The 55317-nt window shown below is 69.7% G+C and carries 58 protein-coding genes (2 of these 58 only partly in view); 23 read left to right on the top strand and 35 right to left on the bottom strand.

The window, feature by feature from the left end; all coding sequences use genetic code 11:
* From HMH01_RS15915 to HMH01_RS15895, 5 genes are all read left to right on the top strand, one after another.
* Positions 1 to 662: the 3' portion of a class I fructose-bisphosphate aldolase gene (locus HMH01_RS15915; RefSeq protein ID WP_171326778.1), read on the top strand. The gene continues 268 nt to the left of window position 1, outside the view; the window shows 662 of its 930 coding nt (coding positions 269-930); its start codon lies beyond the left edge, outside the window; it ends in the stop codon at positions 660 to 662.
* A gap of 161 nt (positions 663 to 823) precedes the next feature.
* Complete coding sequence (locus HMH01_RS15910; protein ID WP_171326777.1) at positions 824 to 1090, top strand: FtsB family cell division protein; 267 nt, start codon at positions 824 to 826, stop codon at positions 1088 to 1090.
* Between the two features lie 131 nt (positions 1091 to 1221).
* Positions 1222 to 2223, top strand: a complete 1002-nt coding sequence (gene pdhA / locus HMH01_RS15905; RefSeq protein WP_171326776.1) for a pyruvate dehydrogenase (acetyl-transferring) E1 component subunit alpha — start codon at positions 1222 to 1224, stop codon at positions 2221 to 2223.
* 13 nt (positions 2224 to 2236) lie between these two features.
* On the top strand, positions 2237 to 3601 hold the full coding sequence (locus tag HMH01_RS15900) for a pyruvate dehydrogenase complex E1 component subunit beta (RefSeq protein ID WP_171326775.1): 1365 nt from the start codon (positions 2237 to 2239) through the stop codon (positions 3599 to 3601).
* Between the two features lie 16 nt (positions 3602 to 3617).
* A complete protein-coding gene (locus HMH01_RS15895; protein ID WP_171326774.1) occupies positions 3618 to 4940 on the top strand; it encodes a pyruvate dehydrogenase complex dihydrolipoamide acetyltransferase in 1323 nt (440 codons plus the stop codon).
* Between the two features lie 73 nt (positions 4941 to 5013).
* Here the strand turns inward: HMH01_RS15895 and cysE are convergent, their stop codons facing one another.
* From cysE to fabD, 25 genes are all read right to left on the bottom strand, one after another.
* On the bottom strand, positions 5014 to 5832 hold the full coding sequence (gene cysE / locus HMH01_RS15890; RefSeq protein ID WP_171326773.1) for a serine O-acetyltransferase: 819 nt from the start codon (positions 5830 to 5832) through the stop codon (positions 5014 to 5016).
* A gap of 126 nt (positions 5833 to 5958) precedes the next feature.
* Positions 5959 to 6672 carry a DUF2793 domain-containing protein gene (locus HMH01_RS15885; RefSeq protein ID WP_171326772.1) on the bottom strand — a complete coding sequence of 238 codons (714 nt, stop codon included), beginning with the start codon at positions 6670 to 6672 and terminating at the stop codon, positions 5959 to 5961.
* Complete coding sequence (locus HMH01_RS15880; protein WP_171326771.1) at positions 6665 to 10564, bottom strand: baseplate multidomain protein megatron; 3900 nt, start codon at positions 10562 to 10564, stop codon at positions 6665 to 6667. The genes HMH01_RS15885 and HMH01_RS15880 overlap by 8 nt, the downstream gene beginning before the upstream one ends.
* Positions 10565 to 10588: 24 nt before the next feature.
* A complete protein-coding gene (locus HMH01_RS15875; protein ID WP_171326770.1) occupies positions 10589 to 11017 on the bottom strand; it encodes an NlpC/P60 family protein in 429 nt (142 codons plus the stop codon).
* On the bottom strand, positions 11007 to 11918 hold the full coding sequence (locus HMH01_RS15870; protein ID WP_171326769.1) for a DUF2163 domain-containing protein: 912 nt from the start codon (positions 11916 to 11918) through the stop codon (positions 11007 to 11009). Before HMH01_RS15870 ends, HMH01_RS15875 begins: the two co-directional genes overlap by 11 nt.
* Entirely contained in the window at positions 11915 to 12547 is a 633-nt protein-coding gene (locus tag HMH01_RS15865; RefSeq protein ID WP_171326768.1) for a DUF2460 domain-containing protein, read from the bottom strand. The genes HMH01_RS15870 and HMH01_RS15865 overlap by 4 nt, the downstream gene beginning before the upstream one ends.
* An 8-nt stretch (positions 12548 to 12555) precedes the next feature.
* Positions 12556 to 13206, bottom strand: a complete 651-nt coding sequence (locus HMH01_RS15860) for a phage tail tape measure protein (RefSeq protein ID WP_171326767.1) — start codon at positions 13204 to 13206, stop codon at positions 12556 to 12558.
* On the bottom strand, positions 13193 to 13405 hold the full coding sequence (locus tag HMH01_RS15855; RefSeq protein ID WP_171326766.1) for a rcc01693 family protein: 213 nt from the start codon (positions 13403 to 13405) through the stop codon (positions 13193 to 13195). The genes HMH01_RS15860 and HMH01_RS15855 overlap by 14 nt, the downstream gene beginning before the upstream one ends.
* Positions 13402 to 13707 (bottom strand): GTA-gp10 family protein, encoded by a 306-nt coding sequence (locus HMH01_RS15850; RefSeq protein WP_171326765.1) that lies wholly within the window; start codon positions 13705 to 13707, stop codon positions 13402 to 13404. The genes HMH01_RS15855 and HMH01_RS15850 overlap by 4 nt, the downstream gene beginning before the upstream one ends.
* Entirely contained in the window at positions 13707 to 14120 is a 414-nt protein-coding gene (locus HMH01_RS15845; protein WP_171326764.1) for a phage major tail protein, TP901-1 family, read from the bottom strand. The genes HMH01_RS15850 and HMH01_RS15845 overlap by 1 nt, the downstream gene beginning before the upstream one ends.
* 43 nt (positions 14121 to 14163) lie before the next feature.
* On the bottom strand, positions 14164 to 14586 hold the full coding sequence (locus tag HMH01_RS15840) for a DUF3168 domain-containing protein (protein WP_171326763.1): 423 nt from the start codon (positions 14584 to 14586) through the stop codon (positions 14164 to 14166).
* Entirely contained in the window at positions 14583 to 14921 is a 339-nt protein-coding gene (locus tag HMH01_RS15835; protein ID WP_171326762.1) for a head-tail adaptor protein, read from the bottom strand. Before HMH01_RS15835 ends, HMH01_RS15840 begins: the two co-directional genes overlap by 4 nt.
* Entirely contained in the window at positions 14918 to 15508 is a 591-nt protein-coding gene (locus HMH01_RS15830; RefSeq protein WP_171326761.1) for a head-tail connector protein, read from the bottom strand. Before HMH01_RS15830 ends, HMH01_RS15835 begins: the two co-directional genes overlap by 4 nt.
* Before the next feature lie 13 nt (positions 15509 to 15521).
* Positions 15522 to 15812 carry a phage fiber-tail adaptor protein gene (locus tag HMH01_RS15825; RefSeq protein ID WP_171326760.1) on the bottom strand — a complete coding sequence of 97 codons (291 nt, stop codon included), beginning with the start codon at positions 15810 to 15812 and terminating at the stop codon, positions 15522 to 15524.
* Between the two features lie 74 nt (positions 15813 to 15886).
* On the bottom strand, positions 15887 to 17077 hold the full coding sequence (locus HMH01_RS15820) for a phage major capsid protein (RefSeq protein ID WP_171326759.1): 1191 nt from the start codon (positions 17075 to 17077) through the stop codon (positions 15887 to 15889).
* A gap of 45 nt (positions 17078 to 17122) precedes the next feature.
* Positions 17123 to 17671, bottom strand: a complete 549-nt coding sequence (locus HMH01_RS15815) for an HK97 family phage prohead protease (protein ID WP_246237450.1) — start codon at positions 17669 to 17671, stop codon at positions 17123 to 17125.
* An 11-nt stretch (positions 17672 to 17682) separates the two neighbouring features.
* Positions 17683 to 17928 (bottom strand): GTA head formation protein, RCAP_rcc01685 family, encoded by a 246-nt coding sequence (locus tag HMH01_RS15810; protein ID WP_171326758.1) that lies wholly within the window; start codon positions 17926 to 17928, stop codon positions 17683 to 17685.
* Positions 17925 to 19103 carry a phage portal protein gene (locus HMH01_RS15805; RefSeq protein WP_171326757.1) on the bottom strand — a complete coding sequence of 393 codons (1179 nt, stop codon included), beginning with the start codon at positions 19101 to 19103 and terminating at the stop codon, positions 17925 to 17927. Before HMH01_RS15805 ends, HMH01_RS15810 begins: the two co-directional genes overlap by 4 nt.
* 45 nt (positions 19104 to 19148) lie before the next feature.
* Positions 19149 to 20507, bottom strand: a complete 1359-nt coding sequence (locus HMH01_RS15800) for a DNA-packaging protein (protein WP_171326756.1) — start codon at positions 20505 to 20507, stop codon at positions 19149 to 19151.
* Positions 20434 to 20763: a hypothetical protein gene (locus tag HMH01_RS15795; protein WP_171326755.1), complete on the bottom strand. Its 330-nt coding sequence runs from the start codon at positions 20761 to 20763 to the stop codon at positions 20434 to 20436. The genes HMH01_RS15800 and HMH01_RS15795 overlap by 74 nt, the downstream gene beginning before the upstream one ends.
* A 186-nt stretch (positions 20764 to 20949) precedes the next feature.
* Positions 20950 to 22107 carry an endolytic transglycosylase MltG gene (gene mltG, locus HMH01_RS15790; RefSeq protein WP_171326754.1) on the bottom strand — a complete coding sequence of 386 codons (1158 nt, stop codon included), beginning with the start codon at positions 22105 to 22107 and terminating at the stop codon, positions 20950 to 20952.
* Between the two features lie 22 nt (positions 22108 to 22129).
* Positions 22130 to 23386 carry a beta-ketoacyl-ACP synthase II gene (gene fabF, locus HMH01_RS15785; protein WP_171326753.1) on the bottom strand — a complete coding sequence of 419 codons (1257 nt, stop codon included), beginning with the start codon at positions 23384 to 23386 and terminating at the stop codon, positions 22130 to 22132.
* A 169-nt stretch (positions 23387 to 23555) separates the two neighbouring features.
* Positions 23556 to 23789, bottom strand: coding sequence for an acyl carrier protein (locus tag HMH01_RS15780; RefSeq protein ID WP_171326752.1), 234 nt, complete (start codon positions 23787 to 23789; stop codon positions 23556 to 23558).
* A 229-nt stretch (positions 23790 to 24018) separates the two neighbouring features.
* A complete protein-coding gene (gene fabG / locus HMH01_RS15775) occupies positions 24019 to 24756 on the bottom strand; it encodes a 3-oxoacyl-ACP reductase FabG (RefSeq protein WP_171326751.1) in 738 nt (245 codons plus the stop codon).
* A complete protein-coding gene (gene fabD / locus HMH01_RS15770; RefSeq protein ID WP_171326750.1) occupies positions 24756 to 25691 on the bottom strand; it encodes an ACP S-malonyltransferase in 936 nt (311 codons plus the stop codon). The genes fabG and fabD overlap by 1 nt, the downstream gene beginning before the upstream one ends.
* Positions 25692 to 25894: 203 nt before the next feature.
* Here fabD and rpsF point away from each other — a divergent pair, with 203 nt between their 5' ends.
* The 15 genes from rpsF to HMH01_RS15695 all read left to right on the top strand — a co-directional run bounded on the left by rpsF (position 25895) and on the right by HMH01_RS15695 (position 38079).
* Entirely contained in the window at positions 25895 to 26338 is a 444-nt protein-coding gene (gene rpsF, locus HMH01_RS15765) for a 30S ribosomal protein S6 (RefSeq protein ID WP_171326821.1), read from the top strand.
* 17 nt (positions 26339 to 26355) lie between these two features.
* Positions 26356 to 26583, top strand: a complete 228-nt coding sequence (rpsR, locus tag HMH01_RS15760; protein ID WP_171326749.1) for a 30S ribosomal protein S18 — start codon at positions 26356 to 26358, stop codon at positions 26581 to 26583.
* Between the two features lie 12 nt (positions 26584 to 26595).
* On the top strand, positions 26596 to 27222 hold the full coding sequence (rplI, locus tag HMH01_RS15755; protein ID WP_171326748.1) for a 50S ribosomal protein L9: 627 nt from the start codon (positions 26596 to 26598) through the stop codon (positions 27220 to 27222).
* Positions 27223 to 27386: 164 nt separating this feature from the next.
* Complete coding sequence (locus HMH01_RS15750; protein WP_171326747.1) at positions 27387 to 28865, top strand: replicative DNA helicase; 1479 nt, start codon at positions 27387 to 27389, stop codon at positions 28863 to 28865.
* 63 nt (positions 28866 to 28928) lie between these two features.
* Positions 28929 to 29774 (top strand): EamA family transporter, encoded by an 846-nt coding sequence (locus HMH01_RS15745; RefSeq protein ID WP_171326746.1) that lies wholly within the window; start codon positions 28929 to 28931, stop codon positions 29772 to 29774.
* A gap of 69 nt (positions 29775 to 29843) precedes the next feature.
* The gene (gene alr, locus HMH01_RS15740; RefSeq protein WP_171326745.1) at positions 29844 to 30893 is read left to right on the top strand and encodes an alanine racemase; all 1050 of its coding nucleotides are present in this window, start codon (positions 29844 to 29846) and stop codon (positions 30891 to 30893) included.
* 20 nt (positions 30894 to 30913) lie between these two features.
* On the top strand, positions 30914 to 31708 hold the full coding sequence (locus HMH01_RS15735; RefSeq protein ID WP_171326744.1) for an MlaE family ABC transporter permease: 795 nt from the start codon (positions 30914 to 30916) through the stop codon (positions 31706 to 31708).
* Entirely contained in the window at positions 31705 to 32460 is a 756-nt protein-coding gene (locus HMH01_RS15730; protein ID WP_171326743.1) for an ABC transporter ATP-binding protein, read from the top strand. Before HMH01_RS15735 ends, HMH01_RS15730 begins: the two co-directional genes overlap by 4 nt.
* Positions 32457 to 32819 (top strand): hypothetical protein, encoded by a 363-nt coding sequence (locus HMH01_RS15725; protein WP_171326742.1) that lies wholly within the window; start codon positions 32457 to 32459, stop codon positions 32817 to 32819. The genes HMH01_RS15730 and HMH01_RS15725 overlap by 4 nt, the downstream gene beginning before the upstream one ends.
* A gap of 2 nt (positions 32820 to 32821) precedes the next feature.
* Positions 32822 to 33256, top strand: coding sequence for a paraquat-inducible protein A (locus HMH01_RS15720; RefSeq protein WP_425483625.1), 435 nt, complete (start codon positions 32822 to 32824; stop codon positions 33254 to 33256).
* Complete coding sequence (gene radA / locus HMH01_RS15715) at positions 33256 to 34638, top strand: DNA repair protein RadA (RefSeq protein WP_171326740.1); 1383 nt, start codon at positions 33256 to 33258, stop codon at positions 34636 to 34638. Before HMH01_RS15720 ends, radA begins: the two co-directional genes overlap by 1 nt.
* Entirely contained in the window at positions 34639 to 35259 is a 621-nt protein-coding gene (locus tag HMH01_RS15710) for a CvpA family protein (RefSeq protein WP_171326739.1), read from the top strand.
* A 125-nt stretch (positions 35260 to 35384) separates the two neighbouring features.
* Positions 35385 to 36857, top strand: coding sequence for an amidophosphoribosyltransferase (gene purF / locus HMH01_RS15705; protein WP_171326738.1), 1473 nt, complete (start codon positions 35385 to 35387; stop codon positions 36855 to 36857).
* Positions 36854 to 37432: a DUF2199 domain-containing protein gene (locus HMH01_RS15700; RefSeq protein ID WP_171326737.1), complete on the top strand. Its 579-nt coding sequence runs from the start codon at positions 36854 to 36856 to the stop codon at positions 37430 to 37432. The genes purF and HMH01_RS15700 overlap by 4 nt, the downstream gene beginning before the upstream one ends.
* Positions 37429 to 38079 carry an SDR family NAD(P)-dependent oxidoreductase gene (locus HMH01_RS15695; protein WP_171326736.1) on the top strand — a complete coding sequence of 217 codons (651 nt, stop codon included), beginning with the start codon at positions 37429 to 37431 and terminating at the stop codon, positions 38077 to 38079. The genes HMH01_RS15700 and HMH01_RS15695 overlap by 4 nt, the downstream gene beginning before the upstream one ends.
* A 3-nt stretch (positions 38080 to 38082) precedes the next feature.
* Here HMH01_RS15695 and der read toward each other — a convergent pair whose 3' ends face one another.
* The 3 genes from der to HMH01_RS15680 are packed head-to-tail and all read right to left on the bottom strand — an operon-like array spanning position 38083 to position 41532.
* Positions 38083 to 39522: a ribosome biogenesis GTPase Der gene (gene der / locus HMH01_RS15690; RefSeq protein WP_171326735.1), complete on the bottom strand. Its 1440-nt coding sequence runs from the start codon at positions 39520 to 39522 to the stop codon at positions 38083 to 38085.
* A 47-nt stretch (positions 39523 to 39569) separates the two neighbouring features.
* Complete coding sequence (locus tag HMH01_RS15685; RefSeq protein ID WP_171326734.1) at positions 39570 to 40880, bottom strand: outer membrane protein assembly factor BamB family protein; 1311 nt, start codon at positions 40878 to 40880, stop codon at positions 39570 to 39572.
* Complete coding sequence (locus HMH01_RS15680) at positions 40873 to 41532, bottom strand: hypothetical protein (protein WP_171326733.1); 660 nt, start codon at positions 41530 to 41532, stop codon at positions 40873 to 40875. The genes HMH01_RS15685 and HMH01_RS15680 overlap by 8 nt, the downstream gene beginning before the upstream one ends.
* Positions 41533 to 41800: 268 nt before the next feature.
* Here HMH01_RS15680 and HMH01_RS15675 point away from each other — a divergent pair, with 268 nt between their 5' ends.
* The gene (locus tag HMH01_RS15675) at positions 41801 to 42901 is read left to right on the top strand and encodes an efflux RND transporter periplasmic adaptor subunit (protein ID WP_171326732.1); all 1101 of its coding nucleotides are present in this window, start codon (positions 41801 to 41803) and stop codon (positions 42899 to 42901) included.
* Positions 42898 to 46389: an efflux RND transporter permease subunit gene (locus HMH01_RS15670; RefSeq protein WP_171326731.1), complete on the top strand. Its 3492-nt coding sequence runs from the start codon at positions 42898 to 42900 to the stop codon at positions 46387 to 46389. The genes HMH01_RS15675 and HMH01_RS15670 overlap by 4 nt, the downstream gene beginning before the upstream one ends.
* A gap of 48 nt (positions 46390 to 46437) precedes the next feature.
* On the opposite strand, the gene HMH01_RS15665 is transcribed toward HMH01_RS15670, so the two are convergent.
* On the bottom strand, positions 46438 to 48273 hold the full coding sequence (locus HMH01_RS15665; protein WP_171326730.1) for an ABCB family ABC transporter ATP-binding protein/permease: 1836 nt from the start codon (positions 48271 to 48273) through the stop codon (positions 46438 to 46440).
* Positions 48274 to 48313: 40 nt separating this feature from the next.
* On the bottom strand, positions 48314 to 49678 hold the full coding sequence (locus HMH01_RS15660; RefSeq protein WP_171326729.1) for a LysM peptidoglycan-binding domain-containing protein: 1365 nt from the start codon (positions 49676 to 49678) through the stop codon (positions 48314 to 48316).
* A gap of 138 nt (positions 49679 to 49816) precedes the next feature.
* Here HMH01_RS15660 and HMH01_RS15655 point away from each other — a divergent pair, with 138 nt between their 5' ends.
* Positions 49817 to 50368, top strand: a complete 552-nt coding sequence (locus HMH01_RS15655) for an LOG family protein (protein ID WP_171326728.1) — start codon at positions 49817 to 49819, stop codon at positions 50366 to 50368.
* A 3-nt stretch (positions 50369 to 50371) separates the two neighbouring features.
* On the opposite strand, the gene rarD is transcribed toward HMH01_RS15655, so the two are convergent.
* The 5 genes from rarD to secF all read right to left on the bottom strand — a co-directional run.
* On the bottom strand, positions 50372 to 51268 hold the full coding sequence (rarD, locus tag HMH01_RS15650; protein ID WP_171326727.1) for an EamA family transporter RarD: 897 nt from the start codon (positions 51266 to 51268) through the stop codon (positions 50372 to 50374).
* 77 nt (positions 51269 to 51345) lie between these two features.
* Complete coding sequence (locus HMH01_RS17755; protein ID WP_216366901.1) at positions 51346 to 53148, bottom strand: hypothetical protein; 1803 nt, start codon at positions 53146 to 53148, stop codon at positions 51346 to 51348.
* 138 nt (positions 53149 to 53286) lie between these two features.
* On the bottom strand, positions 53287 to 53895 hold the full coding sequence (locus HMH01_RS15640; protein WP_171326726.1) for a superoxide dismutase: 609 nt from the start codon (positions 53893 to 53895) through the stop codon (positions 53287 to 53289).
* A 122-nt stretch (positions 53896 to 54017) separates the two neighbouring features.
* On the bottom strand, positions 54018 to 54374 hold the full coding sequence (locus tag HMH01_RS15635; protein WP_171326820.1) for an MTH938/NDUFAF3 family protein: 357 nt from the start codon (positions 54372 to 54374) through the stop codon (positions 54018 to 54020).
* Positions 54374 to 55317, bottom strand: the 3' portion of a protein-coding gene (gene secF / locus HMH01_RS15630) for a protein translocase subunit SecF (RefSeq protein ID WP_171326725.1). The gene runs 16 nt beyond the window's last position; only the last 944 of its 960 coding nucleotides appear in the window; its start codon lies beyond the right edge, outside the window; it ends in the stop codon at positions 54374 to 54376. Before secF ends, HMH01_RS15635 begins: the two co-directional genes overlap by 1 nt.

Genomic DNA, 55317 nt, shown 5'->3' with positions numbered 1-55317 from the left:
CGGGCGCCGACACCTTCGCGGGCCAGATCCCCACCATCCTCAAGGTGAACTCGGCCAACTCGCTGATGTCCGACACCGCCGGCAAGAACCAGGCGATCACCGCGTCCGTGGACGACGCGCTGCGGCTGGGCTGCGCGGCCATCGGCTTCACTGTCTACCCGGGTTCGGACATGGCCCTCGACATGTTCGAGGAAATCTCCGCCATGCGCGAGGAAGCGGCCGCCAAGGGCGTCGCCACGGTGATCTGGTCCTATCCGCGCGGCGAGGCGATCTCCAAGGACGGCGAGACGGCCATCGACATCGCCGCCTATGCCGCGCAGATCGCAGCCCTCCTCGGTGCCCACATCATCAAGATCAAGCTCTCGACCGACCACCTGGAGTTGCCCGAGGCGAAAAAGGTCTACGAGGCGCAGCAGATCGACGTCGCGACCCAGGCCGCCCGCGTGCGCCACTGCATGCAGGCCGCCTTCAACGGCCGCCGCATCGTCGTCTTCTCGGGCGGCGCGAAAAAGGGCGAAAGCTCAGTCTATGACGACGCCCGCGCGATCCGCGACGGCGGCGGCAACGGCTCGATCATCGGCCGCAACACCTTCCAGCGCGAACGCGGAGAGGCGCTCGAGATGCTGGGCAAGCTGGTGGACATCTACAAGGGCCGCGCCTGAGTGCAGCCCCCACGGCAGAAGGGCGCGCAGCTCGCGCGCCCTTTTCATTTGGTGGATTCACAGCCCGCCCTGCCTGTGGCATACTCGCCCCAAGCGCAGCCGAATGCGTATCGAGGCAGAGAGTGACACAGGCAGAAACACGGCGCCCCACCCTTTTCGGGATGGTCTTTTCGATCGGTGTGACCGCCGCGATCACCTACTTCACCTATGCCGCGATCCAGGGCGACTACGGCACCTTCCGCCGCATCCAGGTCGAGGCGCAGGCGATCCAGCTCGAACGCGAACTCGAAACCCTCCGCGCCGAACGCGCCGTCCTCGAGAATCGCACCCGCCGCCTGTCGGCCGAATATCTCGACCTCGACCTGCTCGACGAACAGGCGCGCAAGGTGCTGGGCCTCGCCCGCGCGGACGAGATCGTCATCCGCTGAGCCAATCCCGCAAGGGCCGCGCTGGCACCCCGCGCCGGTCAAGCCGATTTCATCACAAGTGTGGATTTCTCCTCCCGCGTCCCGTATACTCTAGGTAGTTTAATACTAAACCAATTGTCGTAGGGGGACGGATGACCACGACACCCAAGCGCACCAGCCGCGCCAAGCAGTCCAACGCGTCCAAGGACGAGTTGCTGCACTACTACCGCGAGATGCTGATGATCCGCCGCTTCGAGGAAAAGGCGGGCCAGCTTTACGGCATGGGCCTGATCGGCGGTTTCTGCCACCTCTACATCGGCCAGGAAGCCGTTGTCGTCGGGCTCGAGGCGACCGCAAAGGATGGCGACCAGCGCATCACCACCTATCGCGACCACGGCCACATGCTGGCCTGCGGCATGGACCCCAAGGGCGTCATGGCAGAACTGACCGGCCGCGAGGGGGGCTACTCCCGCGGCAAGGGCGGCTCGATGCACATGTTCTCCAAGGAAAAGGAATTCTACGGCGGCCACGGCATCGTCGGCGCCAACGTGCCGCTCGGCGCGGGACTTGCCTTCGCCAACAAGTATCGCGGCAACGACAATGTCTGCTTCACCTATTTCGGGGACGGCGCCGCTAACCAGGGCCAGGTCTACGAGACCTACAACATGGCCGAGTTGTGGATGCTGCCGGTGATCTTCGTGATCGAGAACAACCAGTACGCCATGGGCACCTCGACCAAGCGTTCGACCAAGTCGCCCAGCCTCTTCGCCCGAGGCGAGGCATACGGCATCCCCGGCGAGCAGGTGGACGGCATGGACGTCCTCGCGGTCAAGGCCGCCGGCGAAAAGGCGGTCGCCCACTGCCGCGCCGGCAACGGCCCCTACATCCTCGAGGTGATGACCTACCGCTACCGCGGCCACTCGATGTCGGACCCGGCCAAGTACCGGACCCGCGAAGAGGTGCAGAAGATGCGCGACGAACGCGACCCGATCAACGGCGTGCGCGACATGCTGCTGACCGGCAAGCACGCGTCCGAGGACGACCTGAAGGCGATCGACAAGGACATCAAGGCGATCATCAACGACGCCGCCCAGTTCGCCCAGGACAGCCCGGAACCGGCGCTCGAAGAACTCTATACCGACGTTTACGCATAAGGGGCCGACGCACATGGCAACCAATATCCTCATGCCCGCGCTTTCGCCCACCATGGAGGAAGGCACCCTCGCCCGCTGGCTGAAGAAAGAGGGCGACACCATTTCCGCCGGCGACATCATCGCCGAGATCGAGACCGACAAGGCGACGATGGAATTCGAGGCCGTGGATGAAGGCATCCTCGGCAAGATCCTCGTGGCCGAGGGCACCGAAGGCGTGAAGGTCAACGACCCCATTGCCGTGCTGGTCGAGGAAGGCGAGGACGCCTCCGAAGCCGAGGCACCTGCCCCCGCCCCCGCCGCCGAACCCGCGCCTGCCCCCAAGGCAGAGGCAAAGGCCCCCGCCGCCCCGGCCGCGCCGAAAAGATCGGCCAGCCCGGACTGGCCCGAGGGCACGAAGATGAAGACGCAGACCGTGCGCGAGGCGCTGCGCGATGCCATGTCCGAGGAAATGCGCCGCGATGGCGACGTGTTCCTGATGGGCGAGGAAGTGGCCGAGTACCAGGGCGCCTACAAGATCAGCCAGGGCATGCTCGACGAGTTCGGCGATCGGCGCGTCATCGACACGCCGATCACCGAACACGGCTTCGCCGGCCTCGCCGTGGGTGCCGCCTTCGCAGGGCTTCGCCCGATCGTCGAGTTCATGACCTGGAACTTCGCGATGCAGGCCATCGACCAGATCATCAACTCCGCCGCCAAGACGCTCTACATGTCCGGCGGCCAGATGGGCTGCCCCATCGTGTTCCGCGGCCCCAACGGCGCCGCCGCCCGCGTGGCCGCCCAGCACAGCCAGGACTACGCGGCATGGTATGCCAGCGTGCCCGGCCTCAAGGTCGTCCAGCCCTATTCGGCCGCCGACGCCAAGGGCCTGATGAAATCCGCCATCCGCGACCCGAACCCGGTCGTCTTCCTGGAAAACGAGATCCTCTACGGCCGCTCCTTCGAGGTGCCCGAGCTTGACGATTTCACCATCCCCCTCGGCAAGGCCAAGATCTGGCGCGAGGGGTCCGACGTCACCATCGTCAGCTTCGGCATCGGCATGACCTATGCGCTCCAGGCCGCCGAGGCGCTGGCCGAGGAAGGCATCTCCGCCGAGGTGATCGACCTGCGCACCCTGCGCCCGATGGACACCGAAACCGTGATCGAAAGCGTGAAGAAGACCAACCGCTGCATCACCGTGGAAGAGGGCTGGCCGGTCTGCTCGATCGGCAACCACATCTCCGCCGTGCTCATGCAGCAGGCCTTCGACTATCTCGACGCGCCGGTGATCAACCTGACGGGCAAGGATGTTCCCATGCCCTATGCCGCCAACCTCGAGAAACTCGCGCTGGTCACGACCGCCGAAGTCATCGAGGCGGCCAAGGCCGTCACCTACCGCTGAGAGGGAGAGCCAGCACATGCCCATCAACATCCTGATGCCCGCGCTCTCCCCCACGATGGAGGAAGGCACCCTCGCCAAGTGGATCAAGAAGGAAGGCGACAACATCTCCGCCGGGGATGTCATCGCCGAGATCGAGACCGACAAGGCGACCATGGAATTCGAGGCCGTGGACGAAGGCATCCTCGGCAAGATCGTCGTCCCCGAGGGCACCGAGGGCGTGAAGGTCAACGACCTGATCGCGGTCCTGCTCGAGGAGGGCGAGAGCGAAGGCGACATCGACGCCGGTGCCGAACCCGCCGCACCCCCCGCTCCCAAGCCGGAAGCAAAGACCGAGGCGGCAGCCCCCGCAGCCGCAGCCCCCGCAGCCGCAGCCCCGGCAGCCGCCCCCGCGGCGCCGAAGGCGGACGATGGCGGCCGCATCTTCGCAAGCCCGCTGGCCCGCCGCATCGCCAGGGAAAAGGGCATCGACCTCACGCAGGTCAAGGGCACCGGACCGCATGGCCGCATCGTCAAGGCCGATGTCGAAAGCGCCAGGGCACAACCGGACCAGTCCGCCGCCCCCGCGGCCGCACAGGCCGCCGCCGCACCCAGGTCCGCGGCCCCGCAGGGCATGAGCGCCGAGACGGTTGCCAAGATGTATGCCGACCGCGAATACACCGAGCTTCCGCTCGACGGCATGCGCAAGACCATCGCCGCCCGCCTGTCCGAGGCAAAGCAGACCATCCCGCATTTCTACCTGCGCCGCGACATCCGTCTCGATGCGCTGATGAAGTTCCGCGGAGAGCTGAACGCCAAGCTCGAGGCGCGTGGCGTCAAGCTGTCGGTCAACGACTTCATCATCAAGGCCTGCGCGCTGGCGCTTCAGGACGTGCCGGGCTGCAACGCGGTCTGGGCCGGCGACCGGGTGCTCCAGCTCAAGCCTTCCGACGTGGCCGTGGCCGTGGCGATCGAGGGCGGGCTCTTCACCCCCGTGCTGCGCGACGCACACGCAAAGACCCTGTCGGCGCTTTCGGCCGAGATGAAGGATCTCGCCGCCCGCGCTCGCGACCGCAAGCTCGCGCCGCATGAATACCAGGGCGGCAGCTTCGCCATCTCCAACCTCGGCATGATGGGGGTCGAGAACTTCGACGCCGTCATCAACCCGCCGCACGCCTCGATCCTCGCGGTCGGCGCGGGCGTGAAGAAGCCGGTGGTGAACGCCGAAGGCGAAATCGAGGTCGCGACCGTCATGTCGGTGACGCTTTCCGTCGATCACCGGGTCATCGACGGCGCGCTCGGCGCCGAGTTCCTGGCCGCGATCAAGGGCTATCTGGAAGAGCCGCTCAACATGCTGGCCTGATCCGCCGGACCCACGAAAAGCGAAAGGCCGGGCACATCGCCCGGCCTTTTTCGTGCTCCCGACCGGGCGACGGTCAGCAGTCGATCGCCTCGCCCTTCAGCAGGTGGTCCATCATCTGCGACGGCTCGGAACACCCGGCCTCGCCCACGATCCGCGCCGGCACGCCCGCCACCGTCTTGCAGGGCGGCACCTCCGCCAGCACCACCGAACCTGCCGCGATGCGCGAGCAGTTGCCCACGCGGATATTGCCCAGCACCGCGGCACCCGCGCCGATCAGCACCCCGTCCCCGATCTTCGGGTGCCGCTCGTCATCCTCCTTGCCGGTGCCGCCCAGCGTCACCGAATGCAGCATCGAGACGTTGTTGCCCACCACCGCCGTCTCTCCGATCACGATGGAATGGGCATGATCCATCATCACGCCCTTGCCGATCCGCGCCGCCGGATGGATGTCCACACCGAAGATCTCCGAAGTGCGCATCTGGATGAAATAGGCCAGGTCGCGCCGCTCGCGCGTCCACAGGTAATGCGCCAGCCGGTAGGATTGCAGCGCCTGGTAGCCCTTGAAGAACAGCAGCGGCTGGATGAAACGGTGGCAGGCCGGATCGCGCTCGTAGACCGCCATCAGATCCGCCCGCGCCGCCTCGATCAGCTTGGGATCGTCGGCATAGGCCGCGTCGAATATCTCCCGCAGGATCAGTTCCGGCATCTCGTTGGAACTCAGCTTCTGCGCCAGGCGGAAGCTGTGCACGGCATCGAGCGTCTTGTGATACAGGATCCCCGAATGCACGAGCGACGCCATCAGCGGCTCGTTGCGGGTGATCTCCTCGGCCTCGAGGCGGATCCTGGACCAGATCGGGTCCACCTCGGCCAGCCGCACGGCGCTTTTCGACATCGCGGACCTCTCCCTGTCGCCTGCGGGCATCATGCCCTCTCGCGACAGATCGGCGCTTCGGGGCGGGAAATCAAGCGATTTCCCGAAAACGCCCCGGCCCCGGCCCTTCAACAATCCGCGCCCGGATCATCCGGCGCGCGGCGGGCGCAGGGCCAGCAGATGCACCGCCAGCCGCACGACCCCGCCATCCAGCCCGCCGCCCTCGCCGCTCAGCACCAGGTCGGTATCGCCGTAATAGGCCACCGGCGCCCCCGTCAGCCCCGACGCATGCGACCCCGCGCCCTTGCCCAGACCGCTGCCATAGCGGTCGTCGGACCCCGGAACGCCCAGCCGCCACGACGTGGCAGCCCCGCCAAGCGCGGCAAGCACGCGCCCCGTGACCCCGATCACCAGCGCCCCCGACGGGATCGCCCCCGGCACGCTGACGCTTGTCCCCTGCCCCAGCGCGTGATCCACCTCCAGCACCCGGTGCAGCGTTGCGGCCCCGCCCGCACCGGCATCGAGCGCGCCCTCGATCCAGCCCGCGCCGTCATGGACCATCGCCGCCCCCGCCGCCTCGTTCCACGCCCGCCACCCTGCGCGCGGGCCGAGAAACACCCAGCCGCCATTGGCGAACAGTGCGACCAGCCCCGCCTTTCCGGCCCAGGCGCCGCTTGCACCCTCGGGCACGACATAGGCCTGCCCGTCCAGCGCGCCCGCCGGCGGCACCGCCTGCGCGTCGCTCACCACCCGCAACTGCGCCACCGCATCGATCCGCGCCAGCGCCTCGTTCACGGTCACATGCTTCTGCGCCTGCCCCGCCGCCAGAAGCGGCAGGCCGTGCTGATAGGTCTCAACCATCGAATTCCATCCTTGCCCAAAGACCCGGCCCGTACAGGTCCGAGATCTGCGCCACCTCGAACGCCACCGCGCCCATGATCCCGTCAACCGCCTGCATCGCCGCGGAATACCGGAACGCGGGCGCCCCGACCTCCGCCTCGCGCACCACCGCGCCGCCCGTCAGCACCCGCAGCGCATACCGCTCCGCCTGCTCGGCCAGCGGCACCTCCGCCCGCTCCCAGGCATCGCCCGCCAGCCGCGTGCGCCGGATCCAGCCCAGCGCGATCGCACCATCCGCCGCGCGCCCCGCCCGCAGATGCACCGGCGCCCAGGGCCTCAGCCCCACGCCCTCGCATGTGGCCACCAGATGCGCCACGCGCCGGTCCCCCAGCGGCCGCCCCGCGGGGCCGACCCGGTAGTGCCGTGCCTGCCCCAGCCGCTCCAGCGCCAGCGGCACCTCCACCGCGGCCCCCGAAAGCAGCACGAAATCCGTGCCCGCGGGCCAGACCGGGGGCATCACCGGCTCGGTCCCGGCCTGCCCCCGCAACAGCCCCGCCAGCCGGTAGCGCCCCGGCCCCACCAGCACCGCGTCGCGGAACTGGATCACCTCCCAGTCGCCCAGGCCCCCATGCCGCAGCGCCGCAAGGTTCGCACCGTTCAACACCTCCGAGGCCAACCGGCTCTGCAATGCGCCCCCCGCGACCGCCAGCTCGACCCCCTGCTCCGCCCAGCGCCCCGGCAGGGCGGCGGCAAGGGGCTCCAGCGTCGTGCCCATCACGCTCGGCGCCCGGATCTCCGCGACCGGCGCATGATCGTGGTCCTGCGCCGCCGCATGAACCACCAGCGGCCCCGACCACGGCACCTTCAGCGCGGCGATCAGCGGCGCATGCGCCTCTGCGCGCGGCCCCACCAGCGGCAGGTCCAACAGCTCGACCAGCGGCGGGCCCTCGGTATTGACGCCGCCCTGGCGCACCAGCTCCGGCACCAGCGGCACCGGGCGGTGGAGATCGGCCTCCACCCGCACCGCCTCGATCCGGCGCGCCAGCGTGTCCTCCACCCGGTCGATGCGGAACCGCGCGATCCCCGCCTCCAGCGGCAGGGCGATCACGTCCCCCGGCCCCAGATCCCCGTCCGAAGGCGGCAGCGACAGGCTGATCCGGTCGCGCGCCACCTCCGTCTCGGCCAGCCAGCGCTCGGCCACCACCCGCGCCTCGGCCTGGTCCAACACCACCGGCAGATCCGCACCCGCTACCGGCAACGCCGCCGCACCTGCCGCCTGCGCCTCCGTCCCGACCGGCTGGTAATCCTGCCCGGCATGGACAAAGCCCACCCGGACCCGGCGCGGCACCTCGGCCTCGGGCACCCGGCTCAGGGCAAGACGCGGCGCATCGCCGCCGACCGCCAGCCGCGCGGGATCGAGCGTCCGCACCACGCCCGCGCCCCGGTTGCGGAACACCAGCCGCCCGTCCCGCTCATGGGCCTCGAAGCCATGCGCCAGCATCAGCGGCTCCAGGCTGTCGCGCGCGCTCTCCACCGCCTCGACGGAATAGCCCTGCAACAGCCCGTGCAGCCCCGCGACATCCACATCCGCCAGCCCGGCCCGCGCGCAGATCTCCCGCACCGCGTCCGACAGCGCCACCATATGCGTGCGCCCCGACAGCCAGTGGCCCAGCGCATGATTGGGCCCGTCCGACCAGACATCGCCGCGGCGCGGGAAATCCGGCCAGGGCCGCGCGTCCCACGCCCAGGCAAAGGCACGGCCCATGTCGATCATCCGCCCCTCATAGGCCCGGCTCGACGGGTTGTGCGCGGGATCTCCCCAGTGATCCTGCACCGCCTTCAGATAGCAGCGCTGGATATAGCGATCCTGCCCCCCGGTGCTGTAATGCGGCAGCGCGCTTTCGGACGAGCCGGGATCGAAGAACACGTTCGGCTGGTTCGTCCCCTTGTCCACCGCCGGGCAGCCATACTCGGTGAACCAGATCGGCTTCATCTCGGGCTGCCAGTCGGTCGGCACCGCCTGCCGCGCGCCGCCGGGCCGGTCGAAATGCCGCCGCCCCCACCAGTTGCGCAGATCCTTCGGGCGGAACACCCAGGGCTCGCCATGGGCGCCATCCTCGATCGGGCGGCGAAGCTGCGCGTCGCGCTCGGCCGCGCTGGCGTAATACCAGTCATAGCCCTCGCCGCCCTCGATGTTTGCGCGCAGATACCCCGGATCATGGATCGCGCCATAAGCGGCATCCGCGTGATCCTCGCCCTCGCGCCAGTCCGACAGCGGCATGTAATTGTCGATGCCCACGAAATCGACCGCCGGATCCGCCCAGAGCGGGTCCAGGTGGTGATACACGTCGCCCGAGCCGTCCGCCGGATGATAGCCGAAATACTCCGACCAATCGGCAGCATAGGAGATCTTCGTCCCCGCCCCCAGCACGGCGCGCACATCCGCCGCAAGCGCCCGCAGTCCCGCGACCATCGGAAAGCTGGTTGGCCCGTCGCGCAGCTGCGTCAGCCCCCGCAGCTCGGACCCGATGCAGAACGCATCCACCCCGCCCGCGGCCGCACAAAGATGCGCGTAATGCAGGATGAAACGCCGCCAGGACCATTCCGCGGGCCCGTCATAGACCACCTCGCCGTCGATCACCGCGAAATCCGCGGGAACCGCCTGCCCCAGAAAGGCCGCAACCTCCGCCCCCGCCTGCGCCGTCCGGTCGGGGCTGCCCGCCCGCCCCGGCGCGACAGACCCCGTGATCCGCCCGCGCCACGGAACCGCAGGCTGCTCGGCCGCATCGCTCCAGGGATCGGGCAGGCCGTTGCCGGCGCGAATGTCCATCAGCAGGAAGGGATAGAACATCACTGCCTGCCCGGCCTCCTTCAGCCGCGCGATGGCCTGCACGACCGACGCATCCGCCGGCGTCCCGCCAAAGCCCGGCCGCCCCTCGACCTGCCCCACCACGGCGGCCTCGGCACGGCCCAGCCCCGCCACCCGCCAGGGCATCTCCACCCCGTCATGGGCCGACTGCTCGACCTTGGGCTCGATCCGGCACGACCCGCAACGCAGGTCCGAGCCGAACCAGCTCACCACCAGCGACACCGCGCGGCAGGCGGGCAGTTCCGCCACCAGGTTGTCGATCGCCAGGTCCGCATCGGCCCGGCCCTGGTCGTTGTTCACGTTCAGCACCCGGCTCTCGCCCTTGCCCAGCGCGAACGACACCGGCTCGGTCGCCAGCGCGTACTCCCCCGTCCCCGGCACCAGCGCCACGGCCGAGACGTTGCGCACCGGCTCCTGCGGCGCATCGCCGGCCGCGCGCATCACCTCGAAGCCGAACTGCGGGATGCGGTTGCCGAAGGGCCCAAGCCCGAGGTTCTCGATCACCACATAGGCCGTGCCGCGATAGGCCGGCGCCTGCCCGTCCGCGAAAGCCGCCGCGATCAGCGGATCGGGCAGCTGCGTCTCGCTCCCCGGGTAAAGCCGCAGATCGAGCAATGATCCATCGATCACCTGCCCGTCGGCCCAGATCCGCCCGATCCGCGCGACCTCTCCCTCGCAAAGCGCGATCGCCAGGCTCACGCTGTAGCTGTAGTCGCGCCGCTCGGGGGCCGAGGCGCCCTTGCCGCCCCCGCTCGTGGCCACATGCTCGACGAAGCGGCTCGACCAGATCACCTGCCCGGAAAGCCGCATCTGCCCCAGAAGCCGCGGCACCGGGGCGCCTTCGCGGGCCCCCATCACCCGCAGCCGGTCGCGGCGCCCGACCTCCATCGTGCGCGCGCCCACCCCGAACACCTGCCCGTCGATGACGGCCCCCAGCATCGCGCCGGCCGCCTTGCCGATCACGGCCGAGGACAGGCCCAGCACGCCGCCCCCCAGGGACGCGCCAAACGCACCGCCCGCGGCAGCCAGTATCACAGTCGCCATCGGCGCCTCCTGTCAGGAAATCGGTCAGGGAAATCGAAAGGTCGCGGCGATCTTCGCGGCCCAGGCGGCACCCAGCGGGGACTCGACCACGCCCCGCCCGCTATAGGCATGGATAAAGGACGCCTCGCCCGCCGCGGTCGAGGCAAGGATCCCCAGATGCTTGGCCACGGCACCCCGCCGCATCCGGAACAGCAGCACGTCGCCCGGCACCGCCTCGGCCAGCCGCACCGGGCGCAGATGCCGCGCCGCCGCAACGAGCAGCCGCTCCGCGCCCTCGGGCTCCGACCAGTCCGGCGTATAGGCCGGCACCGGCTCCGGCTCCGCGCCATAGCGCGCGCGCCAGACGCCGCGCAGCAGCCCCAGGCAATCGCAGCCCGCCCCGCGCAGGCTCGCCTGGTGGCGATAGGGCGTGCCCAGCCAGCCGCGCGCGATGTCCACGATGTCATCCTGCATGGCCGTCCTCCTGCCAATGGGTCGGCCCGCCGTCATGCACGTCCCCGGCGCGCGGATAGGCCATCACCCAGTCCTCGCCCGGCATGTGCGGAAAGCCCCTGAAATTCAGCGCGTTTGCAAACCGGTCGCGACAGGTCTCGAAGCGCTTGTCGCACCCCGCGACCACCCGCAGCCGGTCCCCCGGCGCAACCTCGGCCTTGGCCTCGGACCACAGCACCAGCCGGCGCAGCACCCCCTCGCCCCGATCCTCGCGCACGACCGCCGCAAGCCCGGCATTGGCCCCGCTCAGCCATTCCAGCGCCCCGCCCCGGAACCAGCCCGGCGCATGGGCGGCATCCTCGGCGATCAGCACCGCGCCCCGCGTGATTGCCTGCACCACCTCCGCCTCGCGCATCAGCGCAGGCAGGCCCACATCCACCCCGCAGCGCGCGTCGCCCAGCACCCGGTCGCAACCGCGCAGATAGGCACGGCCCAGCGGCTGGTTCAGCCGCTCCGCCAGCCCCCGCAACTCCGCCTCGAAAGCCCCGCCCACGACCCGGATCTCGCCCAGACCGCCGCGGAACTGCTCGACCCGCGCCCGGGGATCGCTCCAGTCCACCAGCCACAGCCGCACCTCGGCGCCGTCGAACCGCCCCGCCAGGACATCCGCCTCGGACACCCGGTCCGAACGCAGCGCGCCCACCGCCTGCGCATTGTCCACGCTCAGCCCCGCCGACCGCTCCAGCGCGCCCGCATCCAGCCCGGCCCCCGCCTCGAACACCAGACCGCCGAACGCCAGGTCGCGGTCGTGATCGGTGAAGCCCAGCCGCAGCCCGTCGCGCCGCGCGATCTCCCAGCAGCGGGCAAGCGTCGCAAGCCCCGCGCGCTGACGGGCGCGGAACAGGCCCGCATCCCCGCTCATTCGCGCACCTCGATCACCGGCACCGAAGGGATTTCGCCGGCCGAGAAACTGGCCACGCTCGCCTCGATCCGGTCGGTGTCGAAGCGTACCGGCACGTCGAACTCGTAGCCCGCCGTGACCGGCGCCCCCAGCCCTGGCGCCACCGCGAAGCTGACCACGCCGGTCAGCGCATCGACGGTGAAATGCACGCCCTCCGCCCGCTCGTCGCCGCCCACCGCGACCCGCACCGTGCCCGCCACCGGCTTGGTGATGGGCCGCGCATAGCTTTCCCCGCCCGAGCGATAGGTCTTGAGCAGCTGGAAATCCGTCCGCGCCCCGTCGCCCGCGCCCAGGGGCTGGTCGGGCGGCCCCACCCGGTCCGACGGCAGGCAGGACTTCCAGTCGCTCCAGTCCTTCCAGCGGAACCCGTGCAACTGGCCTGCGCGGGCCTCGAAGAAGCCGATCAGCGCCGCCAGATCGTCGAGCGAGCGCATCCCCATCCCCGCATCGAAGCGCCTGCGCGAATGCGCCCAGGGGGTAGAGCGTTCCTCCGCCCCGTTCGACAGCGTCACGATTTCCGTGCGCCGCTCAGGCCCGCCGACAGAGCCGAAGGACAGTGACGCCGGAAACCTCACGTCGTGAAAACCCATCTTGTCCCTCACTGGTTGCGGCGGCCCTGGCCCAGCGCCCGGCCAAGCTCTGCCGCGATCTGGCTCCGCGAGCGGCGGAACCCCTCGACATCGGGGGTGGAGATGTTGACCACCACCTGCACCGGCCGCCCACCGCCGCCCGCGCGCACGCCCAGCCGCCCGTCAGGCCCGCGCGCCAGCGGCATGATCGCCTCCGGCCCCGCCTCGCCCATCAGGCCCACGCGCCCGCCGCGCATGGGAAACCGCGTCGGCCCGTCGATCACCCCGCCCGAGGCAAAGGCCCGCACCTGCCCGGACGAGAACGCGGCCCCCTTCGCAAAGGCGCCACCGAACAGCCCGCCCAGCGCGCCCCCCAGCGCGTCCTGCACCGGGCGCATGGCGGCCGTCAGCACGCCGTTGGTCAGCCCGCGCCCGACGCCCGTCAGCACCTCAGACAGCCGCGCCCCGTCGAAGATCAGGTCGTTGACCGCCCCCTTCAGACTGCTGCCGAAGGTGCGCGCCAGGCTCCCCGCCTCGGCGCCCGCGCCGCGCATCGACCCGGCCGCCTCCTCCATTTCGGCGCGGAACGCCGCCGTCACCGCTTCGGTCCCGCCGATGGTGCCTTCCAGCGCCATCAGCGTTTCCTCCAGCCGCGCCACCGCCTGCTCAGCCTCCGTCATGCCGTTCTCCTCTCGATCCGTCGGGATAGATCCGCGCAAGCGCATCGAGCCCCGCGCGCGTCATCGCGCCCGCGCCCCCAGCGCCACCGCCCGCCATCAGCATCAGCTCCGCCGGCGTCAGCGCCCAGAACGCGTCCGGCGCCAGCCCCAGCTCGACCAGCCCCAGCCGCATCAGCCGCGGCCAGTCCACGCCGCTCATGGGCTGCCCGGCACGGCAAAGGTCACGGCCAGAAGCCGCGCCCCCGCCCGCGCCGCCGCCATCGGGCCGCCGCCGATCCGCGCCTCGGCCAGCGCCGCGCGCTCCATGCCCAGCCCCGCCGCCAATAGCGCCAGCAGATCCGAGGCGGAAAACCGCCCCGCCTCGAACCGCTCGGCCAGCGCGACCAGCGATCCCTCGCCCAGTTCCGCCTCCAGCGCCGCCAGCGCGCCCAGGCTCAGCCGCATGACGCGCGCCTCGCCATCGACCTCCAGCGCCACCTCGCCGCGATAGGGATTGACCATCACAGCGCCGCGAAACTCAGCGCCCCCGCGGACGCCATGGCCATCTCGTAGACCGCCTCGCCGTCGTGGTTGCCCGAATACTCGATCGAGGTGATCTGGAACGGCCCCTCCACGATGCCGAAATCGGGGATGATCACCTGGAACTGCGGGATGATCCCGTCGAAAAAGATCTGCCGCGCCCGCTCGTCGGTGTCCTGGTCGCGGAACACGCCCGACCCGCTGATCGCGGCGGACCGCACCCCGGTCCCGCCCAGAAGCTCGCGCCAGCCGCCCGCGCTTTGCAGGTTGGTCACGTCCACCGTCTCGGCGTTGAAGGCGATGCGCGAGGCGCGCAGCCCCGCCACCGTCTCGAAACTGCCCGATCCGTTCATGTCGATCTTGATAAGCAGATCCCTGCCCTTTTGCGCCACCATGGCCCCGCCCCTTTCGTTTCAGATGTCCTGTTCGGAGAACCGCTCAAAAGTCCTGTTCCAGAACCGCGCGAAAGCGCAGCTCCACCCGGCGCGGGCCAGTGCCCCGGCCCCGCTCGGCGCGGATATGAAGCATCCGCAGATCGACCAGGTGCCCCTGCGACAACACCAGCGGCACGCTCAGAAGCGCGTCGCACACCGCCGCCGCCGCCGCCTTCGGCCGCGAGAAGCCTTCGGTCCGCGCATGCACCGTCACCGCGAAGTCATGCACCGCCCCCACGCTCGTCTTGGTGGACGCGTCGCGCACCCGCTCCTCGCCCAGCGTGACCAGCAGGGGCGGCTCGGATCCCGGCTCCAGCGGGGGCGGCGCGTCGTGGATCGCGCCGCCCACCAGTTCCTGCAACGCGGCATCCCCCGTCAGCCGGGCATAGACCGCCGCCTGCAAGGCTTCCGACAGGGCGTAGCTCATGCCGGTCTCCCTTCTTCCGCCAGGCAGGTCAGGTAGCGCCCGCGCGGCCCGGTCTCGGCCACCGATTGCAGCACATAGACCCGCAGCCCCTCGCGTAGCCGGTCGCCCGGCCTCGGCCGACGGGGCGATGCCACCGGCACGCCGCGCAGCGTGATGCGCCAGCCCTGCACGCCCAGCACCTGGCCGCCCTCAGCAATCCGCGCGCCGCCCCTCGGCGCCATCTCGGCCCAGAGCGTGCCACGCATCGCCCAACTCACGTCCCAGCCGCCCATCCCGTCGGGGATACGCTCGGGCGCTTCCAGCACCAGCCGGCGCCACATCCGCGCGGCGCTCACAGCAGGTCTCCCAGCAGGCGCACGGTGCGGTAGCGCTCGATCAGCGCCAGCACCCCGAAGGACATGGTCGCCGGAGCCCCGTAACCAGCCGCGCGCGCCTCGTGATTCTCGGCCGCCAGCAGCATCACCGCCTGCGCCAAGTCCGCCGGCAGGTCCGACCAGTGCGGTCCGAACCCGGCCAGGAACCGCAGTCGCGCCCGCCCGCCCAGGGGGATGCGCGGCAACGGATCGCCACGCAGCTCCGGCCGGTAGATATCCCGGTGCAGCCGATAGCGCCCCGGCTCCACCACCTCGACGCCGCCCGCACGGTCGACCAGCGCCAGCTCGCTTACCGCGCTCACGGGTCCCACCGGCAGGCCCTGCCGCTCCTCCGAGAACCAGTGCGCCACCTCCCATTCGCAGTCCCGCTCCAGCAGCGCCTTGCCGATGCGCCCCTCGATCGCGGCCATCGCCGCGCGCAGGCAGAAGGCCAGCGCCGCATCCTCCGCCCCGTCATCGGCAAAGCCCGATCCCAGCCGCAGATGCGCCGCCAGATCGGCCACCGGCAGCGCCGCCGTCTCCGGCGCACTCAGTTCCCGCAGGTTCATCGCGCGTCCCCCCTCAGGCCGCGATGCGCAGCACGATGGCCCGCTCCAGCATCCGGCCCGTGTTGGTCGCCGCCCGCGCGCACAGCATGTAGAAACGCCCCGGCACGCCCGACCGCACCCGCGCATGCGAGGCGCGGTCGTCGAAGCTCTGGCACGCGATCACCGGGTCGCCCAGGTCGCCTGCGGGCATGATCGACCAGCCCAGGTCGGCATCCACATACTCGCCCGGCTCCAGGTAGCCCTGGCGCCAGTCGATGCAGGCCTCGGCCTCGGCCCCGGCCGCCTTCATCAGATAGCCACTCATGCGCGTCTCCCGCTCTGGAAAGGAAAAGGGCGCCCCCACAGGGACGCCCCGGATCACTGCCTGGCTCAGGCCCGTCAGGCGGTGGCGAATTTCAGCAGCTTGATCGCCGCGAAATCGCTGACATCGCCGCCGATGCGCTTGGTCGCGTAGAACAGCACATGGGGCTTGGCGCTGAAGGGATCGCGCAGGATGCGCAGGTCCGGCCGCTCGGCGATGGTGTAGCCCGCGCCGAAATCGCCGAAGGCGATGGCGGTCGCACCCGCCGCGATATCGGGCATGTCCTCGACGATCAGCACCGGATAGCCCATCAGCCGCGCAGGCTCGCCCGCGGCCAGCCCGTCCGACCACAGGAAGCGGCCATCCGCGTCCTTCATCTTGCGCACGGCGCCCGCGGTCTTCGAGTTCATCACGAAATTCGCCCGCGCCCGGTAGCGCGCGCCCAGGCTGTAGACCAGGTCCACGATCGCATCCGCGGGCTCCGTGGCCGAGAAGTCGCCCGCGGCCCCGGTCGCCACATAGCCCAGCGCCCCCCAGGTCCACGAGCCGTTGTCCACCGCCGTGTAGCTCAGGAAGCCCGTGGGCTTGTCCACCCCGTCGCCGTTGACAAAGGCGCCGCCTTCGGCACGGGCGAACTTGTCGCCGATACGCTCGGCCAGCCAGCCCTCCACGTCGAAGGCGCTGTCGTCCAGCAGCCGCTGGCTTGCCTTGGGCAGCGCCGACAGCTCGTGCAGCGGGATCGAGATGCGCTCGATCTGCGGCGTCGCGGTCTCGCCGGTGGCCCCGGTCTCGCTGGCCCAGCCAGAGCCGATATCGGTATGGTCCACCAGCACGTCATAGGCCGAGGCCTCGACCTGCACCACATTGGCCACCGCCCGCAGCGAACCCGCGTCGCGCAGCACGCCGGCGATGCCCAGCGCGGTCTGCGGATCGACCAGGTATCCGCCTTCCGCGGAAACCGAGGTGTTCATCGCCTTGCCCTCGATCTCCAGGTGGCGCAGCCCGTCATCATCGCCCGATCGCAGATAGGCGGCAAAGGCCTTCTTGTGGGGCACTTCGATTTCCGCCTGGGCGGACAGCGGCGGCCGCTTGGCGGCATGGGTCTTACGGTCGAGCATGGTCAAACGCTGATCCTGTTCCTTGAGTTGCATCTTGATGTCGTCGCGAAATGCCTTGAAATCGCTCAGAAAGCCGGAAACGGCCGACTTCACGTCCAGCGCCTCGCCAGCCGCGGCAGCGGCCCAGGGCGCCGTATCCTTGTGGTGCATGGGAAAGATCCTCGATGAAGGGTTGATCGTCTGGCAATGCGGGCCTCAGCCCATCAGCGCCCGCGCCTGCGCAAAGCTGTCGGCCAGCTCGCGCGCCAGCGCCTCGTCCGAGGCGTCGGCGGTGCTGACCCGCGCCTGCGGCAGCATCGGAAAGGTCACCACCGACACTTCCCACAACTCGATTTCCAGAAGCGCGCGCCCCCCCGCCTCGTCGCGGGCGGCGCGCAGGGTCCGGTAGCCGATCGACAGCCCGTCGATGGCGCCCGCCTCGATCAGCGCCAGCGCCTCGCGGCCCGCCTGCACCTCCGACAGGATGCGGCCCCGCACGAACAGGCCGCGCGCATCCTCGCGGATTTCCTCCCAGACGCCGATGGGCCGCGCGGGATCGTGCTGCCAGAGCATCTTCACCCGCCGCCCGTCGCGCGCCAGCGCCCGCAGGCTGCCGGCATAGGCGCCGGGCCGCACCGTGTCGCCGCCCTGGTCGGGCACCCCGAACAGGCTGGCATAGCCCTCGATGGCGCAGTCGCGCAGCGCCAGCCCCTCCCCGCCGCTGAACTTGGTCTCCAGCGGCGGGGCCTGCATGTATCCGCTCATCACGGGCTCCCTCATTGTGTCATGGTCAGAAAGCGCAGCGCCACCTCGGCGGCCAGGAACCCGGCCAGCCCCGTGGCCGCCAGCCACATCCGCCGCTCCACCCGGTCCAGCGCGATCTCGATGTGATGCAGCCGCCGCTCCAGGTTGATCCAGCGCTCCTCCGTGACCCGCTCATGGGTCTCGATCCGCGCCGCGTTCACGTCGAACGGCTCGTACAGGAACCGCGAGCCGCCGACCCGTCCCGCGCGCCCGCTCATGCCGGGTCCGCCAGCCGCGGCAGCCCCAGCAGGGCGCGCTTCTCGGCGTCCGTCAGGAACCCCGCCTCGCTCACCCGCCGCCACTGCGCCTCGCGCTCGGCGGCCAGCGCCGGGATGCCGTCCAGGTCCGCCCGCAGGCACAGCCCCGCGCCGTAACGCTCCGGCAGCCAGCCGTTCAGCGCCGCCAGCGTCTTGCCGATCAGGGGCAGCACGGTCAGCCGGTAGAAGGCGCGGTTCGCCTCCTGGTAGTTCGCGTAGGTGTTGTCGCCCGGAAAGCCCAGCAGCATCGGCGGCACCCCGAAGGCGAGTGCGATCTCCCGCGCCGCCGCGTCCTTGGTCTTGTGAAATTCCATGTCCGAGGGCGAGAAGCCCATCGGCTTCCAGTCGAGCCCGCCCTCCAGCAGCATCGGCCGACCCGCATTGCGCGCGCCCTGGTGGTGCGTCTCAAGCTCGTCGCGCAGCCGCGCGTACTGGTCCGCGCCCAGCTGCCCCAGCCCGTCCGCCCCCTTGTAGACGATCGCGCCCGAGGGCCGCGCCGCGTTGTCCAGCAGCGCCTTGGACCAGCGCGCGGCCGCGTTGTGCACATCCACCGCCACGGCCGCCGCCTGCATCGGGCTCAGCCCGTAATGGTCGTCCTGCGGATGGAACGCCCGCACATGCAGGATGGGCGGCACCCCCTCGCGCATGGCAAACACCTGCTTGCGCCCGCCCACCGCGTATTCATAGGCCACCGGCCAGCCATCCGCCCCCGGCACCACCCGCATGCGGTCGGATCGCAGCACATGCAGCTCGGCAGGCCCCCCCGCCAGCGTCTCGCCCGCCGCCTCCAGGTAGCCGTCCCCGGTCAGCAGCAGCTGGCCGAACAGCGCCTCGAACAGCGCCGCCCGCCCCTGCGCCGGGTTGGGCCGCTCCAGCAGGCCCAACAAGGGGTGCGCCTCGTAGCGCCGGTCGGCATCCTGCAGCAGCACCGGCACCGCGGCGGCGGCCTCGGCGATCATCTTCACGCAGCGGAACCCCACCGGGTTCTGCACGAAACCCGTCCGCGTCAGCGACGCGGCGTCGCGCGGGCTCCAGGCCGCGCGCCCGCCCGCATGCATCGCCACCACCGTGGCCGCCGCCGACGCCTTCTTCTCGGCCACGTCCGCAGACGCCGCCCGAAACAGCTTGAAACCCATGCGCTCCCGCTCCTGATCTGTGGTGAAAAGCCCGGCCGCCCGCGCTCAGAGCGGGCGCACCCGCGGCGCGACGTAGTCGCTGGCGGGGCGGATCATCAGCTCGTGCAGCGCCCAGACCAGCGCATCCAGCCGGTCCGGGCTGCCGCGGCCCGCATAGCCCGCCCGCGTCATCTGGCTCATCTGATCCTCAAGCTTCGGGAACGCGCCGACATGGCGCACCCGCCCCTGCTCATACAGCGCCGCCACCGGCTCGGCCCGCGCGCCCTTGGACTGGCTCGCGTTCACCTCGACGATCCGCACGAAGGGATCGATCCCCCGGATCACCGCGCCGACCAGCTTGCCGCCCTGGTTGACCTCGGCCACCAGCGCATCGGCCCCGTGCTCGCCCAGCTTGCGCAGCGCGCGGCCCGCCCATTCCGTCGGCCCCACCCCGCCCAGGCTCGCATCCTCCAGCACATAGGCCGTCCAGTCCTGCGGCTTGCCCTTGCAGACGACGCCCGCGACCACGATGCCGCATTCGTCACCCCCCGCCCGGTCCCCCACGGAGGGGTCCACCGCCACCACGATCCGGTCCAGCGCCGGCGCCTCGGCCACCCGCGCCGCGTCCAGCCCATCCAGCGACCAGAACGCACCCTCGGTGTCGGTCAGCATCTCGCCGTCCAGCTCCTGCCGGCCCAGCCGCGTGCCGCGATAGCGCGCGGTGATCTTTTCCAGGAACGTCTCCGCCAGGTACAGCCGGTTGGCCTCGGTGGGGGCCGCGGTCCGCACCGTGTCGGCATCGTCCAGCAGCCGGCGCAGCAGCGGCGTCGCCCGCGGCGTCGTCGTCACCACCTGCCGCGGATCGTCGCCCAGCCGCAGGCAGAACTGAAGCATGTCCCAGGTCTCCTCGGCACGCTTCCACTTGGCCAGCTCGTCGCACCAGGCCGCATCGAATTGCGGCCCCCGCAGCGCCTCCGGGTCCGAGGCCGAATAGCACTTCGCCTCCGCCCCGTTGGCCCAGACCAGCCGCCGCCGCGTCGCCTGCCACTCGGGCCGCCGGTCGGGCGGCGAACAGGCCAGGATCCCGCTGTCGCCCATCACCATCACGTCCCGCGCCTGGTCATAGGTTTCGCCCACCAGCGCCACCCGCCGCGCCCGGCCCGGCGCCTCCGGCGTGGCCCCCTCCACCTGCGCCCGGACCCATTCCGCCCCGGTGCGCGTCTTGCCCGCGCCGCGCCCGCCCAGCACGACCCAGGTCGTCCAGTCGCCCTCGGGCGGCAGCTGGTGATCGGCATGGGCCCAGTGCTCGAACAGGAACGGCAACGCCAGCAGGGCGTTCTCGCTCAGCCCCTCAAGGAAGCTCTCGATCTCCTCCGCGCTCGCCGATCCAAGCAAGTCTTTGACGGATCTCGGCGCGCGCCGCATCGAGGTCGAGCCGGCGGGACGCCGCGTTTGTGCCATATGTGCCAAGGGAACCCTCAAGTTCGAATACCGTCTGAAGCTGCTTGATATGCGCGCGGTACAGCTCCTGCCGGTGCCGCGCGTCACTGCCGTTTTCCTCGTCGGTCTCCAGCTTCCGGACCGACGCCTGTAACGCCTTGAAAAGGGATGCGTAGACCTCGCGCGCCTGTTCCAGGCGCAGCGCCGTCGCCGCGTCGCCGTCGGGCGGACGCACTGTCATGGGGATGCCTGCTCGTTATCGGTGGGGATCGGCCGGCCGGCCCGTCACGGACGGCACGGCATGAAAAAGGGCGGCGCCGCTTTCGCGGCCCGCCCTCGGATGTGTCCCAGTATGCGCTTAGCTATACCTCAGGGCGCGCGCTGAGTCAAGCACTATACCCTGAGCTGCACAGGCAGCGCGCGCTGCTCACTGCCCGTTCTGCAACCGCCGGTAATTCGCGACGTTGCGGTTGTGCTCCTCCAGCGTCTCGGCAAAGGCATGCCCGCCGGTCCCGTCCGCCACGAAATAGATGAAGTTCGACGCCTCCGGGCTTGCCGCCGCCTCAAGCGAGGCGCGGCCCGGATTGGCGATCGGCCCCGGCGGCAGGCCGTCCACCTGGTAGGTGTTGTACTCCACCGCCCCATGCTCGCGGCTCTCCGTCACGCCGTCGATGTCGCTGCGCCGGATCGGCCGGTCGAACACCGACTGCCCGCGGGTGATGCCGTAGATGATCGTCGGATCCGTCTGAAGCCGCATGCCGCGGTTCAGCCGGTTCACGAACACCGCCGCCACCGTGCCCCGCTCCTGCGGCACCCCCGTCTCCTTCTCGATGATGGATGCCAGCACCAGCAATTCCTCGGGCGTGTCGATCGGCAGGCCGGCGTCGCGCCCCTCCCAGGCCGCCGCGATCCGTGCCTCCTGCGCCGCGCGCATCTGCGCGACCAGCGCCGCCCGGTCCGCCCCTTCGTTGAACGCATAGGTATCGGGCGCCAGCATCCCCTCGGAGGGTACCTCCGTGATCTCGCCCTCCATGACCGGGATCGCGCGCAGGCCCTCGATCACCTGGAACACCGTCAGCCCCTCGGACACGCTCACCCGGAAAGCGACCGACTGGCCGTCCTCCTCCAGCGCCGTGACCCGCTCGAGCGCGTCCTCCAGCGTCTCCGGCTGCTCCTGCGGCGCCTCGGCCAGCAGGTCGCGCAGCCGCAGCCCCACCCCGCCATTGTTGATCGTGAACGTCGCCTCGAACCGCGCCGCCGCCGCCGTGCCGCTGGTCAGCTGGTCCAGGATCTCCACCATCGAGGCCCCGGCCGGGATCCGGTAAAGCCCGAATTTCAGCTCGTCGTCCTGGCCGGTGTAGCGCGCGCCGATGCGGAACACGGTCTCGTTGCGGATGGCGCCCGCCTCGGTCAGCGCCTGCGTGACGCGCGCAAGGTTCGCCCCCCGCGGCACCTCGACCACCGCCGCCTCGGCCAGCGGGCCGGGCCCGTTGAAGGTGTCGTTGCCCCATTTCAGCAGGCCAAGCACGACCACCAGACCCAGGATCAGGAATGTCAGCGCATTCGCCGCGATATGCCGTGCCATGCCGCCTTTCTTCGCCACCGTCTCAGACCCGCGTCAGGACCAGCGCCGCGTTGGTCCCGCCGAACCCGAAGGAGTTCGACATCGCCACGTCGATCCGCCGCTCCCGCGCCGCGTTGGGCGCCAGATCGATCGGCGTCTCCACCGCCGGGTTGTCCAGGTTGATCGTCGGCGGCGCGACCTGGTCGCGCAGCGCCAGCACGCAGAAGATCGCCTCGACCGCGCCCGCGGCCCCCAGCAGATGCCCGATCGAGGATTTGGTCGAGGACATCGTCACCTTGGCCGCCGCATTGCCCAGAAGCCGCTCGACCGCGCCCAGCTCGATCGTGTCCGCCATCGTGGACGTGCCATGCGCGTTGACATAGTCCACCGCATCCGGCGCCAGCCCCGCGCGCTTCAGCGCCGCCCGCATCGCGCGCATCCCGCCATCGCCATCCTCCGACGGCGCCGTGATGTGATAGGCGTCGCCAGACAGGCCGTAACCCGTCACCTCGGCATAGATCTTCGCGCCGCGCTTCTTCGCGTGCTCGTATTCCTCCAGCACCACCACGCCCGCGCCCTCGCCCATGACAAAGCCGTCACGGTCCTTGTCCCAGGGGCGCGAGGCGTGCTGCGGATCGTCCCGCCGCTGGGTCGAAAGCGCCTTGCAGGCGTTGAAACCGGCGATGCCCAGCTCGCAGATCGAGGCTTCGGCCCCGCCCGCCACCATCACGTCCGCATCGTCCAGCGCGATCAGCCGCGCCGCGTCGCCGATGGCATGGGCGCCGGTCGCGCAGGCCGTCACCACCGAATGGTTCGGCCCCTTGAACCCGTAGCGGATCGACACCTGCCCCGAGGCCAGGTTGATCAGCGCCGAGGGAATGAAGAACGGAGAGATCCGCCGCGGCCCACGCTCCTTCAGCGTGATCGAGGCGTCATAGATCGTCTGCAACCCCCCGATGCCCGAACCGATGATGACCCCGGTGCGCAGCAACTCCTCCTCGTCCGAAGGCGCCCAGCCCGCGTCGCGCACCGCCATGTCGGCGGCGGCCATGCCGAACAGGATGAAATTGTCGATCTTCTTGGCATCCTTCGCGGACACCCAGTCCTCGGGATTGAAGGTGCCGTCCGACCCGTCGCCATAGGGTACCTGGCAGGCATAGTTGGTCGGCAGGTGGCTCGCGTCGAAATGGGTGATCGTCCCGGCCGCGGATCGCCCTTCCAGCAGGCGCTTCCAGCTTTCCTCGACCCCGCACGCCAGGGGCGACACCATGCCCAGGCCCGTCACGACGACACGACGCATCCGCATTCCTTTCCCACACCAGTCACGCGCGCATGATTAACGCGCCGCCGCCACCCGGGCAAGACATCCGCCCTGCGGCCGCGTTTGCGGCGGAAACCGCCCGCCACCCTTTCAGATACGAAAAAGGCGCCACGAGGGCGCCTTGATCTTGCCGGTCATCGCGCGTCGCTCAGGAGGCGCCTTCGATGAATTTCACGGCATCGCCGAAGGTCTGGATCGTCTCGGCAGCGTCATCGGGGATCTCGATGCCGAATTCCTCTTCGAACGCCATGACCAGTTCGACGGTGTCGAGGCTGTCCGCGCCCAGATCGTCGATGAACGAAGCGGATTCGGTCACCTTTTCCGCATCGACGCTCAGGTGCTCGACGACAATTTTCTTCACGCGTTCTGCGACGTCGCTCATGATTAAGTCCTCATATGTTGGCCCGACTTCGCGTGCCTTCTTGTTCGGTCCCAGATGCGGCGCTGTTGCCGCGTGGTTCGTGGTCCTGCCCAACGCAGACAGTGCCGCGAGACAGCCCCCCCGGCAACACGGGGGCGCTATATCACACTCCCGTGGGATGGCAAACGCTAATGCATCCGCCGCGCGACGGGCCCGGCGGGCCGTTGCGCGCCCGCCATCCCGCGGGGCCTCAGATCATCGCCATGCCGCCATTGACGTGCAGCGTCTGCCCGGTGACGTAGGCCGCCTCCTCCGAGGCCAGATACACTGCCGCCGCCGCGATCTCTTCGGAATGGCCCATCCGCCCCGCCGGGATGCCGCCCAGAAGCTTTTCCTTCTGCGCGTCGTTCAGCGCGTCCGTCATCGCCGTGGTGATGAAACCCGGCGCGATGCAGTTCACCGTGATCCCCCGGCTCGCGACTTCGGCGGCCAGCGATTTCGACATGCCGACCATCCCCGCCTTCGACGCGGCATAGTTGCCCTGCCCCGGATTGCCCGTGGTGCCCACGATCGACGAGATGTTCACGATCCGGCCCCAGCGCGCCTTCATCATGCCGCGCAGCACGCCCCGGCACAGCCGGAAGGTCGAGGTCAGGTTGACCGCGATCACCGCGTCCCATTCCTCGTCGGACATGCGCATGAACAGGTTGTCGCGGGTCACGCCCGCATTGTTCACCAGGATATCCAGCCCGCCCATCGCGGCCACCGCCTGCTTCGGCAGCGCCTCGACCGCCTCGGCGTCGCCCAGGTTGCAGGGCAGCACATGCGCCCGCTCGCCCAGCTCGGCCGCCAGCTCCTCCAGCGGCGCCGTGCGCGTGCCCGACAGGGCGACCGTCGCGCCCTGCGCATGCAGCGCCCGCGCGATCGCGCCCCCGATCCCGCCCGAGGCGCCGGTCACCAGCGCCGTCTTTCCGTCAAGTCGAAACATCATGCCCCTCCGGTGAATGCCTTCGCGTCGGCCGCCGTGTTGACGGCCTTCGTGGCCGCCTCCTTCGCGATCCGCCGCACCATGCCGCTCAGCGCCTTGCCGGCGCCCACTTCAACGAATTCGTCCACGCCCTGCGCCGCCATCCAGGCCACGCTCTCGCGCCAGCGCACGGAACCCGTGACCTGCGCGATCAGGTTGGCGCGGATCGTGGCCGCATCGCCCACCGCCTCGGCGCAGACATTCTGCACCACCGGCACCGCAGGGTCGCGGATCTCGACATCGGCCAGCGCCCCGGCCATCACCTCGGCCGCCGGCGCCATCAGCGCGCAATGGAAAGGCGCGCTGACCGGCAGCAGCAGCGCGCGCTTCGCCCCCTTCGAGGGGGCCAGCGCCACCGCGCGTTCCACCGCCGCCTTCGTGCCGGAAATCACCACCTGCGCGGGATCGTTGTCGTTGGCGGCGTTCAGCACCTCGCCCTCCGCGGCCTCCTCGGCCAGCGCGCGCACCGCCGCCAGGTCCAGCCCCAGGATCGCCGCCATCGCCCCGGTGCCCACCGGCGTCGCCTGCTGCATCGCGCGCCCGCGGATCCGCAGAAGCCGCGCGGTGTCCGACAGGCTCAGCGCGCCCGCCGCGCACAGCGCCGAATACTCGCCCAGCGAATGCCCCGCGACGAAGGCCGCCGAAGTCACCGGCACGCCCTCGGCCTCCAGCGCGCGGATCGCGGCCATGGATGTGGCCATCAGCGCGGGCTGGGCGTTCTCGGTCAGGGTCAGCGTCTCGATGTCGCCCTCCCAGATCAGCGCCGACAGGCTTTCGCCCAGCGCCGCATCCACCTCGTCGAACACGGCGCGCGCCGCCGGATAGGCCTCGGCCAGGTCGCGCCCCATGCCGATGGTCTGCGCCCCCTGGCCGGGGAATAGAAATGCTCGGGCCATGCCCCCTCCCGCTTTCATCAGGTCCGCGCCCCCTCTAGCCCGCGCCTGCCTTCCCCGTCCAGACCCGTGCCGCGCGCGCTTGCAATCGCGCCGGGCTCTTGTATAAGGCCCCGTCTCCCCGAAACGGACGAACGCGCCGCCAATCGGACATGGCCCGGGGAGCATTCGGCCATGTGGTGAAGCGGCAAGCAATGGTGATACGCATGGCTCTATACGAGCACGTCTTCATTGCGCGTCAGGATCTTTCCAACGCGCAGGCCGAAGGGCTGATCGAGCATTTCGGCCAGGTGCTGTCCGACAACGGCGGCACGGTCAAGGATACCGAATACTGGGGCCTCAAGACGATGGCCTACAAGATCAACAAGAACCGCAAGGGGCATTACGCCTTCCTGCGCTCGGACGCGCCCTCGGCCGCCGTGCAGGAGATGGAGCGCCTGATGCGCCTCCATGACGACGTGATGCGCGTCATGACCATCAAGGTCGAGGCGCACGAGGAAGGCCCCTCCGTGGTTCTCCAGGCGAAGGCCGCCAAGGACGAGCGCGGCCGCGGCCGGGATCGTGGCGACCGCGGGGATCGTGGTGATCGCGGCGACCGCGGGGATCGTGGCGACCGTGGCGACCGTGGCGACCGTCCGCGGCGCGATTGATAAGGGAGCGACAAGCAATGGCAAACAAACCGTTTTTCCGCCGCCGCAAGTCCTGCCCCTTCTCGGGCGAGAACGCACCGGCCATCGACTACAAGGATGTGAAGCTGCTTCAGCGTTACATCTCCGAGCGGGGCAAGATCGTGCCCTCGCGCATCACCGCCGTCTCGGCGAAGAAGCAGCGTGAGCTGGCCCGCGCCATCAAGCGCGCCCGCTTCCTCGCCCTGCTGCCCTACGCCGTGAAGTAAGGGAGAGGGACAATGGAAGTCGTACTTCTCGAACGCGTCGCCAAGCTCGGCCAGATGGGGGATGTCGTCTCCGTCAAGCAGGGCTACGCGCGCAACTTCCTGCTGCCGCAGGGCAAGGCGCTTCGCGCGACCAAGGCGAACCTCGCCCGGTTCGAGGCCGAGCGCGCCCAGCTCGAGGCCCGCAACCTCGAGACCCGCAAGGAAGCCGAGGCGCTCGCCACCAAGCTGGACGGCCAGCGTTTCATCGTGATTCGCTCCGCCTCGGATGCCGGCGCGCTCTATGGCTCGGTGACCCCGCGCGACGTGGCCGATGCCGCCACCGCCGCCGGCTTCTCGGTCGACAAGGGCCAGGTCCGCATGGACCGCCCGATCAAGGAACTGGGCCTGCACGAGATCATCGTCATGCTGCACCCGGAAGTGGACGTCACCATCGTGGTGAACGTCGCCCGCTCGCAGGACGAGGCAGAGCTTCAGGCCACCGGCAAGACGATCCAGGACCTGCGCGCCGAGGCGGATGCCGAAGCCGAGTTCGACATCGCCGAGCTGTTCGACGAGGTGGGTGCCGCGGCGCAGGACGAGGGTGTCATCACCCCCGACCGCGACGTCCGCGACGAGGGCGACGACGACGATCGTTACTGATCGCGCGCCAGGAACATCGGAACGGCCCGCCGGCAGCGCCGCGCGGGCCGTTTTCGTCTCCGCCGCCCCCAAGGGCTCGGTTTTCCCCATGTTTCACATGCCGTGGATAACATGGCATCATGTTAACAGAGGCCTCCGCAAGAGAGAGCAGAACAGAGGGCAGCATGGCAGACGGCGTATCGGGGATGGACCCAGAGGTCCGCACCCATCCCCACAATATCGAGGCGGAACAGGCGCTTCTGGGCGCGCTTCTGGTCAACAACGAGGTCTATGACCGGATCGCCGGGATCGTGAACGATTCGCATTTCTACGATCCCGTCCACGCCCGCATCTTCCAGATCGCGGCCGCCCGCATCCAGAAGAACGCGCTCGCCTCCCCCGTCACGCTCAAGGCCTTCATGGAGGATGACGAGGGGCTGAAGGCGCTGGGCGGCCCGGCCTATCTGGCCCGTCTGGCGGGCGCCGCCATCTCGATCTTTGCCGCGCGCGACTACGCGCAGATGGTCTATGACCTGGCCGTGCGCCGCGCACTCATGGAAATCGGCGAGGAAATCTCCCTCAAGGCCGCAACCGTCACGCCAGACAGCGAACCCCGCGAACAGATCGTCGAGGCCGAGCAGCGGCTTTACAAGCTGGGCGAACAGGGCCATGCGGACAGCGGATTCCAGAGCTTTCTCAAGGCGGTAACGGACGCCGTCAACGTGGCCAACGCCGCCTATCAGCGCGATGGCGGGCTGGCCGGCGTCTCCACCGGGCTGATCGACCTGGACAAGAAGCTGGGCGGCCTGCACCCCTCGGACCTGCTGATCCTTGCCGGGCGCCCCTCGATGGGCAAGACGTCGCTTGCGACCAACATCGCCTTCAACATCGCCAAGGCCTTCAAGAAGGGCCGCAAGCCCGACGGGTCGGACGGTGCCGTGCAGGGCGGCGTCGTGGGCTTCTACAGCCTCGAGATGTCGGCCGAACAGCTGGCCGCGCGCATCCTGTCCGAGGCCGCGGAAGTCCCCTCCGAACAGATCCGCCGCGGCGACATGACCGAGGACGAGTTCCGCCGCTTCGTCGAGGCCGCCAAATCCCTCGAATCCTGCCCGCTCTTCATCGACGACACCCCCGCCCTGCCGATCAGCCAGCTTGCCGCCCGCGCCCGCAGGCTGAAACGCCAGCACGGGCTGGACGTGCTGATCGTCGACTATCTCCAGCTGGTGCGCCCCGCATCCGCCAAGGACAGCCGCGTGAACGAGGTGTCCGAGATCACCCAGGGCCTGAAGGCCATCGCGAAAGAGCTGAACATCCCGGTGATCGCGCTCTCCCAGCTCTCGCGCCAGGTGGAAAACCGCGAGGACAAGCGCCCGCAGCTGTCGGACCTGCGCGAGTCGGGCTCAATCGAGCAGGACGCCGACGTGGTGATGTTCGTGTTCCGCGAGGAATACTACAAGGAACGCGAGAAGCCCGGCGAGCACGACGTCGAGGCGATGATGAAATGGCAGGAGGAAATGAGCCGCCTGCACGGCAAGGCCGAGGTCATCATCGGCAAGCAGCGCCACGGCCCGATCGGCACCGTGGACCTGTCCTTCGAGGGCCGCTTCACCCGCTTCGGCAACCTTGTCAAATCCTACCAGGCCGGCGCCGGCGACTTCCAGTAGACCGCCGCCGCGCGCCCCGACCGCATCGCCCATGACCCAGACCATTCGCCCCGGCCGGCCCTGATGGAGGCGCATGTCTTCGCGCTGGTGCTGGTCGCCGCGGCCCTTCACGCGGGCTGGAACGCGGTGGTCAAGCTGGGCCTCGACCGGCTGCTGGCGATCACGCTGATCGCGGGCTCCGCCGGGCTGGTGGCGCTGCTCGCCCTGCCCTTCGCCCCCGTCCCGGACCCGGCCGCCTGGCCCTGGCTCCTGACCTCCATCGTCCTGCATGTCGGCTACAATGTCTGCCTCGTGCAGGCCTACCGGACCGGGGATTTCGGGCAGGTCTATCCCATCGCGCGCGGCACCGCACCGCTGATCGTGACGCTGGTGGCCGTGTTCCTGCTGGCCGAGACGCTGACGCCCGCGGCGCTTCTGGGCATCGCGCTTCTCGTGGGCGGGGTCTGGCTGATGTCGCTGCGCGGCGGGCGCGACCTTGCCCGGATGGACCGCAGCGCGCTGGGCTTCGCGCTGCTCACCTCGGCCTTCATCGCGGGCTACACGCTGACCGACGGACAGGGCGCGCGGGTCGCGGGTTCGGCGCATGGCTACACGATGTGGCTTTTCGCGCTCGACGGCCTTGCGATGGTGCTGCTGCTTCTCGCCCTGCGCGGCCGCCACGCCTTTGCCGTGCTGCGCCCCCACTGGAAGACCGGCCTTGGCGGCGGGGCGATGTCGCTCGGCGCCTACTGGATCGCGATCTGGGCGATGACCGAGGCGCCCATCGCGCTGGTCGCGGCGCTGCGCGAGTCGAGCGTGCTGTTCGCCGCCGCCATCTCGGTCGTGATCCTGCGCGAGCCGCTGACCCGCTGGCGCGCCGCCGCCGCACTTTCCATCGTGGCGGGCGTCGTGATGATGCGCCTTGGCTGAGGCCGCCTTCACATCCCCCGCCCGCCGGGGCAAGTTGGGGCAAACGGGCAGGACAAGGGGGACGGGCCGATGACGCGGGCGGTGCTGGCCATCGATCTCGATGCGATAGCCGAGAACTGGGCGGCGCTCGACGCGCGCAGCGCGGCCGACGTGGAAACCGCCGCCGTGGTCAAGGCCGACGGCTACGGGCTGGGCATCGGCCCGGTCGGCCGGCGGCTGCTGCGCGCCGGGGTGCGCCGCTTCTTCGTGGCGCAGATGGCCGAGGGCGTGGCGCTGCGCGCGGCCATAGGCGACGGCCCGCCCATCCATGTCTTCGCCGGCTACACCGGCGCCGACCGCGACGATGTCGAGAACGCCGCCCTCTCGCCGCTGCTCAACAGCCCCGAGCAGATCGCGGCCTTTTCGTCCGACCTCAAGGGCCGCCCCTGCGGGCTTCAGATCGACAGCGGCATGCACCGCCTCGGGCTAGCGCCCGAGGACGACGCCGCCTTCCGCGCGGCGCTCGACCGGCTCGACCCCGACCTGGTGATCAGCCACCTCGCCTGCGCCGACACGCCCGAGCACCCGATGAACGCGCGGCAACTGGAAACCTTTGCCCGCCGCACCCGGGGCATTCCCCGCGCGCGCCTGTCGCTGGCCGCGACCGGGGGCATCCTGATGGGCCCGGAGTATCACTTCGGCGTGACCCGCCCCGGCGTGGGTCTCTATGGCGGGCTGCCCTTCGCGGGCGCGCGCGGCGTGGTGCGCCTCGACCTTCCGGTCATCCAGGTCCGCGACGTGAGGCGCGGCGATGCCGTGGGCTACGGCGCCACATGGACCGCCCCCCGCCCCAGCCGCATCGCCACGCTGTCGGCGGGCTATGCCGACGGGCTGATCCGCGCCATCGGCGGGCGCGTCACGCTGTTTGCGGGCGACCGGCCGGTGCCATCCGTGGGCCGCGTGTCCATGGACCTGATGGCCGCCGACGTGACCGGCATCGACCCCGCCCCCGAGTTCCTGACCCTGATCGGCCCGGCGCAGGGCGTGGATGGCGTGGCGGCAGCCGCCGGCACGATCGGCTACGAGATCCTCACCGGTCTTGGCCATCGCTACGAACGCGTCTACAAGGGCGTGGACTGACCGAAGGACCGCCCGCGCCCATGTTGCTTCTGCGCCTGATCGACGATTTCCTCGCCTCCATCGGGCGCTCCGTGCTGGCACTCTGCCAGAGCGTGGGCCACCTGACGCTGTTCGCGGCCCTCACGATCAGCCATGTGCCGCGCGGGCCCTTCTACCTGCGCGAACTGGGCCAGCAATTGCTCAGGATCGGCTATTTCTCGCTGCCCGTGGTGGGGCTGACCGCGCTCTTCACCGGGGGTGCGCTGGCGCTCCAGATCTATTCGGGCGGCTCGCGCTTCAACGCCGAGGCCGCCGTCCCCTCGATCGTCGCCATCGGCATGGTGCGCGAACTGGGCCCCGTGCTGGGCGGGCTGATGGTCGCGGGCCGCGTCTCCGCGTCCATCGCGGCCGAGATCGGGACCATGCGCGTGACCGAACAGATCGACGCGCTGACCACGCTTTCGACGAACCCGATCAAGTATCTCGTGGTGCCGCGCGTGGTCGCGGCCACCCTGTCGCTGCCGGTGCTGGTCGCCATCGGCGACATCATCGGCATCCTCGGCGGCTATCTGGTGGGCATCGCGCGGCTTGGCTTCTCGGGCCCCGCCTATATCCAGAACACCGTCGATTTCCTCGAGGCGGGCGACGTCATATCGGGCCTGTGGAAGGCCGCCGCCTTCGGCTTCATCGTGGCGCTGATGGGCTGCTATCACGGCTACAATTCGGGCCGGGGCGCGCAGGGCGTGGGCCAGGCCACCACCAACGCGGTGGTCACCGCCTCGATCTTGATCCTCGCCACCAACTACGTTCTCACGGAAGTCTTCTTCACCACATGACCCCCCGCATCGAACTCAAGGACGTGCACAAGGCATTCGGCCGCAAGAAGGTGCTGCAAGGGGTCGACCTGACCGTGGAAAAGGGAAAATCCATGGTCATCATCGGCGGCTCGGGCACCGGCAAGTCGGTGACGATCAAGTGCATCCTCGGGATCGTGGAACCCGACAGCGGCAGCATCCTGATCGACGGCCAGACCGCGGGACGGCGCGACCGGGACGCCTTTCTCGCGCGCTTCGGCATGCTGTTCCAGGGCGGCGCGCTGTTCGACAGCCTGAGCGTCTGGCAGAACGTGGCCTTCCGCCTGCTGCGCGGCCCCGGCAAGCTCTCCAAGCGCGAGGCGCGAGAGCTGGCCATCGAGAAGCTGCGCCGCGTGGGCCTCAATCCGGAAACCGCCGACCTCTTTCCGGCCGAGCTGTCGGGCGGCATGCAGAAGCGCGTGGGCCTTGCCCGCGCCATCGCGGCCGAGCCCGAGATCATCTTCTTCGACGAACCCACCACCGGGCTCGACCCGATCATGTCGGGCGTCATCAACGAGTTGATCCGCGAGATCGTGGTCGAGATGGGCGCCACCGCCATCACGATCACCCACGACATGAGCTCGGTGCGCGCCATCGCCGACGATGTGGCCATGCTGCATGACGGGCAGGTGCGCTGGACCGGCCCCATCGCGGCGCTGGACGCATCGGGCGATCCCTATGTGGACCAGTTCATCCACGGCCGCGCCGAGGGCCCGATCGAGTCGGTCCGGTGACCGGGGACGCGGATTTCACGCTTTCGCCCGGCCTTCTGATGGCGGCGTCCTTCGTCGCATTCGCCCCGCCACTGGCCGCGCTGTCGATGGGTCTCCGCGCACTCCGCGCCAGGGGTCGCGGCAGGATGCTTGCGGCCATCGGCGCGGCGCTGGCGCTGGCCTGCGTGCCGCTTGGCCTGTTCTTCCTGCCCGGGGGCGACAGGCTGGCGCTTGCGGCGTTCCACGCGCTGCTGGCGGCGGTGGCGCTCGCCTGGATTGCCTGCCTGTGGCGCATGCGCGGCAACCGCTGGCTCGATGCGGCGGTCATCGTCGGCCCGGCGCTGGCGGGCCTTCTTCTCGTCCTGACCGAGCATCGCTGATGCTGCTGGGGCTTGCGAACCTGTCGCTGCTCGTCCTCTTCCCCGTCGCCTGGGTCGCGCCGCTGGCGCGCGCGGGCCTTCTGCCCTTTTTCGGGCTCGACGAGATCAGCGTGCTCTCGGGCGTGGCCTCGCTTTGGGAAAGCGACAAGGCGCTTGCCATTCTCGTGGTGCTGCTGGCGATGGCGCTCCCCCTGCTCAAGACGCTGTGGCTGGCCGCGATCCACCTGGGCCGCGCGGGGCCCCGCGCGCTGCCGGTGCTGACCGCGCTCTCGAAACTCGCCATGGCGGACATCTTCCTGATCGCGGTCTATATCGTGGTGGCCAAGGGCGTCGGCGTCGGCCGGATCGAGACCGCCTGGGGCCTGTGGCTCTTTACCTTCTGCGTCGCAACCTCGATGCTCGTCACCCACCTGACGAAAAAGAAGCTCGATCCCTGATGGCAAAGTCCTCCACCCAGTTCACCTGCGCCGAATGCGGCGCCGTTCACAAGAAATGGGCCGGGCGCTGCGATGCCTGCGGCGCGTGGAACACCATCTCGGAAGAACAGGTGCTGGAAACCGGCCCGCGCGCCGCCGCGGGGGGCCGGCGCATCGCGCTGGGGCCGCTCGCCGCCGACGACAAGCCGCTGATCCGCCGCGAAAGCGGCATCGCGGAATTGAACCGCGTGCTGGGCGGCGGGCTGGTGCCGGGCTCGGCCATCCTGGTGGGCGGCGATCCGGGGATCGGGAAATCCACGCTCCTGTTGCAGGCGGCCGCCGATTTCGCCCGCGGCGGGGCCAATGTCGTCTACATCACCGGCGAGGAGGCGGCGGCCCAGGTGCGCATGCGCGCCGACCGGCTGGGGCTGTCGCAGGCGCCGATGCGGCTGGCCGCGGAAACGGCGCTGCGCGACATCGTGGCGACCCTCGACAAGGAACGCCCCGACCTTGCGATCATCGACTCGATCCAGACCATGTGGTCCGACCAGATCGGCGCCGCCCCCGGCTCGGTCAGCCAGGTGCGCGCCGCCGCCCACGACCTGACCAGCCTTGCCAAGCGGCGCGGCGTGTCGGTGATGCTGGTGGGCCATGTCACCAAGGACGGGCAGATCGCCGGCCCCCGCGTGGTCGAGCACATGGTCGACACCGTGCTCTATTTCGAGGGCGAGCGCGGCCACCAGTTCCGCATCCTGCGCGCGGTCAAGAACCGCTTCGGCCCCGCCGACGAGATCGGCGTCTTCGAGATGACCGGCGGCGGGCTGTCCGAGGTGGCCAACCCCTCTGCCCTGTTCCTGGGCGAGCGCGAGAACCGCACCCCCGGCGCCGTGGTCTTCGCCGGGATCGAGGGCACCCGCCCGGTGCTGGTGGAAATCCAGGCGCTGGTCGCCTCGTCGCCGCTGGCGACCCCGCGCCGGTCCGTCGTGGGCTGGGACGGGGCGCGGCTGGCCATGATCCTGGCCGTGCTCGAGGCGCGTTGCGGGCTCGCGTTCGCGGGCCATGACGTCTATCTCAACGTCGCGGGCGGCCTCCGGATCGGGGAGCCGGCGGCCGATCTGGCGGTGGCCGCGGCGCTTGTCTCGGCCCGGCAGGACATCGCGCTGCCCCCTGACGCGGCCGTGTTCGGAGAGATCAGCCTCTCGGGCGGATTGCGCCCCGTGGCGCAGGCCGATGCCCGCGTGCGCGAGGCGCAGAAGCTCGGCTTCACCCGCGCCTATGTGCCGAACGGGCTGAAGTCTTTGGACAACACCGACATGCAGATCGCCCGCTTCGACACCCTAAGGGGCTTTATCGACGGTATCTTTGGTGCGATAGAAAGCAAAATTCCCGAGCGCGAGGACTAGATGGAAGGCTTTACTCTCGTAGACGGCGTCGTTCTCTTCGTGCTGGTCCTGTCGGCCCTGCTGGCCTATTCGCGGGGCTTCATGCGCGAGGTGCTCTCGATCGTGGGCTGGGTCGTGGCCGCCGTGGCGGGCTTCGTCTTCGCCCCCGACGTGAACCCGCTGATCGCCGAAATCCCCTTCGTGTCGGACGTGATCGGCACCAATTGCGAGCTGTCGATCATCGCCTCCTTCGGGCTGGTGTTCGTGGCGGCGCTGGTGGTGGTGTCGATCTTCACGCCGCTGATCTCGGGCGCGATCCAGAACTCGGCGCTGGGCCCGGTGGACCAGGGCCTGGGCTTTCTCTTCGGGCTGGCGCGCGGCGCGCTTCTGGTGGTGATCGCGCTCATCGTCTACGACCGCCTGATCGCCGGCGGCGAGGGGATCCCGATGGTCGAGGACAGCCGCACCGTGGAAATCCTGGCCCAGACCCAGACCCGGCTGGCCGAACAGATCCCGCAGGACGCGCCCGCCTGGATCGCCGCGCGCTACTCGGAACTGACCTCCGTCTGCACCGGCGAGGCGGCGGCGCCCGAAGCTGCCCCCGCCCCGGAAACGGCCCCCGAGGCGCCCGCGGGCCAGTAAACCCGACCGAACCGGCAGGAACCGGGCGCGGCAAATCTGCCGCGCCCTTTTCGTGACGGGGCCGTGACATTCCCCGGACGAGCGCCTATAACCCGCGCGTCACCCGCACCTAGGCGATCGGACACATGCCCCACACACCCAGCCTGCCCCGGCATCCTTTCGATGACGACAAGCTTCACGAGGAATGCGGCATCTTCGGCGTGATCGGCGTCGCCGACGCGGCCCAGTTCGTGGCCCTCGGGCTGCACGCGCTCCAGCATCGCGGACAGGAGGCGGGCGGCATCGTCACCTATGACCCCGCCGCCGGCTTCTCCTCGGCGCGCCGCTTCGGCTATGTGCGCGACAACTTCACCCGCGCCGACGTGATGGAAACCCTGCCCGGCACGCTGGGCATCGGCCATGTGCGCTATTCCACCTCCGGCTCCAAGGGGCAGACGCAGATCCGCGACGTGCAGCCGCTGTTCGCGGAATTCGCCATGGGCGGCTGCGCCATCGCCCATAACGGCAACCTGACCAATGCCGAACAGCTCAAGCGCGAACTGATCGAGCGGGGCTCGATCTTCCAGTCGTCGTCGGACACGGAATGCATCATCCACCTGATGGCCCGCTCGATCCAGAGCAACATCCCCGAGCGGATGAAGGACGCGCTGCGCCGCGTCGAGGGGGCCTTCTCGGTCATCGCGATGACCCGGTCCAAGCTGATCGGCGTGCGCGACCCGCTGGGCGTGCGCCCGCTGATGCTGGGCCGGATCGGCGACGGCTGGGTGCTTGCGTCCGAGACCTGCGCGCTCGACATCATCGGGGCCGAGTTCCTGCGCGAGGTGGAACCGGGCGAGATGGTCATCATCACCGCCAACAAGGGGCTGGAAAGCTTCTACCCCTTCGAGCGGGTGAAGCCGCGCTTCTGCATCTTCGAGCATGTCTATTTCTCGCGTCCCGACAGCGTGATCGGCGGCAAGTCCGTCTACGAGACCCGCCGCCGCATCGGCGTGGAACTGGCGCGCGAGGCCCCGGTCGAGGCGGACCTGGTCTGCCCGGTGCCCGACTCGGGCACCCCGGCCGCGATCGGCTACAGCCAGGAATCGGGCATCCCCTATGCCATGGGGATCATCCGCAACCAGTATGTCGGGCGCACCTTCATCGAACCGGCCGAGCATATCCGCAACATGGGCGTGCGGCTGAAGCTGAACGTGAACCGCGCGCTCATCCGCGGCAAGCGCATCGTGCTGGTGGACGACTCGGTCGTGCGCGGCACGACCAGCCGCAAGATCAAGGAAATGATCCTCGATGCGGGCGCGAAGGAAGTGCATTTCCGCATCGCGAGCCCGCCGACCATGTGGCCCTGCTTCTACGGGGTGGACACCCCGGAAAAGGACAAGCTTCTCGCCTCGACCATGTCCGAGCCGCAGATGCGCGACCACCTGGGCGTGGACAGCCTGTCCTTCGTCTCGCTCGACGGGCTCTACCGGGCCTGCGGCGAGGATGCCGGTCGCGACAACGCCGCGCCGCAATACTGCGACGCCTGCTTTTCGGGCGACTACCCGGTGCGCCCGGTGGACCGCATCGCGCGCGGCTTCGAGCTCAAGAAGAGCGCATGACCGATCTCGGGCGCGACCCGCGCTGGCGCCGGATGCAGGATCCGGCCTGGACCTGTACCTGCTGCGGCCAGCGCCACGGCGGCGTCTTCGACATCGCCTATGGCCATCCCGTCGCCTGGACCGGCCCCTCAGAGCCCGCGCCAAACTCGATGATCGCGCAAGAAGAGGGCGACATCCTCACGGTGGATTTCTGCCGCCTCGGCCCGCACCGGATGGTGCGCTGCATCCTGCCCATTCCGATCCGGGGCGCGCCCGCGGGCGAGCGTTTCGCCTTTGGCGTCTGGGGAAGCCTGTCGCCCGGGAATTTCGAGGCGATGCTCGCGGCGTTCGACACCGGACAGGGCGATCTCGGCCCCTATTTCAGCTGGCTTTCCAACCGCCTGCCGGGCGCGCCCGACCAGCCCAGCCGCTGCCGGATGGAGCCGCGGGCCGGACGGCAGCGGCCGGTCCTTGTCCTGGGGGACCCGGACAACCCCTGGACGGCGCGCCAGCAGGACGGCATCAGCCTTGACGAGCTACTCGACACCTATGCCACTACGGGCCACGATCTGCGGCCCGGTCTGGGGGACGCATGACGGAAAAGATCGCACTCGTGACCGGCGCTTCGCGCGGCTTCGGCTATGCCGTGGCGCTGGAACTGGCACAGGCTGGCTGGCATGTGGTGGCGCTGGCGCGCACCACCGGCGGGCTTGAGGAACTGGCCGACGCGGTGGACCGCGTGGGCGGCGCCGTGACGCTGGTGCCGCTCGACATCACCGACGATGCGGGGCTGGCGCGGATGGGCCGGGCCATCTTCGACCGCTGGGGGCGGCTCGACCTGATGGTGCATGCGGCAGCCCATGCGACGCCCTGCGCGCCGGTGGAACTGGCGGCGGTCAAGGATCTGGACCGCGCCATTGCGGTGAATTTCCGCGCCACCCAGCGCCTGATCGCCATGTGCGACCCGCTGCTGAAGGCGGCGCCGGGCGCGCGTGCGGTCTATGTGGTGGACAGCCATGCCGGCGCGCCGTTCTTCGGCGCCTATGGCGCGACCAAGGCGGCGGCGCGCACGCTGGTGGAAAGCTGGGCCGCCGAGACGGCCAAGATCGGGCCAAAGGTCCAGATCTTCCAGCCCGCGCCGATGCCGACGGCCCTGCGCGCCCGCTTCTTTCCCGGCGAGGATCGCGCGGGCCTCAGCACGCCTGCCGCCGAGGCGGCGCGGCTCATGGCCAGCCTGGGCTGATCCTCAGCCGCGCTGCTTCGGGCGCTTGTGCTTGTCGAGCGATGTCGCAAGCCGCTTCTTCTTGCCTTCGTAGGGGTTGTCGCCCCCGCGCACGAACAGGCGGATGGGCGTGCCCGGCATGTCGAAATCGCGCCTGAGCCCGTTGACCAGGAACCGGCGATAGGCGGTCGGCAACTCGTCGGGGATCGAGCAGAACACCACGAACGAGGGCGGCCGCGTCTTGGCCTGCGTCATGTAGCGCAGCTTCAGCCTGCGGCCGCTGGGCGCGGGCGGCGGATGGGCCGACACCTCGCCGGCAAGCCACTGGTTCAGCTTGGCGGTGGTGATGCGGCGGTTCCACACGTCATGGGCCGACAGGATCGCCGCGCGCAACTTGTCGAGCCCCGCCCCCGTAAGCCCCGACACCAGCACCAGCGGCGCGCCCGAAAGCTGCGGCAGAAGCCGGCCGAAGGCCTCGCGCAATTCGCGCGCCTTGTCGGACTTGTCGGTTTCCAGGTCCCACTTGTTGACCGCGACCACGACCGCGCGGCCCTCGCGCTCGGCCAGGTCGGCGATGCGCAGGTCCTGCTGGTCGAAGGGCGAGGTGACGTCGATCACCAGCACCACGACTTCCGCGAACTTGACCGCGCGCAGCCCGTCGGACACCGACAGCTTTTCCAGCTTTTCCTGCACCCGCGCCTTCTTGCGCATGCCGGCGGTATCAAAAATGCGGAACGCCTGCCCGTCCCAGTCCAGCTGGACCGAGATCGAGTCGCGCGTGATCCCGGCCTCGGGCCCGGTCAGCAGCCGGTCCTCGCCCAGGATGCGGTTGATCAGCGTGGACTTGCCCGCGTTGGGCCGGCCCACCACGGCGATCTGGATCGGCTTGTCGGGGCGGCGGGTGCCCTCGTCCCCGTCATCCTCGCCGACGTCGATATCGGTCTCGGGGGCTTCTTCGGCGGCCTCATGCGCCTCGATCAGCGGGCGCAGGCGGGAATAGAGATCGGTGACCCCCTCGCCATGTTCGGCCGACAGCTGCACCGGCTCGCCCAGGCCCAGCTGGAAGGCGTCGTAGAAACCGGCCTCGCCCGCCTTGCCCTCGGCCTTGTTGGCGATCACGATCACGGTCGCGCCCTGCCGGCGCAGGATCTCGGCAAAGCCGCGATCGGCTTCGGTCACGCCGACGCGCGCGTCGATCATGAACAGGCAGGCATCGGCCATTTCCACCGCGCGCTCGGTCAGGCGGCGCATCCGGCCCTGCAGGCTGTCGTCGGTCGCATCCTCCAGGCCAGCGGTGTCGATCACGGTGAAGCGCAGGTCCGCGATCCGCGCCGCCGCCTCGCGCAGGTCGCGGGTGACGCCCGGCTGGTCGTCCACAAGCGCAAGGCGCTTGCCGACGAGGCGATTGAAAAGGGTGGACTTGCCCACATTGGGGCGGCCCACGATGGCGAGTTTGAAGCTCATGACCGTCTCTTGGTGACCGAAGCGCCTCGCTTACACCGAATGCGCGGTCATTGGAAAGCGTGGAGTCGCCCGTCGCGGCTGACGACGTACAGGACGCCGCCCGCGATGGCGGGTTGCGCCGCCGCCCCGCCGGGGATCTGGACCGCGCCCAGATCGGCGCCGGTGGCCGGATCGAAGAAGCGCAACAGCCCGTCGCCCGAGGCCACGACCAGCCGCCCGCCCGCCAGCAGGGGGCCGAAATGCGGGATCGCGTCGCGCCTGCGGTCGGGGCGTTCCCATTCGGGCAGGCCGGTCCGCCACAGCACCGTGCCGTCGGCCGCGTTCAGGCGCAGCAGTTCCGCCGCGTCCGAGACGACGAACACCGACCCGTCCACCGGCAGCGCCGGGCTGTAGGAGCCTTCGTCCAGCGTCCAGAGCCGTTCGCCCGACCGGCGGTCGAGCGCGACCATGCGCCCGCCCTGGTTGCCGACATAGACGATGTCGAAATCGATCACCGGATCGCCGGAAATGTCCGAGATGATCGAGCGTACGAGGTCGCGCCGCCCGCCGGTCAAGGCGGCGGTCCAGACCGTCAGCCCGCTGCGCGCCAGCACCGCGCGCACCTCGCCGGTGACGAAGGGCATCACCGCCACGGGCCCGCGCAACGCAGGGCTTGCGGCGCCGATGGTGCCCGCGCCCCGGCCCACCCCCTCGAGCCGCCAGACGATCTCGCCGCTGTCCAGGTTCAGCCCGTAGCCCAGGTTGTTGCGCGCCATCACGACGGCGATGCCGTCGCCCAGCACCGGGGCCGCGCGCACCGTTCCCTCAAGCCGGGTGCGCCACTGCACGCCGCCGGTGACGGGGTCGAGGCGCAGCGCCTCGCCGAAGCCGGTGGTCACGACCAGCGCGCCATCCGCGGCAGCGATCCCGCCGCCGAACCCCTCGCCCGGCTGTTCGCCCGCGGGGGCAAGGCTTGCGCGCCAGCGCACCTGACCGTCCGTCGCAACCGCGGTGACATTCCCCCCGGCGTCCAGCGTGTAGACGGCCCCCCCCGCCACGACCGGCGCCGAGATCAGCCGCTGGCGCCGGGCATCGCCCTCGCCGATCGGCACGCTCCAGCGCAGCGCGGGGCTGGCGGAAAGGGCGACCGAAGGCGCCAGGTGTTCCGTCGAGCCGTTCAGGTGGCCCCAGTCCGTATTGACCTGCGCGGGCGGGATTCGCAGCGCGGGCAGCGTCTCGGGGGCCTCGGCGGTGGCGTCGGGGCGCACCGGTTCCCGCTCGCCGGGCAGGATCGGCTCGCGCTCGGAACAGGCGGCCAGGAATGCTGCGGCGGCCAGCGCGACCAGGCCGGGGCGGAACCTGCGGCGGGAATCAGCCATCGGCGGCCTCGTCCGCGGAAATGATGGCGATGACCTGCTCGGCGCGGCTGCGCAGCGCATCGGGCGCCGTCTCGTCGTTGGCGATGGCGCTCAGATCGGCCACGGCGGCCGCGGCGTCGCCCTGTTCCAGCCGGATCAGCGCGCGCTGTTCCAGCGCCGCGGCGCGCAGCGGGTGGCCGTCGGCCAGCATCGGCAGCAGCATGTCCTCGCGCGCGGCAGGATCCGCGGTGCCGGCGCCGGCGGCGGCGTATTTCAGGCGCGCGACGTTGCGCAGCGCCTCGGACGCGGCCCCGCGAGAGGCCACTTCCTCGAGCAGCGCCAGCGCCTGCGCGCGGTCCCCGGCCCCGAGCGCGGCGTTGGCGCGCGCGATGTCGAGAAGGGCCGCGGCTTCCGCACCCTCCGCGCCCAGCGCGTTCAGCGCCTCCAGCCGGGCGGCCGGATCCTCGGCCTGAAGCGCCGCGTAAAGCGCGTCGCCCCGCGCCTGCGCCTCGGCCCTTGTCTTCGCCTTCTGCCATTCGAGGAAACCGGCCCCGCCCACGACAAGCAGGACCACCGCCACGATCCACACCGCGTTGCGGCGCAGGAAGGCGATCATCTGGTCGCGCCGGACCTCTTCGGTGACCTCGTCTAGAAAGGAATCAGGCTGGGACACGCGTTACCTCCGGACAATTCTGGGGCCGGACATTAAACAGCCGGGCTTGCCCTTGCCAAGCCGAAAGCCCCCGGCAAATCCGCCACAGCCGCCGCCCGCCGGCGGGGAATGACGCATCATTGGCATTGAACGCGAAGTGAGAACTGCTTACTTATGCCGGGAAGTTTTCGCATCTGCGGAAATCAAAGCGAACCGGATCGCCCTGCGCAGCGTATAACATTGCGACCTGACAACGGTCCCGATTGAACGGACGACGAACGGATTTGAGATGCGGCTGCTTCCCCTTCTGACGGCATGCCTGGTGGCGATCGCGCTTTACGCGGTCATCATGGAGCGTGACTTCCTTCGCGCCATGGCCAATGGCGGCACCACGCCCGAACCGGTGGCCGAGGCGGCAGCCGACGCCGGGCCCGCCCAGGCAGAGGCGGTCAGCGTCGTGGTGCAGCCCAGCCGCGCCCAGCCCGTGCAGAGCGGCATCGTGCTGAGCGGCCGGACCGAGGCCGTGCGCAAGGTGGAGGTGCGGGCCGAGACGTCGGGCCTGGTCGTTTCCGAGCCGATCCGCAAGGGCGCGTCGGTGGAAAAGGGCCAGCTTCTGTGCGAACTGGACCCCGGCACCCGCGCCGCCGAACTTGCCGAGGCCGAGGCGCGCCTGGTCGAGGCAGAGACGAACCTGCGCACCACCGAAAGCCTGCGCGCGCGCGGCTTCTCGTCCGAGACGGACCTGATCTCGCGGCGCGCCGCCTTTCAGGCCGCCGAGGCGCAGGTCGAACGCGCCCGGCGCGAGCTGGACCGGCTTTCCATCACCGCGCCCTTCGACGGGCTTCTGGAAACCGACACCGCCGAGCTTGGCGCGCTGCTGCAACCCGGCGCCGCCTGCGCCACGGTGATCGCGCTCGACCCGATCCGGCTGGTGGGCTTCGTCCCCGAGCTTGACGTGGAAAAGGTCATGACGGGCGCCCCCGCCGGCGCGCGGCTGGTGACGGGCCAGGTGCTGTCGGGGCAGGTCACGTTCCTGTCGCGCTCGGCCGATCCGGTCACCCGCACCTTCCGCGTCGATGTCGAGGTGCCGAACCCGGACCTGGCGATCCGCGACGGGGTGACGGCGGAAATCCTGATCGGCCTTGCCGGGCGGTCGGGCCACCTGCTGCCGCAATCGGCGCTGACGCTGAACGACCGCGGCCAGCTGGGCGTGCGCATCAACGACGATGGCACCGCCCGCTTCGTCCCCGTGGAACTCATCCGCGACGAGGCGCGCGGCGTCTGGGTGGGCGGCCTGCCCGAGACGGCCGAGGTGATCGTCGTGGGCCAGGAATTCGTCGAGGACGGGCGCGCGATCACCGTGACCCGCCGGCAGGAGACGACGCAATGACGGGTATCGTGGACTGGGCCGCGGGCCGGGCGCGGATGATCCTCGCCTTCGTGCTGCTGTCGATCCTTGCGGGGGTCAGCGCCTATATCGGCCTGCCGAAAGAGGGCGAGCCGGACATCGAGGTGCCGGCGCTGTTCGTGTCGGTCCCCTTCCCCGGAATTTCCGCCGAGGACGCGGAAAAGCTGCTGGTGCGCCCGCTGGAAAACAAGCTGCGCGACCTGGACGGGCTGAAATCCATGTCCGCCACCGCGGCCGAGGGCTATGCGGGCGTGGCGCTGGAATTCGAGTTCGGCTGGGACAAGACCGGCACGCTTGCGGATGTGCGCGCCCGCGTGGACGAGGCGCAGGCCGAGTTCCCCAACGGCGCCGACGCGGTGTCGATCAACGAGATCAACTTCTCGGAATTCCCGATCCTCGTCGTCTCGCTTTCGGGCGCGGTACCCGAGCGCACGCTTCTGCGGGTGGCGACCGAGCTTCAGGACGAGATCGAGAGCCTGCCGCCCATCCTCGAGGCGGGGCTGGCCGGCCACCGCGACGAGATGCTCGAGGTGCTGGTCGATCCGCTGAAGTTGCAGGCCTACAACGTGACCGCGGCAGAGCTGATCTCGGTCGTGTCGAACAACAACCGCCTGATCGCGGCGGGCGAAGTGCGCGGCGATACCGGCGCCTTTTCGGTCAAGATCCCGTCCGCGTTCGACAGCCCGCAGGACGTCATCGCGCTGCCGATCAAGACCGATGGCGACCGGCTGGTGACGGTCGGCGACCTGGCCGACATCCGCCTGACCTTCGAGGATCCCGAGGGCACCGCGCGCTACAATGGCGAGACGACGGTCGCGTTGCAGGTGGTCAAACGCAAGGGCTTCAACGTGATCGACACCGCGGCCCTGGTGCGCGAGACGGTCGAGGCGCGCATCGCCAGCTGGCCCGAGGATCTGCGCCAGGCGGTGCGGGTCGACTTCTCGATGGACACCTCGCGCGACGTGGCGTCCATGGTGCAGCAGCTCGAGGCGTCGGTGCTGACGGCCATCGCGCTGGTGATGATCGTGGTCCTGGCCGCGCTTGGCACCCGCTCTGCGCTGCTGGTGGGCTTCGCGATCCCGACCTCGTTCCTGCTGTCCTTCGCGCTTCTGGCGGTGTTCGAGATATCCATATCCAACATCGTGATGTTCGGCCTGATCCTGGCCGTGGGCATGCTGGTCGATGGCGCGATCGTGGTGGCGGAATACGCCGACAAGCGCATCGCCCAGGGCACCGGGCCGATGACCGCCTACCGCGAGGCGGCCAAGCGCATGTTCTGGCCGATCATCGCCTCGACCGCGACCACGCTCTGCGCCTTTCTGCCGATGCTGTTCTGGCCCGGGGTCGCGGGCGAGTTCATGGGCAACCTGCCGATGACGCTGATCTTCGTGCTCTCGGCCTCGCTGGTGGTGGCGCTGATCTACCTGCCGGTGGTGGGCGGCGTCGCCGGCCGCATCTCGCGCACCATGAACCGCATGTCCGACGGCCTGCGCGGCGCCCTGCCCTGGGCGATCCGCGCGGCGCTTGCCCTGCTGCCGGTGGCGGGGCTCTACCTGGGGTTCCTCACGCTCTTCCGCGACGGCGGCAGCCTGCTGGCGGGCGGGGCGCTGTTCATGCTGTCCTGGATGGCGCTGGCGGTGATCGGCGCGACGCTGTCGCCGCGCAGGGCGGAACCGGCGCCGCAGGCCGGATACCGGCGCAGCCCCTTCGGGCGGGTGATCGCGGCGCTGACGCTGAACCCGGTGATGCCCTTCGTGTCGATCGCGCTGGTGATCGCCTTCGTGGTGGGCGTGTTCGGCTATTACGGGCAGAACAACAACGGCGTCGAATTCTTCGTCGAATCCGAGCCCGAGCGCGCGATCGCCCATGTCCGCGCCCGCGGCAACCTGAGCCTTGCGGAAAAGGACGCGCTGGTGGCGCAGGTCGAGGAAATCATCGCCGCCGAGGATGGCGTGCGGTCGATCTTTGCCTTTGCCGGCGAAGGCGGGCTGTCGGGCAACCCGGCGATGTCGAGCGGCCCGCTGGACAGCATCGGCCAGGTCCAGATCGAGCTCGACCCCTGGCAGGACCGCTTTGCCCGCGGCGACGCGTTCAAGGGCAAGGCGATCCTGGCGCGGATCAACGAGAAGCTCGCGGACCTGCCCGGCATCGAGGCCGAGATCTCGGAGGCGGTGATGGGCCCGGGCCAGGGCAAGCCGGTGCATCTGCGCCTGAAGGGCGAGAACTGGCAGGAATTGCAGCAGGCCGCCGCCACCGTGCGGGCGCATTTCGACGCGCAAACATCCTTGCGCGACGTCGAGGACAGCCGCCCCCTGCCCGGCATCGACTGGCAGATCGACGTGGACACCCAGAAGGCGGGGCAGTTCGGCGCCGATGTGACGACCGTGGGCGTCATGGTGCAGCTGGTGACGCGCGGCGTCACGCTCGACACCATGCGGGTCGAGACATCGGACGAGGAAATCGACATCCGCGCCCGCCTGCCCGAAGGCGACCGCGTGCTCTCGACCCTCGACAATCTGAGCGTGCGGACGCCCACCGGGCTGGTGCCGCTGTCGAACTTCATCACCCGCGAGCCGGTCGCCAAGCTGGGCCAGATCGACCGCGCCGACGGGCAGCGCTATTTCGACGTGCGCGCCGACGTGGTGGAGGGCGCCAACGCCAATGCCGAGATCGCCGCCCTGACCGACTGGCTGGAAACCGCCCGGCCCCTGCCCCAGGGCGTCAGCTACGAGTGGACCGGCGACCAGGAGGACCAGGCCGAAAGCCAGGCCTTCCTGACCAGCGCCTTCATCGGCGCGCTGGGCCTGATGTTCGTGATCCTGCTGGCGCAGTTCAACTCGGTCTACAACGCCGTGCTGGTGCTGATCGCGGTGATCTTCTCGGTCACCGGATCGCTGATCGGGATGCTGGTGATGGACCAGCCCTTCTCGATCATCATGACCGGCACCGGCATCGTCGCGCTGGCCGGCATCGTGGTGAACAACAACATCGTGCTGATCGACACCTACCAGGAATATGCCCGCTACATGCCCCGGCTCGAGGCGATCGTGCGCACCGCCGAGGATCGCATCCGCCCGGTGCTCCTGACCACCATCACCACGATGGCGGGGCTTGCGCCGATGGTGCTGGGCCTGTCTGTCGATTTCGCCAATGGCGGCTATTCCATCGACAGCCCCACCGCGCTGTGGTGGAAGCAGCTGGCCACCGCGGTCGTCTTCGGCCTTGGCATCGCCACGGTGCTGACGCTGGTGGTGACGCCCGCGCTGCTGGCGGTGCGGGTCTGGGCCGCGCGCGGCGCCTATGGCGCGGGGCTGCGCATGCTGGCGCTGATCCGCGGCAGGCAAAGTCGCGAGGCGTCGGACCGGGCGCTGGCGCGCGAGGCCAGCGCCACCGGCGCCGAGGACCTGCTCTGGGAAGAGGCCCCCGCGCCCGCCCCCTTCATCCCCGGCCGGACGCGGGCGGCGGAATAGGCCGCGGCTCTCAGGCGACGGCGCTGCTGTCGCCCTCGTCCGGCGAGATCACGCGACGGCGGTGCTGTCGTCGTCCTCGCCCGCCTGCTGGCGCTGCCACATGCGGGCGTAGCGCCCGCCGCGGGACAGCAGTTCGTCATGGGTGCCGGTCTCGACCACGCGGCCCTTGTCCAGCACCACGATGCGGTCGGCATCGACCACCGTCGACAGCCGGTGCGCGATGGTGATGACGCTGCGCCCCTCGCCCATCGCGCGCAGGGAATCCTGGATCTCGCGCTCGGTGTCGGTATCCAGCGCCGAGGTCGCCTCGTCCAGAAGCAGGATCGGCGGGTTCTTCAGAAGCGTGCGCGCGATGCCCACGCGCTGCTTCTCGCCGCCCGACAGCTTCAGCCCGCGCTCGCCCACGGTGGTGTCGTAGCCCTTGGGCAGACCGGCGATGAAATCGTGGATCCGCGCGGCCTTTGCCGCCGCCTCGACCTCTTGCCGGGTGGCGTCGGGGCGGCCATAGGCGATGTTGTAGCCGATGGTGTCGTTGAACAGCACCGTGTCCTGCGGCACCACGCCGATCTGCGACCGCAGGCTTTCCTGCGTCACGTCGCGCACGTCCTGCCCGTCGATGCTCAGCCGCCCGCCATCCACGTCGTAGAAACGGAACAGAAGCCGCCCGATGGTGGACTTGCCCGACCCCGACGGCCCCACCACGGCCACGGTCTGCCCCGCCTCGACCACCAGGTCGAGCCCGTGCAGGATCTGGCGGTCGCGGTCATAGCCGAACTGTACCCCCTCGAAGGCGATGCGCCCGCCGGACACCTTCAGCGGCCTGGCGCCGGGGCGGTCCTCCACCTCGGGCGGGACTTCCAGCAGGTCGAACATCTCGCCCATGTCCACCAGGCTTTGCCGGATCTCGCGGTAGACGGAACCCAGGAAATTCAGCGGCATGGTGATCTGCACCATGTAGGCGTTGATCATCACGAACTGGCCGACGGAGAAGCTGCCGTCCTGCACGGCCAGCGCCCCCAGCACCATCACCGCCACCAGCCCCGCGGTGATCAGCAGCGACTGGCCGAAATTGAGCCCGGCCAGCGAGACCGAGGTCATCACCGCCATCTTCTCGTAGCCCTGCATCGACACGTCGTAGCGCGCGGCTTCCCGCGCCTCGGCGCCGAAATACTTGACCGTCTCGAAGTTCAGCAGGCTGTCGATGGCCTTCTGGTTGGCGTTGGTGTCCTCTTCGTTCATCTTGCGGCGGATCTTCACCCGCCATTCGGTGACCGCGAAGGTGAACCAGACGTAAAGCGCGATGGTCAGCACCACGACCAGCACATAGGCGGTGCCGAAGGCGAAGGCGAAGATCGCGCAGACCAGCGTGAGTTCCAGCACCAGCGGCCCGATGGAAAACAGCAGGAACCGCAGCAGGAAATCGACGCCCTTCACGCCACGCTCGATGATCCGGCTCAGGCCGCCGGTCTTGCGCGTGATGTGATAGCGCAGCGACAGCGCGTGGATATGGCGAAAGGTTTCCAGCGCGAGCTTCCTGAGCGCCCGCTGGCCCACGCGGGCAAAGACCGCGTCGCGCAGCTGGTTGAAGCCCACGCTTGCCAGCCGCATGGCGCCGTAAGCCAGCACCAGCCCCACCGACGAGGTGATCAGCAGGAAGCCCGTGTCCTGCGCCGCATCCTCGGGCGCGAGACTGTCCACCGTGTAGCCGAAGAAGGCCGGGATCGCGACGGTCGCCACCTTGCCAAGCACCAGCGCCAGGACGGCCACGACCACGCGCGCGCGCAGGCCCCATTCGCCCGCGGGCCAGAGATAGGGCCCCACCTTGCGGATGGTGCGCAGCGCGCTGCGCCGTTCGGCGGGCGCCGAAATGTCGCCTGTGCTCATGTCGTCCGTTCCTGTTCCGCGCCGCGGGGGCGCTGCTGGATCAGCGGTCGAACTCGTCCTCCGCGGGCAGGGTGAACACCTGCCCCGGATAGATCAGGTCCGGATCGCGGATCGCGTCGCGGTTGGCCGCGAAGATCTGCGTATAGAGCACGCCCTGCCCGTAGCGGTCGCGTGCCAGCACCCAGAGCGAGTTGCCCGGCTGCACGGTAACGCGGATCGCGCCCTCTTCCAGCGGGGCCTCGGCCTCGTCCGCGGGAAAGACACGCTCGAAGGGGGTTTCGGCGCGGCTGGTCACGCGCCCATTCTCGGCCAGCGCATCGACGCGCAGCGTGTAGCGCCCGGCGGCAAGATCGGTGATCGTGGCCTGCCACTGGCCGGCATCGTCGCCCTGGGCCGCGGCGACGGCGGCATCGTTGGCGTAGATGCGCAGCGCCTGGCCCGCCGCGGCACGGCCCGACAGCGCCACGGCCCCGGACTCGTCATAGCTGATGGCATCCAGCGTGACGCCCGCGACCAGCCCGGCCTCGGCCGGTTGCACGACGCGCACGCCCTGATCGCTGGCGGCCACGACCAGCGGGGCGGCGGGTTCCTCTGCCGCGGGCCCGGCGGTCGGCTCGGCCAGTTCGGGTTCCGCGGCGGTCTCGGGTTCCGCGGCGGTCTGGGGTTCCGCGGCGGGCTCGGCAGGGGGCGCGGGCAGGATGACCAGCGCCTCGCCCGCGGGGGCGGCCGGGCTGTCCGTCTCTGCCTCGGCGTCGCGGGTTGCGACGGTGATGACCTGCGGCCCGGAGGCGGTGCCGGTCTCCACCTCGACGAAGCCCACGAACTCGCCCCGCGCATCGGTCTCGGCGGTGCCGAGCACCGTCTCGCCCGAGCGGATCTCGACCGTGCTGCCCGGCGCGGCGCGGCCCGCGACCAGCGCGTTGCCGGTCGCGTCGATGCGGGTGATGTCGATGCTGGGCGGGGGCGCGGCCTGTTCGGTGTCGCCCTCTTCGGCGGCGGCGGTCCGCGGCTCTGGCTCGGGTTCTGGCTCGGGTTCGGCTTCGGCGGCGGCGGTCCCGGTTTCCGGCTCTGCCGTGGTCCCGGCCACGGGCGCCGGCCCGGCGGCAGCGGTTTCCGTCCCGGTCCCCGGCTGCGGCTCTGGCTCTGGCTGCGGCGCTGCGGGCCCCGGTGCCGGTTCAGCCACGGATCCCGGCTGGGCTGCGGGGGTCTGCCCGGCAGGTGCCGGCGCGGCGGTCGTCGCGACATCCGTGCCGCGCGGACCCTGCGCCATGTCGCCCAGCTGGCGCAGGATGCCAAGGCCCGCCGCGACCGCCACGGCAAGCACGCCCAGCAGCAACCAGCGCCCCCTTGCGCGGCTGCGCGAGGCGCCGGCTTCGGCCTGCGGCATCGTCTCTTTCTCGTCCATCCCGGTCCGCATCCTTTCGCGCCATCCCGGCGCCCGCGAATTCCGGGCCCCAAAGGGTCGGAATCTCTCGCAATTCCAAGAATTGACTGACAAAATGCGCCAATCACAAGGCATTTACAAGATACAGGCGTCATCCGGATGTTACAGACTCCCCCCCGCTCGGTCTGCGTGTTCTGCGGCTCGCGTCCCGGCACCGACCCCGCCTACGAGGCGGCCGCCATCGCGCTTGGCCAGGGCCTGGCCCAGGCCGGCCACAGGCTTGTCTACGGCGCGGGCGATGTCGGGCTGATGGGCAGCGTCGCGCGGGCCGCACAGGCCGCCGGCGGCGAGACGTTCGGCGTGATCCCCGAGCACCTGGTCCGGCTCGAGGTGGGCAAGCGCGACCTCACCTCCTATGTGGTGACCGAGACCATGCACGAGCGCAAGAAGGTCATGTTCATGAACGCCGACGCCATCGTGACGCTGCCCGGCGGCATCGGCACGCTGGACGAGTTCTTCGAGGTGCTGACCTGGCGCCAGCTGAAACTGCACGACAAGCCGGTGTTCCTGCTGAATACCAACGGCTACTGGGATCCGCTTCTGGACCTGCTGGCGCGGGTGACCGACAGGGGCTTCGGCGCGGAAAGCCTGCACGATCTTTATCGCGTGGCCGATACGCCCGCGCAGATCCTGGACGCGCTCAGGGGCTGAGGCTCAGAGCTGGGCGGGCGGCAGCCGCCGCGCCGCCCGGTCGCGCCGCCACAGGTCCACGCAGTAAAGCGCGACGCCCGCCCAGATCAGCGGAAAGGCCAGCGCCTGCGCCGGGCCGAATGGCTCTCCGAAATAGATCATCGCGATCACGAATTGCAGCGTGGGGTTCATGTACTGCACCAGCCCCAGCGTCGCATAGGCCAGCCTGCGCGAGGCGTAGGAGAACAGCACCAGCGGCACCCCGGTGAAACCCGCCGACAGCATCAGGTAGGCGACATCGCCCGGCGTGACCGCGACCAGCCGCCCGGCCGTGCCCTGCCAGATCAGGAAGCCCAGCGCCAGCGGCAGCAGCAGCGCCGTCTCGACCCCGACCGACAGGACGGGGCCAAGCGGAAGCGCCTTCTTGATCAGCCCGTAGGTGCCGAAGCTTGCGGCCAGGATCAGCGCGATCCAGGGCGGCGTGCCCAGTTGCAGCGTCAGCACCAGCACCGCGCCAAGCGCCAGCGCGATGGCCGTGCGCTGAAGCGGGCTGAACCGCTCGCCGAAGGCGAAATAGCCCATCGCGACGGCGACCAGCGGGAAGATGTAGTAGCCCATGCTCGCCTCGGTCGCATGGCCGTTCTGGATCGCCCAGATATAGCCGAACCAGTTGGCCGAGACCGCGATGGCCGCAAGCCCGATCCGCCCCAGCCGCCGGGGCTGCGAAAAGGCGGCACGGAACTCGGGCAGGCGCTTTTGCAGCGTGAAGAGCAGGATGAAGAAGGCCAGGCTCCAGATCACCCGGTGCGACAGCACCTCGAGCGGCCCCACATGCGAGATGCCGTCGAAATAGAGCCCCGACAGCCCCCAGATCGTGCAGGCCGCCACGATGGCTGCGACGCCGCGCATCTCGTTCGTCATGTGATGGCACCTGTCCGGATCATGGCGTCCGGGATATCGGCTGGCTTGCGGATGTTCCAGTGCGGAAACGGCCGGGATCAACGGGCCTGGGCAAATCCGCGCAGGTTGGCCAGCGCCTCGGCTTCCATCTCGGACAGGACGGCCACCAGGTCCGCCCTGTGATCGTCGCGCGCAAACGCTTCCTCCAGGGCCAGAAGGCCGGTGTCCACCGCCACCGCGGTCGCGAGGCCCCCGACCACACCGCCTATCGCCGCGCCGACAGCCGTGCCGAGGACGGGAACGACCGATCCGGCCGCAGCCCCCGCGGCGGCGCCCATGCCAGCACCGCCAAGCGTGGATACGCTCTTGGAGGTCGCCGATTTCACCGCTGCCTTCGCCGCAATCTTGAGAATGCCCTTGGTCCCCGCCTTGGCGACGACCGCCGCCGCGACCGCTGCGCCCGTCGCGCCCGCAATGGCACCCCGCTGCCCGAAGGAAAGGACCGAGGATTCGGCCGCAAGCGTCTCGAGTTCGGCAAGCGATGTGCGGCGCGTCACCACGGCATCGCCGTCGGGGTCGGGCATCACCCGGTTCTCGTCGAGGATAGCCCTGATCCTGGCGTCGATCACGGCGTCCAGTTCGGACCGTGCGCCCCTGAAGGCACGGTCGGTTTCGTCGAACGGATCGCCCGCCTCCAGGTGCTCCACAAGCTTCGAGCGAAGATGCTCTTCCAGGTTTCCGGCAAGCAGATGTCCGGTTCGGGCGTATTCCGCAGGCAGGCTGTAGTACCAGTCGAGATAGCCGTCGATGTTGCGCTCCATCGCGTCGAATCCGGAAACGAGGGACTGTTCCAGCGTCGCCATTTGCTGCGGATCCAGCGCCGCATCGCCCAGCGCCGCGTTGATCTGATCGATCGTGCCGCTTTCGTAGAACGCCTGGTCGATCTGCTCGACCAGCCGCCCCGCCCGTTCGGTCGTGGCACTCAGCCAGGGGCTGTTGCGGATCGCCTGGTCCACCAGCGCGAAGACCTGGAGATAGGCGATGACGGCAACCGTGCCGATGGCCGACACGAAGGCGATGCCCACGGCAGACGGCGGCGGCAGGTCCAGTTCCGTCCTGCGATGCAGGATCCGCCGGTATTCGCCAAGCGGCAGGCAGAAGGCGGCAAAGAGCGTGGCGAGGGCAAGGAACAGGGCGAAGTCGCGCGCAAGGATGATCCCCAGCGCAAGGACGCTGCCCGGAGAGCCGAACTGCCCGAGGCTGCCCATCACGAAGCTCTCGACCGCGTTGAGGATGCCGGCCCATCTTGCGACCAGTCCGGCGATGGCGCTGTCGCCGATCAGGCCGGCGCCCGCGCGCCCCGCCTCCATCGCCGCGGCCAGCGAGGCATAGTTTCCCTCGTGCTCACCGAAGAACAGGCGCAGGGCAAGTGCTGCCAGCGCCATGATCGCGGCGGTGATCCAGGCCGAACTCCACAGGACGTAGCCCGGCAGGTAGAGCGGCTCCAGATGGCCGTCCGCGCGGCCCGCGATCCAGCGCCGGACCGGCAGGAACACCGCTGGCGAAATCGCGATCAGCGCAAGATCAAGCGGCCCGAAACCGATCAGGGCGGTCAGCAGGGCAAAGGCGCCGACGATGCTGACAAGGAAGGACAGCGTCGCCCCGAGGTACGGCTTCAGCAGGACCCCCCGCAGGGGCGTCCCGCTGCGCCATGCCGCAAGCCGCAGCAGTTTGCCAAGCGTGGTGCGGTAGGTCAGGAACATCGCAGTGGGAAGCGACAGCAGCAGGACGCCAAGGGCAATCACCCAGGGGCCGTTCTGGCGCTGTGCGTGGGTCAGGATCAGGACGAGGGCAATAAATGTCGCGGGGCCGAGAATTCGGCGCAGGTCGAAATGGGTCATGGCACGTCGAAAAGGATCCGTTGACGCTGTCAATACGGCCAGCTTGCCGCCGGATGCCTTGCGATGCCAACACATTCACGAACGCAGACGGCCCGGGCATCGACCCGGGCCGCCGCATCGGTTTCTGGCGGGGATGCCTTACGCCCTGGACAGGCGCTCGGCGACGTTTTCCCAGTTCACCAGGTTGTTGAGGAAGTTTTCCAGATAGGCCGGGCGCTTGTTGCGGAAGTCGATGTAGTAGGAGTGCTCCCACACGTCGCAGCCCAGAAGCGCCGTCTGGTTGAAGCAGAGCGGGTTCACGCCGTTCTCGGTCTTGGTGACCTTGAGGGTGCCGTCGGTGTCCACCACCAGCCAGCACCAGCCCGAGCCGAACTGGCCCGCGCCGGCGGCCGCGAAATCGGCCTTGAACTTGTCGACCGAGCCGAAGGCGTCGGTGATGCGGGCTTCCAGCTCGCCCGGCATGGCCTGCTTGTTCGGGCCCATCATTTCCCAGAACTGGACGTGGTTCCAGTGCTGCGAGGCGTTGTTGAAGATGCCGTTCTGCGCCACCGCGCCGGCCTGGTAGGTGCCCTTGACGATGTCCTCGAGCGACTTGCCTTCCCACTCGGTGCCGGCGATCAGCTTGTTGCCGTTGTCCACATAGGCCTTGTGGTGCAGGTCGTGGTGGTATTCGAGGGTTTCCTTCGACATGCCGGCGGCGGCCAGCGCGTCATGGGCATAGGGAAGATCGGGAAGTTCGAAAGCCATGGCTTCGGTCCTTTCTGTTGGTCGTTCAATTCTTTTCGCGCGGGCATGAGGCGGGCGAAGGGCCCCGCGCCTGGCGCACACATATACCCCGAAGCGGCCCGCGAAAAGGGCGCGGGTCCAAATCAGCCGACCGGCAGCGCGGCCAGCGCCACGCGCCGCGCCTCGGCCAGAAGCACGTTGTAGGTGCGGCAGGCCGGCGGCGTCGCCATCAGTTCCACGCCGATCCCGGCCTGCTCGAGCGCGTGGCGCAACGCGGCGGGCAGCGGCGCGATCTCGGCGCCCATGCCCACCAGCAGCACGTCGATCTGGTCCGCGCGGGACAGGAAGGGCGCAAGATCGGGAAGCCCCGCCCAGGGCACGACCCCCTCGGGCAGCAGCGCGAGCGGGCCGTCATGGCGCGTCTCGCCCAGCCGGAAGAAGCCGGGGCCGTAGCCGTCCACCGGCTGGCCCGCGGGAAAGCGCGCCTCGTTCAGCCGGATCACGCGTCCACGTCCGCGAACTGCGTCCCGGCCTTGCTCTTGTCCTCGTCGTCGCGTTCCACGCCCAGCTTCAGAAGGGCGGCGGTCGCGACATAGACGGTGGAATAGGTGCCGATCACGACGCCCCAGATGATCGCGAAGACGAAGCCGCGGATCACGTCGCCGCCCAGCACGAACAGCGCGATCAGGGCCAGGAGCGTGGTGCCCGAGGTCATGAAGGTCCGGCTGAGCGTCTCGTTGATCGACAGGTTCAGCACGTCCTTCAGATCGGTCTTCTTGTAGCGGCGCAGGTTCTCGCGCACGCGGTCGAAGATCACCACCGTGTCGTTGATCGAGTAGCCCACGATGGTCAGCAGCGCCGCGATGATCGCAAGATCGAAGCGGATCTGGAGAAGGGAAAAGACGCCGATGGTCAGGAACACGTCATGGATCAGCGCCAGCACCGAGGCGAGCGCGAACTGCCATTCGAAGCGCAGCCAGATGTAGATCAGGATCCCCAGCATCGACAGGCCGATGGCGATGCCGGCGCTCTGGATCAGCTCTCCAGACACCTTGGGGCCGACGGATTCCACCGCGGCGAAGCGCAGGCTGGGATCGAGTTCCACCAGCGCGACGCGCACCGCCTCGACGGTCTCGGCGGGCACGCTTTCCGCACCGGGCTGGGCCTGGATGCGGATCATCGCCACGTTCTCGTCATCGGCGAAGGTCGGGTCGAAGATCTCGGTGATCGACACGTCGCCCAGCGCCAGCGGGTCGAGCGCCGTGCGGTAGGCCGCGACATCGACGGGCGTCGCCGCCTCGGTCCGGATCGTGGTACCTCCGAGGAAGTCGATCCCGTAGTTGAGCCCCTGCACGAAGAGCGAGATGACGGTGACGATCGCCAGCAGTCCCGACACCCCGAGGAACACCGCGGGGAAGCGGAAGAAGTCGATCTTGGTGTCGT

The sequence above is a fragment of the Halovulum dunhuangense genome, assembly GCF_013093415.1.
GTDB lineage: Bacteria > Pseudomonadota > Alphaproteobacteria > Rhodobacterales > Rhodobacteraceae > Halovulum > Halovulum dunhuangense.
Note: the sequence above shows the minus strand (reverse complement) of the source record. Positions and strands in the feature narration are given on the sequence as shown.

Bases quoted from the DNA above. Each gene is read 5' to 3' on its own strand.
- HMH01_RS15910 (WP_171326777.1), top strand. From the start codon at position 824: ATGGTCTTTTCGATCGGTGTGACCGCCGCGATCACCTACTTCACCTAT.
- pdhA (WP_171326776.1), top strand. From the start codon at position 1,222: ATGACCACGACACCCAAGCGCACCAGCCGCGCCAAGCAGTCCAACGCG.
- HMH01_RS15900 (WP_171326775.1), top strand. From the start codon at position 2,237: ATGGCAACCAATATCCTCATGCCCGCGCTTTCGCCCACCATGGAGGAA.
- HMH01_RS15895 (WP_171326774.1), top strand. From the start codon at position 3,618: ATGCCCATCAACATCCTGATGCCCGCGCTCTCCCCCACGATGGAGGAA.
- cysE (WP_171326773.1), bottom strand. From the start codon at position 5,832: ATGTCGAAAAGCGCCGTGCGGCTGGCCGAGGTGGACCCGATCTGGTCC.
- HMH01_RS15885 (WP_171326772.1), bottom strand. From the start codon at position 6,672: ATGGTTGAGACCTATCAGCACGGCCTGCCGCTTCTGGCGGCGGGGCAG.
- HMH01_RS15880 (WP_171326771.1), bottom strand. From the start codon at position 10,564: ATGGCGACTGTGATACTGGCTGCCGCGGGCGGTGCGTTTGGCGCGTCC.
- HMH01_RS15875 (WP_171326770.1), bottom strand. From the start codon at position 11,017: ATGCAGGATGACATCGTGGACATCGCGCGCGGCTGGCTGGGCACGCCC.
- HMH01_RS15870 (WP_171326769.1), bottom strand. From the start codon at position 11,918: ATGAGCGGGGATGCGGGCCTGTTCCGCGCCCGTCAGCGCGCGGGGCTT.
- HMH01_RS15865 (WP_171326768.1), bottom strand. From the start codon at position 12,547: ATGGGTTTTCACGACGTGAGGTTTCCGGCGTCACTGTCCTTCGGCTCT.
- HMH01_RS15860 (WP_171326767.1), bottom strand. From the start codon at position 13,206: ATGACGGAGGCTGAGCAGGCGGTGGCGCGGCTGGAGGAAACGCTGATG.
- HMH01_RS15855 (WP_171326766.1), bottom strand. From the start codon at position 13,405: ATGAGCGGCGTGGACTGGCCGCGGCTGATGCGGCTGGGGCTGGTCGAG.
- HMH01_RS15850 (WP_171326765.1), bottom strand. From the start codon at position 13,707: ATGGTCAATCCCTATCGCGGCGAGGTGGCGCTGGAGGTCGATGGCGAG.
- HMH01_RS15845 (WP_171326764.1), bottom strand. From the start codon at position 14,120: ATGGTGGCGCAAAAGGGCAGGGATCTGCTTATCAAGATCGACATGAAC.
- HMH01_RS15840 (WP_171326763.1), bottom strand. From the start codon at position 14,586: ATGAGCTACGCCCTGTCGGAAGCCTTGCAGGCGGCGGTCTATGCCCGG.
- HMH01_RS15830 (WP_171326761.1), bottom strand. From the start codon at position 15,508: ATGAACCTGCGGGAACTGAGTGCGCCGGAGACGGCGGCGCTGCCGGTG.
- HMH01_RS15825 (WP_171326760.1), bottom strand. From the start codon at position 15,812: ATGAGTGGCTATCTGATGAAGGCGGCCGGGGCCGAGGCCGAGGCCTGC.
- HMH01_RS15820 (WP_171326759.1), bottom strand. From the start codon at position 17,077: ATGCACCACAAGGATACGGCGCCCTGGGCCGCTGCCGCGGCTGGCGAG.
- HMH01_RS15815 (WP_246237450.1), bottom strand. From the start codon at position 17,671: ATGAGCGGATACATGCAGGCCCCGCCGCTGGAGACCAAGTTCAGCGGC.
- HMH01_RS15810 (WP_171326758.1), bottom strand. From the start codon at position 17,928: ATGAGCGGGCGCGCGGGACGGGTCGGCGGCTCGCGGTTCCTGTACGAG.
- HMH01_RS15805 (WP_171326757.1), bottom strand. From the start codon at position 19,103: ATGGGTTTCAAGCTGTTTCGGGCGGCGTCTGCGGACGTGGCCGAGAAG.
- HMH01_RS15800 (WP_171326756.1), bottom strand. From the start codon at position 20,507: ATGCGGCGCGCGCCGAGATCCGTCAAAGACTTGCTTGGATCGGCGAGC.
- HMH01_RS15795 (WP_171326755.1), bottom strand. From the start codon at position 20,763: ATGACAGTGCGTCCGCCCGACGGCGACGCGGCGACGGCGCTGCGCCTG.
- mltG (WP_171326754.1), bottom strand. From the start codon at position 22,107: ATGGCACGGCATATCGCGGCGAATGCGCTGACATTCCTGATCCTGGGT.
- fabF (WP_171326753.1), bottom strand. From the start codon at position 23,386: ATGCGTCGTGTCGTCGTGACGGGCCTGGGCATGGTGTCGCCCCTGGCG.
- HMH01_RS15780 (WP_171326752.1), bottom strand. From the start codon at position 23,789: ATGAGCGACGTCGCAGAACGCGTGAAGAAAATTGTCGTCGAGCACCTG.
- fabG (WP_171326751.1), bottom strand. From the start codon at position 24,756: ATGTTTCGACTTGACGGAAAGACGGCGCTGGTGACCGGCGCCTCGGGC.
- fabD (WP_171326750.1), bottom strand. From the start codon at position 25,691: ATGGCCCGAGCATTTCTATTCCCCGGCCAGGGGGCGCAGACCATCGGC.
- rpsF (WP_171326821.1), top strand. From the start codon at position 25,895: ATGGCTCTATACGAGCACGTCTTCATTGCGCGTCAGGATCTTTCCAAC.
- rpsR (WP_171326749.1), top strand. From the start codon at position 26,356: ATGGCAAACAAACCGTTTTTCCGCCGCCGCAAGTCCTGCCCCTTCTCG.
- rplI (WP_171326748.1), top strand. From the start codon at position 26,596: ATGGAAGTCGTACTTCTCGAACGCGTCGCCAAGCTCGGCCAGATGGGG.
- HMH01_RS15750 (WP_171326747.1), top strand. From the start codon at position 27,387: ATGGCAGACGGCGTATCGGGGATGGACCCAGAGGTCCGCACCCATCCC.
- HMH01_RS15745 (WP_171326746.1), top strand. From the start codon at position 28,929: ATGGAGGCGCATGTCTTCGCGCTGGTGCTGGTCGCCGCGGCCCTTCAC.
- alr (WP_171326745.1), top strand. From the start codon at position 29,844: ATGACGCGGGCGGTGCTGGCCATCGATCTCGATGCGATAGCCGAGAAC.
- HMH01_RS15735 (WP_171326744.1), top strand. From the start codon at position 30,914: ATGTTGCTTCTGCGCCTGATCGACGATTTCCTCGCCTCCATCGGGCGC.
- HMH01_RS15730 (WP_171326743.1), top strand. From the start codon at position 31,705: ATGACCCCCCGCATCGAACTCAAGGACGTGCACAAGGCATTCGGCCGC.
- radA (WP_171326740.1), top strand. From the start codon at position 33,256: ATGGCAAAGTCCTCCACCCAGTTCACCTGCGCCGAATGCGGCGCCGTT.
- HMH01_RS15710 (WP_171326739.1), top strand. From the start codon at position 34,639: ATGGAAGGCTTTACTCTCGTAGACGGCGTCGTTCTCTTCGTGCTGGTC.
- purF (WP_171326738.1), top strand. From the start codon at position 35,385: ATGCCCCACACACCCAGCCTGCCCCGGCATCCTTTCGATGACGACAAG.
- HMH01_RS15700 (WP_171326737.1), top strand. From the start codon at position 36,854: ATGACCGATCTCGGGCGCGACCCGCGCTGGCGCCGGATGCAGGATCCG.
- HMH01_RS15695 (WP_171326736.1), top strand. From the start codon at position 37,429: ATGACGGAAAAGATCGCACTCGTGACCGGCGCTTCGCGCGGCTTCGGC.
- der (WP_171326735.1), bottom strand. From the start codon at position 39,522: ATGAGCTTCAAACTCGCCATCGTGGGCCGCCCCAATGTGGGCAAGTCC.
- HMH01_RS15685 (WP_171326734.1), bottom strand. From the start codon at position 40,880: ATGGCTGATTCCCGCCGCAGGTTCCGCCCCGGCCTGGTCGCGCTGGCC.
- HMH01_RS15675 (WP_171326732.1), top strand. From the start codon at position 41,801: ATGCGGCTGCTTCCCCTTCTGACGGCATGCCTGGTGGCGATCGCGCTT.
- HMH01_RS15670 (WP_171326731.1), top strand. From the start codon at position 42,898: ATGACGGGTATCGTGGACTGGGCCGCGGGCCGGGCGCGGATGATCCTC.
- HMH01_RS15665 (WP_171326730.1), bottom strand. From the start codon at position 48,273: ATGAGCACAGGCGACATTTCGGCGCCCGCCGAACGGCGCAGCGCGCTG.
- HMH01_RS15660 (WP_171326729.1), bottom strand. From the start codon at position 49,678: ATGGACGAGAAAGAGACGATGCCGCAGGCCGAAGCCGGCGCCTCGCGC.
- HMH01_RS15655 (WP_171326728.1), top strand. From the start codon at position 49,817: ATGTTACAGACTCCCCCCCGCTCGGTCTGCGTGTTCTGCGGCTCGCGT.
- rarD (WP_171326727.1), bottom strand. From the start codon at position 51,268: ATGACGAACGAGATGCGCGGCGTCGCAGCCATCGTGGCGGCCTGCACG.
- HMH01_RS17755 (WP_216366901.1), bottom strand. From the start codon at position 53,148: ATGACCCATTTCGACCTGCGCCGAATTCTCGGCCCCGCGACATTTATT.
- HMH01_RS15640 (WP_171326726.1), bottom strand. From the start codon at position 53,895: ATGGCTTTCGAACTTCCCGATCTTCCCTATGCCCATGACGCGCTGGCC.